The organism is Mycobacterium sp. 852002-51613_SCH5001154 (assembly GCF_001667425.1).
Taxonomy (GTDB): Bacteria; Actinomycetota; Actinomycetes; order Mycobacteriales; family Mycobacteriaceae; genus Mycobacterium.
Genome location: NZ_LZII01000019.1, coordinates 57,672 through 115,342, shown reverse-complemented (window position 1 = coordinate 115,342; position 57,671 = coordinate 57,672). Strand labels below are relative to the sequence as shown.

Sequence of the window (57,671 nt, the reverse complement as noted above, 5' to 3'; positions counted from 1 at the left end):
GGCGCAACGTTGCTGGAGGATCGGGTGACCAGCGGGTGCTCTTCACCGTCAACTAGCGCGGTCAGGCCGGAGACCAGCTCGCCGCGGTCGGCCGCCCGAACCACCGCGCGGTGCCGCCGCACCCGCCGAAGCCGCAGCAGGGTGGACGCCACGGCCGCGGTATCCGTGTCCGCGCCGGTCGCGCCCAGGTAGTCCAGGATCGCCCGGGCGTCCACGCCGATCAGATCTTCGTCGTGCGACGAGAGCAGCACCGGCACCCGGCCGTCGGGCAGTGGGGAGGTCAGCATCACGCGACCTCGGGGAGGGCGACGATCACGTGCGCGTTGGTCCCGGCGATGCCGAACGCCGATGTCGCCGCGATCCGTTGCCCGCCGGCCGCGGGCCAGGGGGTCAGCGTCTTCGCCAAGCGCAAACCCTGGCTTTCCCAGTCTATTTCCGGACTCGCCTGCGCGGCGTGCAGGGTCGGTGGGATGACCCCGTGCTCGGCGGCGACGATGACCTTCGCTAGCCCAAGTGCACCGCTGGCGGCCAGCGCGTGGCCGACATTGGATTTCACCGAGCCGAGCAACGCGCCGGCACCGGCCGCCGTCTCGCCGTAGGTTTGTGCCAGCGAGCGCAATTCGGTGCGGTCCCCTAGCCGCGTGCCCGTGCCGTGCCCCTCGACCATCCCGACCTCGTCGGGCCGGATCCCGGCCTGCGTCATGGCGCGCCGGAACAGGCGGACCTGCGCGTCGCCGCTGGGGGCGCTCAGCCCGGCGCTGCGGCCATCCTGGTTGACGGCGGTGGCGCGGACTTCGGCGACGACCTGGCGGCCCGCGCGCAGCGCGGCCGATTTGCGTTGCAGCACAAACATCGCCGCCCCTTCCGCCCACACCGTCCCGCTGGCCTGCGCACTGTAGGGGCGGCAGTGACCGTCGTCGGAAAGGGCGTGCTGCTTGGAGAATTCGACGAAGAACCCGGGCGAGCCCAGCACGTTCACCCCGCCGGCCAGCGCCAGGTCGCAGTCACCGCTCTGGATCGAGCGTACGGCGAGGTGAAACGCCGCCAGCGCGGACGCGCACGACGAGTCCACCGTCAGCGCCGGGCCGGCCAATCCCAATGTGTAGGAGACCCGCCCGGAGATCACGCTGAGCGCGGTCCCGGCGAGCAGGTGACCGCTGTGCTGGGAGAAGTTGGCCATCTGCGGCCCGTATCCGGTGGCCGAGGCGCCGACGAAGCACCCCACGTCGTGCCCGGCCAGGTCGTCGGGGTTGATGCCGCTGTTTTCCAGCGCGCGCCAGGACACCCGGAGCACGACGCGCTGCTGGGGGTCCATGGCGACGGCCTCGCGCGGCGAGATGCCGAAGAATTCCGGGTCGAACGTGGTTGCGCCGGAGAGGAATCCACCACGATCGTGGATCTCCTTGAAACCGCTGCGCCGCGATCCCGCGAGCAGTTCGCGGACCTGCCAACCTCGATCGGTGGGGAACGGCCCCAGCGCCTCACGGCCGTGGGACAACAGTTCCCAGTACTTGTCGGCGGTGTCGATGCCGCCGGGCGCTTCGACGGCCATGCCGACGATCGCGACCGGATCGGAGGCGCCGGTGAACCCGTTGTCAGACATCGGCATTCACCCGCCGCGCCACGGCATCGATGTGCTCGTCGAGATAGAAGTGCCCGCCGTCGTACAAGAACAACTCGAAGGCGCCGGTGGTGTGGTTCTCCCAGAGCCGCAATGCGGACGGATCGACGCGGTGGTCGTCGCACGCCCCCAGGACGCGGATGTCGGCGCGGATGCGGACGCCGGGAGCACACTCGTAGCGGTTGACCGCTTCGTAGTCGGCGCGCACCGCGGTGGTCAGCAGTTCGGCGAACTCCTCATCGGCGAGCAGTTCGGGGTCGGTGCCGCCGAGATCGGCGATGTCGGCGAGCAATCCGTCGTCGGTGGTGGGGAGCGCCGGCATGGCGGCAACGGCCGACGGCGCCGGGCCGGCCGAGACCCACAGGCGCCGCACGGCAACATCGTGGGATTCGGCGATCCTGGCGAACTCGAAAGCCACGACCGCACCCATGCTGTGGCCGAACAGCCGCAGCGGCGCCGCCCGGCTCCACGGCCCGGCGTCGAACAAACCCCGGGCCAGGTCGTGCACCGTGTCGGGGGCCGGGTGACTCAGCCGGTCCGCGCGCTGCGGGTACTGCACGATGTAGGTGTCGCCGCCCGCGGCCAGCGCGGTAGCCAGCACGCGATAGCTTGCCGCGGCCGCCCCCGCGTGCGGAAACACGACGGTCGCGCCGGTGCGCCGGCTCTGGTTGCTGCTGGGCACCCGCTTGATCCAGGATGCGAACTCGGTTGGCACACTCAGCACCCGGTCGGACGTCATCGGGTCCTCCCGGTTTCGCCGGCTTGCCCAGAAGCCGACAGGGCGTCGGCGTCCATGTGAATGACTTCCAGGTAGAGTTCGGCCACCTGATTCAGGCGCTCGCCGTCCTGCTCGCGGTCGGTAAGTAAACCGGCAAGTGCGGCAACGGTTCTGGTGGCGAAGATGTCGGCAACCATGATGTGGGGGGTGTCCAGCCAGGTCCGGATACGACCCACGGCCTGGGTGGCCAGCACGGAATCGCCGCCCAGGGCGAAGAAGTCGTCGTCGCGGCCGACCCGGCCCGCGCCGAGTAGATCCCCGAGTAGGGCGGCCAGGGCGGATTCCAGCGGGGTCGAGGGGGCGCGGTAGCGGGGCTGCTCGGACAGCGAAACCTTGGCGCCCAAGTCGCGGGCGACGGCACGACGGTCGATCTTGCCGGCGTCGGTGAACGGGATGCGCCCGACCAGCGTGACGTGACGCGGAACCATATGCGCCGGCACGAGTTCGCCCATCAGCTCCCGAATCCGCTCGGCCGTCAACCCGGCACCGCCGGAACTTTCCGGACAGACCGCGGCGGCCAGCACCTCCGAGCCACCCGATGCGGGGAGCAGCGCCGCGACCGCTATCGCCACCCTTGGCAGCCGTCGCAGCGCGGCCTCGATCTCGCCGAGTTCGACGCGATATCCGCTGATCTTGATCCGGTGATCGGCGCGGCCGACGAACTCGATCGTTCCGTCGGGCCAGTACCTGGCCAGGTCGCCGGTCCGGTACCACCTGCGTCCCGCGTGCTCGACGAAGCGCTCCGCGGTGAGGTCCGGACGCCCCCGATAGCCCCGGGCGATGCCACGACCGGAGACCCACAGTTCGCCGGCGACCCAGTCGGGGCAGTCGTCGCCCGCGTCGTTGACGACGCGGCAGTCGTTGTTCGTCAGCGGCACCCCGTAGGGCAGGGCGGTCCAGTCCGACGGCAGGGCGTCGGGATCGTCGACCTCGAAAATCGTGTTGTGAACCGGGGTTTCGGTCGCTCCCCCCAGACCGGCGAACCGCAAGCTGGGCGCCTCGGCCTTCAGGCGGCGCGCCACCTCCGGCCGCACCCAGTCCCCGCCGGTGGGGACGACCCGCACCGAGGATAGCCGTCCGTGTCCGACTTCGATCAGCATCTCCAGCCAGCCCGGCATGAAGTGCAACACGGTGACTTGGTGGGTGTCGATGAGCCGGGCCCAGGCGTCGGGGTCACGGCGCTGCGCTTCGTCGACCACCACGATCGACCCGCCGGTGCGCAAGGTGACGAAGATGTCCATCACCGAGATGTCGCCTTCGAGCGTGGATAGCGCCAGGCATCGATCCTCGGGACCGATCTCGAAGTGGCTCGCGATGAACTCCACGGTGTTCATCGCGGCGTCGTGCGTCACCTCGACGCCCTTGGGCTCGCCCGTCGATCCGGAGGTGAACAACACATAGGCGAGGTCGCCGGGATCGACTCTTGCCGAGGGAGTTTCGGTGACAACGGGCGGCTCTCGCAGCACGTCGGCGAGGATCAGCCCGGGCACCGGCAGTGCCAGCCGCTGCCCGCCGCAAACCAGGACCAAGCACACCTCGCCGGTTCCCAGGATGCGTTCCGCGCGGTCGCGCGGCTGGTCGGCGCCGATCGGCAGGTAAGCCGCGCCGACGCTCAGGATGCCCAACAGCGCCGGCACCTGCTCGGCGGTTTTGGGGCCCATCACCGCGACCGTGTTGCCCGCGCCGACGCCGGCCGCGCGCAACGCGGCGGCCACCGCGAGTGCCTGGTCGCGCAGCTGCCCGTAGCTGAGGTCACCGGAGCTGGCGAAGATCGCGGGCGCGTCGGGTCGCCGCTCGGCTTGCCGAAAGAACCCGTCGTGCAACGCTTCTCCGCTGGGCTCGGCGGTGCGGCCATTGACCGCGTCGCGCACCGCGCGCTGCGCGTCCGGCAGCGGCGACGGTCCCGGTGTGTCCCAGCCGTCGTCGGAGGAAGCCAGCCTGAGCAGTTCGTCGATGTGGTAGGCGAACATGGCGTCGATGACACCCGGGGCGAAGATGCTTTCGCGCACATCCCAATTCACCAATACGCCGCCGTCGAACTCGGTGACCTGAGCGTCGAGCAGCACCTGGGGACCCTGGGAGATGATCCACGCGGGTGTCCCGAATTGATCGGTGACCTCGGGGCTGAACAGTGCGCCGAGTCCCAGCGCGCTGGTGAAGACCACCGGCGCGAGCACCTGGGTGCCGCGGTGACGGCTGAGGTCCCGCAGCACCGACAGCCCGGGATAGGCGGAGTGGGCGGCGGCGGTCCGCATTGCCTCCTGCACCGCCTGCGCCCGCGCAGCCGCGGTCCGGGCGCCCGTGAGGTCGACGTCGAGCAGCAGCGAGGAGGTGAAGTCGCCGACCAGGGAGTCGACGTCGGGGTGCAGCGGCTGGCGCCCGAACAGCGGCACGTTCAGCAGGAAGCGCGAGGTGGTCGACCAGCGAGCCAAGGCGTTGGCGAAGGAGGCCGCCAGGGTCATCGCCGGGGTGACCCCGCGGGCCTGGGCGCGGGAGAACAGGGCGTCGCGGGTGTGCGGGTCCAGCCAGTGCCAGAGCCGGGTGCTCGTCCGCGAACTGCGGTCGCCGGTGGTGGGCAGCGCGGGCGGGTCCGGCAGCTGCGGGATGCGCCGCGCCCACCAATCGCGGGCGGCGTCGCGGGCAGGCTGCGGTCGCGCCTCTTGCGCCTGGATCGCGTGGCGGTACTGCCGGTAGGTGTACGTCAGCGCGGGCAGGTCGTGCCCGAGGTACAGGGCGGCCAGGTCGGCCATCAGGGTCCGGTAGCTCATCGCGTCGGCGGCCTGCATATCGAGATCGACGTGGAGGCGCGAACGTTCGCCCGGCAGTCGCGTCAGAGCCAGCTCGAACACCGCTCCATCGAGCTGCTGGTGCGATTTGGCGTCGCGGATGGCCGCGAGTCGCCGATCGGCTTCATCGCCGTCCAGGCGGCGCAGATCCTCGACGGCGACCGGGAAGTCGTCACCGGTTGCCGCGATCCGCTGCGTGCCGTCGGGCAGGAACCGCACCCGCAGCATCGGATGGCGCCGGGCCAGCGCCGTGGCCGCTTCGCGCAGGCGTTCCGGATCGATGGCGCCGCCGTCGAACTCGACATATAGGTGACCGGCCACCCCGCCGAGCTGTTGATGGTCCTGGCGGCCCACCCACATCGCGTGCTGCATCGGGGCCATCGGGAACGGCTCACCCGCGTCACCCGGCGGTGGCACGGGGTTGTGCTGCTCCGCGGGATCGGCCGGCGAGTCGGCGCTGACCAGCTCGGTCCACGCCTCGACCGTCGGAGTTTCGGCCAACGTGGCGAAGTCCACGGCGATGCCCTCACGTCGCCAGCGGCCCGCCAGCGTCATGATCCGGATGGAGTCCAGGCCCTGGCCGATGAGGTTGGTGCTGGGGTGAACGTCGTCGACGCCGACGCCGAGTAGTTCGGCCACCTGCGCCCGGACCTCTTCCGAGCGCGCCGAGGCACGCACCACAAACCCTCCCTGGATTAGCACAGGCTGCCCTAAGTATTTTTGGTTACCCTATCCTTACTCACAAATCGCCGCTACTACGCCCCCGATTTAAGGACCCATGACCGCGCAGACACCACCGTCCCTCGCTGGGGCCCTCGACGGGTTCGTGCCGTTCCCCGCCGATCGGGCCGCCGCCTATCGGGCGGCCGGCTACTGGGCGGGGCGCACGCTGGACACCATCCTGAGCGACGCGGCGCGGCGCTGGCCCGACCGAACGGCCGTGCTCGACGCCGCGGGTACGGGCCTGAGTTATGCCCAGCTCGACGCGCGCGCCCGCCGCGCCGCCGCAGGACTGCACGCGCTGGGCATCGCGCCAGGCGACCGGGTGCTGCTGCAACTGCCGAACGGTTGCCAGTTCGCGGTGGCGCTGTTCGGGCTGTTGCGCGCGGGCGCGATCCCGGTGATGTGCCTGCCCGGCCACCGGGCCGCCGAATTGGGACACTTCGCCGCCGTCAGCCGAGCGACCGGATTGGTGATCGCCGATGCGGCAAACGGTTTCGACTACCGCGCCATGGCGCGCGAACTCACCCACGACCACCCGACGCTCGAGCACGTCATCGTCGACGGCGACCCCGGCCCGTTCACGTCGTGGGCACAACTCTGTGATCGGGCCGTCACCGCACTACCACCACCGACGCGCGATCCGGGATCGCCTGCACTGCTGCTGGTTTCGGGCGGCACCACCGGGACCCCCAAACTCATCCCCCGCACCCACGACGATTACCTGTTCAACGCGACCGCCAGCGCCCAGGTGTGCGGGCTCACGGCCGACGACGTCTATCTGGTGCTGCTCTCGGCCGGTCACAACTTCCCGCTGGCCTGTCCCGGGCTGCTCGGCGCGATGACCGTGGGCGCCACCACCGTCTTCGGCACCGACCCCAGCCCGGAGGCCGCATTCGCCGCCATCGAGCGCCACGGCGTCACGGTCACCGCCCTGGTGCCTGCCCTGGCCAAACTGTGGGCGCAGGCCTGCGAATGGGAGCCGGTGACGCCGAAGTCCCTGCGGCTCTTGCAAGTTGGTGGCGCCAAGCTCGAGGCCGACGACGCCCGACTGATCCGCGCCGCGTTGACCCCGGGACTGCAGCAGGTATTCGGGATGGCGGAGGGCCTGCTGAACTTCACCCGCCCGGGCGATCCGCCCGAACTCACCGACCGCACCCAGGGGCGGCCGCTCTGCGCGGCCGACGAATTGCGCGTGGTCGACGCCGAAGGCGAACCCGTGGCGCCAGGCGAGGAAGGCGAGCTGCTGGTGCGAGGCCCGTACACGCTCAACGGCTACTACCGCGCCGAGCGCGACAATCAACGCTGCTTCGACCGCGACGGTTTTTTCCGAAGCGGGGACCTGATCCGGCTCCGGCACGACGGCTATCTAATGGTTACCGGGCGGGTCAAGGACGTGATCTGTCGAGGCGGTGAAACCATCTCCGCCGCCGACCTCGAGGAGCAGATGCTCAGCCACCCGTCGATCTTCTCCGCGGCAGCGGTTCCATCGCCGGACCCGTACCTTGGCGAAAAGATTTGCGCGGCGGTAGTTTTCACCGGTCCAGCGGTGACATTAGCGGAACTGAACGCCTACCTCGACCGGCGTGGGGTGGCCGCCCACGCCCGGCCCGACGCGCTGGTGCCGATGACCACCCTGCCCACCACACCGATCGGCAAGATCGACAAAAAGGCGATCGCTGCCCAGATCTCGGCTCAGCCAGGATGACGTCAGCCGATGTGCTTGGCCCGTAATGCTTCAAGGAGCCTGTCCATCACCGCGCCGGCATCCGCCCTCGCCTGGCGATGATCGTCTGCCCGGGCTATGTAGAGCGTTGCCTCGCGCAACGCCCCCATGACGGTCAGGGCCGTGGCCTCGACGGGTTGGGGTGGGATGCTGCCGGACTCGATAGCGTCGGTCAGCAGCGCCGTCACGAATCCGATGTTATATCGGTGCCCGATGTCGCTCCAGCGTTCCCAGCCAAGCACCGCCAGCGCCTCCAGCAAAACGATGCGCTGGACCTCCGGCTCGGCACACGCGTCCAACCACAGGCCCGCGCACAGCCGCATGATCTCGACCGGATCGGATTCCCCCGCGGCCGCGACGGCCTCCCCCATCCGGGCCGCCATCTCGCCCTCCACTTGCTCGAACACCGCCGCGAATAGCTCTGTCTTGTCGGCGAAGTGGTGGTACAACGCGCCGCGCGTCACCCCGGCGTCGCGCACAATCGTCTCCAGGGATGCCTCGGCGAATCCCAACGATGCGAACAGGGGCCGGGCGGCGCTGATCAACGCGCCACGCGTATCCGCGGCGCGCTCCGCCTGTGTGCGGCGTCCGTCCTGCGCCATGCACCCTCACCTTTCACACCCAGGTATGCATGTCATGCATACCGCATGAAGGTCGTGGGGTGCGATACCGCGGGAGGCTGCGCCGTTCAGAACACTCTGAGCTGACGGACGATCTCTAAGGCAGACGGGTCCCCTTCGGCCTGAACGCCGAGGCTTTCCCAGGGACCGCGTTGGGTTATCCATCGCACGAAGGCTTCCGAATTGGACGTGATACGCGCGGCCACATCACCCTGGGCGCCGAGGCGCAGGGTCCGGGCGCACAGCCCGTCGAGACGGATCTCGGCACCCACGCGTAAACCGTTGAGCAGGTGGGTGTTCTGCTGCGGCAGTGCAGCCTCGATCCAGTCCAGCGTGGGGGCAAGCCGTAGCTCGTCGACGGGCGGCGGATCTGACCGCAGCGGTCCATCCGGGGCAAACAAGTCGTACCGAAGATGGATGAAGGACTCGAAGACAAAAGTCGTGGGCACGACGGAGGCCGGATAAGTTCCGACGTCACCGATCGGTATCTCGATATCTTGGCCCTCGACAGCGGCGAGCAGCTCCAGCCCTCGCGAACTGACCGACTCATAGTCGGCCACGACCTCCGCCGGGGTCATGGAACGACGGGACGCGACGTACAGGTCCGCTGCGCGTTCGGCGGGCAGGCCGCCCGGGTCCGGCAGCGTCGACGGATCGACAGCCAACCAGTAGCTACACGCCATGTGCGACACCAGATCCTGGACCGACCAGCCAGCACACCCGCTGTCCTCCGCCCACGTCGAGTCAGGCATTTGCGTGCAAACCTTCAGAACGGTTGCGCGTTCTTCCGCTATCGCGTCGAGCGTGGCAGACATGACCCTATCCCCTTTCATACATACCGTATGTATGAACATACACCCTGTACGTAAGACGTCAAGCGGTCCTCCGGTCTGCGTTCGGGCGGCAGCGCCAACGGCTGCCGCGCCGCCCGGAGCGGTGCAACGCCGGGTTGGCGACATGCGACTTCACGCCCGAGCGTCACGCCAGCGTGGCGCCCGACCCAGGCCGTCACGCTGGCGTGACGCTCGGCGCTCGGGTTACGACGTTCTGAAAGGCGCCGCCCTGACGGCCAATCTCCCCGATCAGCAGGTCATTTCGCGCAACTCGGCCCCGTTCACGGCGAAAGCCGTTGGCGACAGCCAACACTGACGACCGTGCGGGCCCGTTCGCATTTCGCACGCCGGCTGATCGCGCGCAGAAAAATTCCTTGGCTGGTACTATTCCGCCGTAACCTCGCCTGAGATATGGTGATCGAGGCGTCGTTTCGTGGACCTGGGAGTTGCACGAATGGCATTGCCCAGATAGCGCTCGCTATCGGTGACACGTTGGGTCCGTGGCGTCCAGATAAAGGCTTGTTTGAGCAGTAGTCCGGAGTTAACCGCGCGCCGCATCAAACGAATCCGCGTGCCGGTTGGCTCTTGCACGGCAAGACGATGGCAATCGTGCGGGTCCTGTCAATCCCGTGCGGTTGTTTGGCCCGAGGGGGACCTTTATGCTTGCGCCGCGCGACGGTCAGCGAGTCAGCTATTCCCCCTGGTTGCCGGCATGCGCGGGGCCAATTCATGCCGGAGTGAGCCAAATCACTGATGCACATTCCACGCAGCTAGCGAGAAGGCACTTACCGGTCGCGCGAAATAAAACTCGCTCGGCAGGTCAAAGTCGTACAGCAACTCACGCGCGGGCGCGTTAAGGTCATCCGACTGGCGTCGCCAACTGACGAGGAAAGGTAGCGCATGTTCCTGGGCACGGTTGACGACTGGACAGCCGAGGGCACCGTCGTATCCTGGTATCCCACCGCGAACACTTACGCGCGCGCCGCAGAAGCGCAATACCATCCCGTCCCGGTGAGTTACCAGCAGTCGCAGCATCTGCGCTATTACCGACGCCAGGTCAGCCTCGGCCGCGATATTCCCCGATTGTGCATCGGAGCCTGGGAGATCAGCGGCGTGTGCGATATCGATGCGATGACGCAAGCGCTGAATAGCCACGTGCGGCGACACGATGCCTACCACGACCGGTTTGCCTTCACCGGCAATGACGAAATCCTCCGCTACGTCATTGCCGACCCGGAGAACATCACGCTTGCGCCAACGGATCTCGGAGAAATGGCTCCGCTTCAGATCCGCAAGCTCATCCTCGATACCCCCGATCCGCTGCAATGGGACTGCTTCAGCTTCGGAATTGTCCAGGGCGAGGACCGGTTCACCATCTACATCGCCGTCGATCACTTGCGCGCCGACGGTATGTCGGCCGGCGTGATCTTCCTGGACGTCCAGACGGCGTACTTCAGCGCGCTGCAGAACGGGCAGGCCGCGCTGGCGCCCGCAGCCAGTCATCGCGATTTCAGCGCGAAGCAGCGCGCCTACACCGCCAGCCTCGATGACGAGGCGCCCGAAATCCAGCGCTGGCGCGCCTTCCTCTCGGCGAACAACGGTGCACTGCCGAGGTTTCCACTGGAACTGGGTGAGCCGTCCGCGGATACGCCGGGAGCCATCGACGTGTTCGACCTGATCGATGACGACCAGGGCCGGCGTTTCGAGGCCGCGTGCCGTGCCGCGGGAGCGCGCTTCAGCGGTGGCGTGTTCGCGTGCGCCGCCCTGGCCGAGCATCGGTTAACCGGCGCGGCCACATATTTCGGACTAACCCCCTTTGACAACCGGCGAGATCCCGCCCACGCCACCGCGGTCGGCTGGTTGGCCAGCTTCGTCCCGTTGGCGATTCCGATCGCCGGTAAGTCATTCGACGAAGTGGTCAGCGCCGCCCAGGCGTCGTTCGACGCGAACACGGCCCTCGGCGCGGTGCCTTATTACCACCTGCTCGAGACACCGGCCGGCTCGGAGGGCCACTTCGAGGTTCCGGACCGACCGGTGCCGATGTTGTCCTACATCGACATTCGCAAGCTCCCGTTCGGTGACTACTTCGATGGTTTACGCGCCGGCATCTGGGGTGACAACCGGCTGTCGGAAACGGTGTGCATGTGGGTCAATCGCATGCACGACGGAACGCAACTGGTGGTCGCTTACCCGGGCACCGACATCGCTCGCGGATCGGTCCGGCGCTATGTCGAGACCATGCGCGCCGAGTTCACCCGGGTGTCCGACGCCGGGCTGCACAACAATGCCTGATGTATTTGCGTTCTCCTGCAACAGGTCTCGGTGTGAGCGGCCTGAAGACACATGCACCTCCTAACTCGCCGGTGACGAAGCTGGCGCTGCTGGACCAGGCCGCGTTCCTGCGGCTGCGGGCCACCGGTCAGGGCAGCACGGTGCAATGCACGTGGGTGTACGACCGCGACGTGAACATCGACGCGTTGCGCACCTTCAAAGACAATCTCGGTGCCGGTCTCCTCGGGCGGCGCATCGAGCGCTCACCGCTGCCTTTCGGGCGTCATCGCTGGGTACTCGACAACCATTCTCCAGAGATCGCGCTAGAGCCGCGACAACCGCGGTCGGCGATCGGCGCGTGGATCGAAAGACGTGCACAGGTACCCGTCGACCCCGAGTTCGGCCCGACTTTTCACATGGGCGTGCTGCCGCTGGATGACGGCGGTGCGGCCGTCACCCTGGTGTCATCACACTGCGTCGTCGATGGACTCGCGGCGATAACGGCGGTAACCGAGGCGGTGAATAAAGAGAGACGCAATCGCGGTTACCCGCAGCCGAATTCACGTAGCCGGCTGCGCGCCGTCTCCGAGGACCTGACCGATGCCATGCGTTCGCTGCCGGTGGTCATCCGCGCCGTGATCGCGACCCTGATGATTCTGCTCAAGGCCTCGTCCGGTCCCCGGCCTGCGCCCGGGGCGCGGCGGCCCGGCCCGCCCTCCCCGAATGCCGATGAGCAGACGGCACTCCCATCGGTGACGATCCAGACCGACGCCGCCGCATGGGAAGCCCGTGCGCGCAGTCTCAACGGAAGCAGCAACACACTCTTCGTCGCATTCGCGGCTCGGCTGGCGTGCCGGATCGGCAGGGTGCTTCCAGACGGGAACTCGGTGACGGTCGTGCTGCCGGTCAGCGACCGCACCGGCAACGACGACCGGGCCAACGCCCTGACCTCGATCACCCTTACCGTCGATGGAACAACGGTGGCCAACGACTTGAGTTGCGTCCGAGCCGATGTCAAGAGGGAGCTGACGTCGCTGCGCCAAGAGCCCAACGAAATGCTCGCGGGGTTACCGCTCGTCCCGTTCACACCACGCTGGCTCGTCCGCCACGCCGAAGGCATCGCGATGTCCGTCGGCCGGCTTCCGGTCGGCTGCTCGAACCTCGGAAGCCTCGATCCCGCCGTTGGCCGCATCGATGGTGCCGATGCAGCCGAGGTCTCCATCCGGCTGGCCGAGCAGGGCATCACCCGCCGCCGCATCGAGCAGACCCATGGCCAATTGTTCTGCAGCACTGGGACGATCAACGGCAGCCGGTTTCTCAACGTCATAGCGTGCCAGGACGGCGCCGGCAACACCGCAGCGCAAGCCGGCGAGCTCGCGTGCAGCGCCCTGGCTGACCTGCAGCTGGGGGCCACCACCGTCTACGAGGGCCAGATCTGATGGTGGGCCTGGACCTCAGAGCGACTCAAAGCCGGCGCCACCTCATGTACGCGGGTGTCGCCGCCGCGATTGCGGCCTGGGCGGCATCAGTGCTGTGGTTCGCGATCAAGATCGTTCCGCTCGACGTGTACTGGATGTCGTACTACGCGGCCGACTACACGCATGGCTTCGTGCGGCGCGGTCTTGCCGGCGAATTGGTGCGGCTCGCCCCGGGACACTACTTCTCCGCCACGCTGAGTCTGCGGTGGCTGTCGACGGCTGTCTATCTCGGCGGCCTGGCAACGGTCGCGGGTGTAGTGCTCTTCGGTCGCCCGCGGTCTGAGCGCCGATTGTTGGTGGCGATGCTGATTCCGTTGCTGCCCTTTGGAGTTCCGTTTGCGGCATACTCGGCCCGGCCGGATCTGTTCGGGGCAGCGGCGCTGGCGCTGTTCTCCTCAGCGTTGTTGCTGGCACGTTCCCGTGCCGTCGCGATGGCATGGTGCACGGCCTACGGTCTTGTGACTGCGGCGCTGACGCTCATGCACGAGGCGGTAGGGCTGCAGTTCGCATTGGGCGCCGTGCTGGCGATCATCGTCCTGGGCGGTGCGCTGACAGACGCCCGGGGCCTCGGCGTGCTCCTCGCGGTGGCGCCGGGAGCCTGCACGACGGCCGCGGTCGCGGCGTTCGGCCGTCACGACGTCGCCGCCCAATTGTGCGCGTCGGTCCCCCACCACTTGATGCCGAACCCGTTTGCGACGGTGACGTCGCCAACCACGTTGCTGCGCTATGTCATTGACGGGCAATCGCGGCAAACCGACTACCACGACTGGGTGTGCCGAAACGTGATGCCGAACTACGACAACGGAATCACGGATGCCATCCGTACCGTCGGCCACATCGGCATGGTCGGCCTCACCATGTCCCTGGTGTTCGGAGCCGCCGCCGTGGTGGTGACGATGTGGGGACTCAGCAGTGTTTCGGGCGTGCCGCTGGGTGCGTTCCTCGACGCGCTGCGGGGCCGGGTGGCCTGGGTCGTCGCCGGGTCGGTGTTGATCTCCCCGGTCTTCCTGACCGGCTACGACTGGACCCGCTGGCTGACGATCGTGGCGTTCGACGTCGGGATGGTGTTCGCCCTCTTCGCGGCGCGCAGGCCGGAGATCGAGCAGGCGCCGACTCCGAAAACGTTGCGGCTGTTCATTTTTCTCGTGATCGCGCTCGTGCTGATCCCGGTGGGCACGGTCCCCGGCTTCGGCGGCCCGCGGATGTTCTGACCGGCTCCACGGCCCGGCCGCAACCGCGCCACCCGAGAAATCGCCTCGAAACTGCCTCGAGACTGCCATTGACTAATGTCACCATTTGTTATTGACTGCGTGACATGGCGGACGGTGTTCCGGCCCGCGGGTCATTGCGGTCCCGTGGCGCGGCGGCGGTAAGTGCTTACACCCTGCGGCCGGTCACGGGCCTGATACCCCCCGAGCGGACCTGGGGGTTATGGCTATCGCGCCAGATCGTCGCCCGGATCATGGGGACGTTCGGCCCCTCGCTGACGGGCACCCGCGTCGAACACGTCGACACGAAGCTGCCCGACGGGCGGCGCGTCAAGGGTGAATGGGTATACGGACCGCGCACGCCGACGAGCGAGGCGCCGCGGTCGTCCACCACCGGGGGAGCGATCTACTACGTGCACGGCAGCGGCTACGCGGTGTGCTCGCCGAAAACCCACCGGCGATTGACGTCCTGGCTCTCATCCTTGACCGGCTTGCCGGTGTTCAGCATCGATTATCGACTCGCGCCACGCCACCGCTTTCCCACCGCGGCCGACGACGCACGGGCGGGCTGGGATTGGCTGGTGCAATCGTGCGGTGTGCCGCCGAAACAAATTGTGGTCGCCGGTGATTCGGCCGGCGGACACCTGGCCGTCGACATGTTGCTGCAACCCGAGGTCGCCGCCGATCACCCGGCCGCGCTGGCGCTGTTCTCCCCGCTGTACGACGTCACCTTCGCGCTGTGCCTCGCCCGTGAACGGATGCGTCGCGATCCCGCGATCCGGGCGGCCGACGCGGCTCGCCTGGTCGGCATGTATCACGCTGGAGTCGACCCCGCCCACCAGCGGCTGACACTCAATGTGGCCGGCGGCCCGCCACTTCCGCCGACCCTCATCCAGGCCGGTGGAGCCGAGATGCTGCAAGACGACGCCCGTCAGCTCGCGGCCGACATCCAAGCCGCGGGCGGGCGATGCGAACTGCAGATCTGGCCGCACCAGGTGCACGTCTTTCAGGCACTGCCACGCGTGACGCCCGAAGCCGCCAAGGCCGTGGCCTACGTCGCGAGGTTCATCGCCCACGCGTTGCAGGATGCGCGCGCTGTGACCCAGGAGGTGCTCTGAGGGATGTTGGACAGATTGCTGGGGAGGTCGAAACCGAGCCGCGGCGCGTCGGCGGTGGTGACCGGCGCCGGAAGTGGCATCGGCGCGGCGTTCGCGGTCGAACTCGCCCGCCGCGGCGGCGCGGTCGTCTGCAGCGACATCGACGAAGCCGCCGCCCAGAGGACGGCCGACACGATCACCGAACTGGGCGCCAGGGCCACCGCCATCCGTTGCGACGTTTCGGAATTCGAGGATGTCCGGGCGCTGGCGGACCAATCGCAGGCCTGGTTTTCCGGGCCGCCAACGCTGGTGATCAACAACGCCGGTGTCGGCGCCGGCGGCGCGGCCATCGGCGATGCGCCGCTGGACGATTGGATGTGGACGCTGGGCATCAACCTGTGGGGGCCCATTCACGGCTGCCATGTGTTCACCCCGATCCTGCGGGGTCCGTCGCACGCTGCCCGCGGCATCATCAACGTCGCCTCGGCGGCCGCCTTCGGCGCGGCCCCGGGCATGGCCGCCTACAACGTCAGCAAGGCCGGAGTGCTGTCACTTTCGGAGACTTTGGCCGCCGAATTGGCCGGCACCGGGGTGAAAGTCACGGTGCTGTGCCCGACCTTCGTCAAGACCAACATCGTCGAGTCTGGCCGCATCAGCGAGGAATCCAGCCAGCTGGCGAACACATTGATGCGCTGGACCGGATTCTCCGCGGACAAGGTCGCGAGGATCTGCCTGGACGCGCACGACCGCGGCGAGCTGTACTGCATGCCGCAACTCGACGCCAAGATCGGCTGGAGCATCAAACGCATGGCCCCGCAGGCCTATACGCGTGCGGCCGGACTGGTGTCCCGAATCAACCTGCCCTGATCAAGCAAAGGAGCCCCGGTGGCCATCGACATGGAAGCTATGCTCGCCAAGATCAAGGATCGCCAGTGGGCGCTCGCCGACATCGATTGGGACGCGCCCGGCGCCGAAATGATCAGTGATGAACAGCGGCCACAGCTCAAGGCGTTCATGGCCGACCTATGCTGGATCGAGAACATTGGCGCCCGGGGCTTCGCTGCGCTAGCGAAGAAGGCACCCACACCGACCATTGCCGAGATCTACCGTTACTTCCACGCCGAGGAGCAGCGTCACGCCAACGCCGAACTGGCGCTGATGAAGCGTTGGGGCATGCTCGAGGACGGTGAGATTCCCGAGCCGAACGTGAACATCCGACTGGCGATCGACTGGCTGGACCGCTGGGCCGACGACATGCCGCTGTCTCTGCTGGGCACGGTCATTCCGATGCTCGAAGTCGCACTGGACGGCGCCCTGTTGAAATTCCTCCTCGACGAGGTGCACGACCCCATCTGCCACCAGGTCTTCGAGAAGATCAACAATGACGAATCACGCCACCTGGTTGTCGATTTCGAAGTCCTCGACATGATCGGGCACGCGAAGATACGACGGTTATTGATCGACTTCGTCGGTCACAATGCCACTCCGGGTCTCATCATCGGCGCGATCATGGGCGCACCGCTGATCAACAGGATCCGCAACGAGATCACGGCCATGGGTATGGAGCCGGAGCGGCTTTACAGAGCTGTGAAAAGATTCAAAGAGCTTGGCGATCGCGGCGAAAGTACCAGGCGGGTACCGACTTATCGTTTCCTGAGGCGTTACGCGGGAGTGGTCACAAATCCACGCCACCCGTACCACCTGCTGGCGAATTCGATGGTATGGCTTTCCGACCGATATCCGCGGCCCCTGCTTCCGTCGGTGCCGACTTGGGTTGGAGAACTCACCCACGAGCCGGCGGCGTGACCATGGCAGGCGACCACACCCACGCGGTGCTCATCATCGGAGCCGGCTTCACCGGGCTGGGAGCCGCGATCCGGTTGGCCGACGCCGGAGTAGACGACATCGTCATCCTGGAACGCGGCGACCGGGTTGGCGGAACCTGGCGCGACACAACCTATCCGGGTGCCAGCTGCGACGTCCCCTCGCTGCTGTATTCGTACTCGTTCGTCAAGAACCCGGCCTGGTCGCGTACGTACTCCCCCGCCCCGGAGATCTGCCGCCACCTCGAAGACATGGCGACCAGATTCGACATCCGCCGCCACATCCGATTCGGTCATGAGGTCAACGGCCTGAGCTTCGACGAAGCTAGCGGGGTTTGGACCGCAACCACCAAACGCCGCAAGCGGTTCCGCGCGCGCACCGTCGTGCTGGCATCCGGACCGCTGTCGGACGTCAGCTTCCCCGACATTCGCGGTCTGGACAGCTATCGCGGACACAAGATTCACAGCGCACGCTGGGACCACGACTACGATTTCACGGGCCAGCGGGTCGCCGTCATCGGCACCGGCGCCAGCGCGATCCAGATCGTCCCCGAACTGGTGAAGCGGGCCGGCTTCGTCAAGGTGTTCCAACGCACCCCTTGCTGGGTGCTGCCGCGCCTGGATGCCGCCACCCCGCCGGCGGTGCAGGCCCTGTTCACCAAAGTGCCCGCCGCCCAGCAGCTTGCGCGGCAGGCCTTGTTCTGGGGCCACGAGGCGAGCGCCACGGCCCTGGTGTGGGACACACCGCTGACCTCGCTGGCCGCGCGCCTGGGGCGGGCACACCTGCGCGCGCAGGTGAAGGACCCTTGGCTGCGACGCCAGCTGACGCCGGACTTCCGGCCGGGGTGCAAGCGCATGCTGGTCTCCAGCGACTACTACCCTGCCCTGCAGCGCGACAACTGCAAGCTCATTGATTGGCCGATCGCCACGATGAGCCCGGCCGGCATCCGCACCAGCGACGGCATCGAGCACCACCTCGATGCCATCGTCTTCGCCACCGGCTACGACGTCCATCTGACCGGGCCGCCGTTTGCGGTCACCGGGCTCGGCGGCCGGTCGCTGGCCGACGAATGGGCCGATGGCGCACAGGCTTACAAGAGCATCAACGTGCACGGGTACCCGAATCTGTTCGTTATGACCGGACCCAACTCCGGGCCGGGCCACAACTCCCTGCTGGTCTACATCGAGGGTCAGCTGGAGTACGCGGTGCGCGGCATCACCGCCATCCTCGACAACGATCTGCGCTATCTCGATGTGCGTGAAAAGGTCCAGCGCCGCCACAACGACAGCCTCCAGCGCCGCCTCGCCAAAACGACCTGGATGTCCGGCTGCCGCAGCTGGTACCTCACCAAGGACGGATACAACGGGTCAATGTACCCGGGTTTCGCGACGCAGTATCTTCGGCAGATGAGGGATTTCCGCTACGACGATTACCGAGCGGTGGCGTACCGCACCCGCGCGCTCGCCGCCGCGCCGGGCTGACGCATGGCACCGGACCGCCCGCCCCGCCGTTCTTCAAGCCCCGAACCCGGCACTATCGCCAGCGTGCTGCACAACGTGCGGCGCGCGCCCAAGCGCGTTCGGCGCCAATCGCGGGAGTACCGGCAATTGATCGAAACGGCTGTCTCGCAGCTTTTTGACGCGGCGGTCCGCCACCCCCAGGGCGGCCCCGCGTCCGGTGAGTACCGGATCGATGACCTGGCCCGGCTGGCCGGCACCACCACCCGCAACATCCGCGTCTATCGCGACCGCGGATTGCTCCCCCCGCCGTTGCGGGTCGGCCGCATCGCACTGTTCAACGACACCCACCTGACCCGGCTGCGGCTCATCACCTCGATGCTCGATCGCGGATACAACATCGCCCACGTTCGCGAAATGCTCAGCGCCTGGGAGCAGGGCAAGAATTTGGGCGACGTGCTGGGCCTGGAGACCGCCATCGCGGGCCCCTGGACCACCGAGAAGCCGGAGACCATGGCACTGGCCGAGGCGCAGCGACTCGTCGACGACCCGGACGCGTTCGAGCGCTTGGTAGCGCTACACGTCATCCGGGTCGACGGAGCCCAAGCCACCGTCACCCGCCCTAAACTGATCGAGGCGTTCAACGAAATCCGTGGGTACGGCGTCAAATTGGAGAAGCTCGTCGACCTACACGAGCAGATCGTGCCCGAAATCGACAAGATCAGCGACATGCTGGTGCGCGCCGGAGCCGAGCACGTGCTGGACCGCATCAAGCCGGGCGAGCCGTTGCCGCCGGATGCCGAGATCGCCGAGCTGATCACGATGCTGGTGCGCTTCCGCACTCAAGCCGTGGCGACGGTCACCGCCACGCTTGCGTCGTCGATCGAGTCCAACATCGAGTCACTAGTGGGCCAGATACTCGCCGACTACCTCGAGTCCGGCTCGTCGGCGGAAACGGCGTCGGGCTAGGCCATGTTGGCTTGGCGAGACCCTCATCAGCGGAAAATCACCGTCAGTGCCCGCTCAGGGTCAGTGTCCCTTCGGTTTTCAGCACCTTGCTGGCGGTGATCCTCTCGATCTTGCGGGCCTCGCGCTCGAGGTAGCGCTGCTTGGATTCGTCGAACTTATCGGAGGCCTGCTCGAGCTCCTTGACCAACACTGCGAGATCGTCGCGCATCCGCGCGGCCTCCCCGGTGAAGTCTTCGCGTTCGAAGATGCGCCACTTCCTGAGCACCGGCATTACCACCTCGTCAAGATGGATGCGCGGGTCGTAAACACCGCCGACCGCGATGATTACCGCCTTGCGCCGGAATTCGGGCACCGTGAATCCGGGCATCTTGAAGTTGCGCAGGATTCGGTGCACCGACTTCATCGCCTGGTTCGGGGCGATGTCCAGACCCGCCCCGCTGACGTCCCGGTAGAAGATCATGTGCAGGTTCTCGTCGTGCGAGACGCGGGCCATCAGCTGCTCCGCGATGGGGTCTTGGGATGCCTTGCCCGTGTTGCGGTGGGAGACCCGGGTGGCCAGCTCCTGAAAAGAGACGTACATGACCGAGTCGAACAAGCTCTCGGCAAACAGGTCACCCTGCTGATTCTGCCCCGGGCTGAAGCCGCGGGTCATTTGCTCGAGCCGCAGCTTCTCCAGTTCCACGGGGTCGACGGCGCGGGTGACCACCAGGTAGTCGCGCAACGCCGTGCTGTGCCGAGCCTCCTCGGCCGTCCACCTGTTGACCCACTGCCCCCAGGGGCCGTCCATGCTGAAGTTCATCGCAATCTCGCGGTGATACGACGGCAAATTGTCCTCTGTCAGCAGGTTCTGCACCATCGCCACCTGCGCGACATCGGGGAGCCGGCTGTGTCCAGGCTCCCAATCCTGACCGTCCAGCGCATAGAAGTTCTTGCCGTCCGACCACGGGACATAGTCGTGTGGATTCCACTCTTTGAACATCGACAGGTGGCGGTTCAGCAGGTCCTCGACCACCGGCTCGAGTTCATGTAATAGCTGCAGGTTGGTCAGGTCGTTGGACACGAAGCCCTCCAGTTATGTGTGCCGTCAAGTAACGCACAATGTATCTGTGTCATGCGGTTACATGAAGATGACACGCCGGAAACCCGGCGAACTAGGGCCAAAGGTCCCTATGGCGGGGATGGGCCATCCGCCGGAGGACTCCGACGGGGCACGAGTCAGTCGCGCGAGCGCTACCGGCGCGGAACCAGGTAGGGCGCGAGGGTGGACAGCTTTTCGCAGGTCTCTTCGAATTCCCGCTCCGGCGTGGACTCTTCGATGATGCCCGCCCCGGCCCGCAACCATGTCATGCCGTCGCGTTCGTAAGCCGCCCGCAATGTCAGCGCCGCGTCCAGGCCGCCGTCGGCCGAAAACATCACGACCGCACCGGAATACAGTCCGCGCGGTGCGTCGTCGAGGCGCAGGATCGCCTCCACGCCGGCCGCCTTCGGGATGCCAGACGCGGTGACCGCGGGGAAAAGCGCTTCCAGCGCGTCCATCCGGTCGTGCGACGGACTTAGCCGCCCGCTGACCGTGGAGCCGAGGTGCTGCACGCTCCCGCGTTCCCGGACCGTCATGAAGTCGGCGACAACCGCACTGCCGGGTTCGGCGATCTCGGCCATCTCCTGCAACGAGCTTCGCACCGAGATGGCGTGCTCGACAATCTCTTTGGAGTTCGATTCCAGGTCGTCGCGGGCCTGCCGGTCGCGGGCCACGCCGCGACCCAGCGCCCGCGTACCCGCCAGCGGCTCGGTCACCACGATGCCGTCGTCGTGCACGGCCGCGACCAGTTCGGGGCTGTAGCCGACGGCGCGGATTCCACCCAGCCGCAACAAGAACGACCGCACCGGGGTGTTGTGTCGACGACCCAGCCGGTAGGTGGACGGGAAGTCCAGCCGGAAAGGCACCGCTAGACAACGGGACAGGATCACCTTGTGGTAGCGGCCCGACGCAATCTCGCCGACGGCCGACGCCACCCGATCGCGGTACTTGGATGGGTCGGCCATGACGTCGACCGCGCGAGCCTGCCGCGCCTCGGGCACACCGTCACCCAGCAATCCGAGTACCGCGTCGCGATGCGCCGCGGTCGCGTCCCACAGCTGGACCGCATCCCGGTCCACCACGATGCGCGTGCGGGGCCAGAACACGCGAGCCAGCGGGGTTCGCGGCGCCAGCCGCTGCTGCAGCCCGTAGCGGTAGACGCCGAACTCGAAGGCGATCCAGCCGAAGAGCTGGTCGGTTTCCAGCAACAGCCTGTCGACGGCCTCGCCCAGCACGGGCCCGGGCCGCCCCGACCACTGCTGCCGCTGCACCACCCCGTCCCGGATGACCCGCACTTCGTCGCTGTCCAGCTCGACCATCGCGCGCACACCGCTGGCCAGCACCCATTGACCCCCGCGCTCGTAGAGCAGGTATTCCTCGCCGGTTTGTTCGGGTAGCAACGCGGCGAGCTCGGCGGCCAGGTCGGCCGGGTCTACGTGCACGGGAAGGGGAATCGGCGATGACGTGGAGCCGGCGGAACTCGTCTGAACGCTGACCTCGGTCACGGTTAGTAAATGTAGCCTAACCTATGTAGGAGCGCGCAACCGCTCCCTGCAAGCCCCGGCAAATCCGGGCCGGTCCGCTAAAACTCCCTTCGAGTCAATGCGCCGGCGGTCCCGGGGCGGCGCGGGGCTCAGGACCCCGGCGGCCGGACCCGCAACAGTTTCCGCAGGTAATCGAAGCGGCCAAGCCGGTGTCGTCGGCGCCCGCATCCCCTGTGTGCACCTCGACACCCCAAAGACACCCCGAACGTTTCCCCACTGTTTACGTCGCGACCGAACATCGACCGGCCACGGCGACGCGACTTCTCCTAAGATCGAGTCGATCCGTGCAAACCCGCCAACGGGGCTTCAGTTGGGCGCGGTGGCTCGGGTGAGCTCCATCGCAGTAGGTAAAGGAGTGGCGCGTGAACTCCTATCCGGACGACTATTCGAGAGCAACATCATGTTCGTGATCCGGCTTGCAAACGGCGAAGAGGTCCAGGGCGGCGACAGTGACGAACTCGAAATCAACCAGGAAACCGGAGTGCTTACGGTTTCGCGCGTTGACGGTTTCGAGAAAATCACCACCCATTACTCACCAATGGCATGGCTGTCGGTGACACACCGCCAGAAGGGCGTCGGGGTCCGGCCGTCGGTTATTTCGTCGGCGCGTTGATACTTCACTGACCCCACAGCAAATACACAGCACTTTCCCACCAAATCCACGCCTGCCAAGCCGCCGGCGCGCCCTCGAAAGATCGCCGGCCACAGGCCTTTGAACAGGGATTTTCCTGCGCGCCGGCCAGCCGGCAGCGCTTCGACACGCTCGTACTACACCCTTTGCATTCGAGTGGCGGTTTGACACCGGCGGGGATAGGTTTTGCTCGGTCGTCGGGATGTTCGTGGTGGCTCCGCTTGCGGACGGTGCTTTCCCTGATCACCGCACTCATCGAGGGAGGCATCGAATGCTGCAAGAGTTCTGGCAGAACTTCACCCATAACCTGTTCAAGCCGCTCCTGCTGTTCTTCTACTTCGGATTCCTCATCCCGATCCTGAAAGTGCGCTTCGAATTTCCCTATGTGATCTACCAGGGCCTGACCATGTACTTGCTGCTGGCCATCGGCTGGCACGGCGGTGAAGAACTCGCCAAGATCAGCGCCGGCAGCATCGGGGTGATCGTGGGCTTCATGGTGTTGGGGTTCGTGCTCAATTTCGTGATCGGCGGCCTCGCCTACCTGCTGCTGAACTGGTTGACGTCGCTACGAAGAATCGACCGAGCGACGGTCGCGGGGTATTACGGATCCGACTCGGCGGGCACGTTCGCCACCTGCGTTGCCGTCCTGACGGCCATCGGCATGGCGTTCAACGCCTACATGCCGGTCATGTTGGCCGTCATGGAGATTCCGGGCTGCCTGGTGGCCCTGTACTTCGTGGCGCGGCTTCGCCACCGCGGCATGGACACGGCGGGAAACATGATGGACGAACCGGGCTACATCGCGCCGGTCAGGGTCGGAGTCGGGCCCGGCACCGCGGCCCAGCCCCCGCACGGCCAGAGCCTCGAGGCCGAACACGAGCGCGGGATCGAGGAGGAGCTCGAATTCTCCCTGGAAAAGCTCGACCATCCAGACTGGGAGCCCGACCAGAGCCCGCCTCGCACGTCGGGCAATCGGGCGCCGATCTTCTCGCGGGAGCTCTTCCAAGAGGTCTTCCTCAACCCCGGCCTCGTCCTGCTGATGGGAGGCATCATCATCGGCCTGGTCAGCGGGCTACAGGGGCAGAAGGTCGTCGCCGACGACGACAAGTTCTTCGTCATGGCGTTCCAGGGTGTGCTCTGTTTGTTCCTGCTCGAGATGGGCATGACGGCCTCCCGGAAGTTGAAGGATCTGCGAACGGCGGGCCCCGGTTTCATCCTCTTCGGCCTGCTGGCGCCGAACCTCTTTGCGCCCCTTGGCATCCTGGTTGCCCACATCTACGCCTCGCTCACCCACGTCGATTTCAAGCCGGGAACCTATGTGCTCTTCGCCGTGCTCTGCGGCGCGGCGTCCTATATCGCCGTCCCGGCGGTCCAGCGGCTGGCGATACCCGAGGCCAGCCCCACCCTGCCGTTGGCCGCATCACTCGGTTTGACGTTCTCCTACAACGTGACGATCGGGATCCCGCTTTACATCGAGGTCAATCGGCTGATCGGCCACTGGTTCTAGTTGCGCCCACCGGCGAATCGAGATGGGCGACAATTCCTTTGACCGGCCGGGCCGGACCTGAGTCGACACCCGATCCAGCTGGTTGTTAATTGTTCGTAAAGACGGGTTGAGTCGGCTCGCCGAAGCCCGTGGGTCTCCACTAAGTTCGTGGGCGCCGCGAGTCGCTTGCTGCCGCCCGCTGCGCCGGACTGCGTCGCCGGGAGGCGCCCATGCTCTACGAGTTGTGGCAGAACTTCGTCCACAATCTCTTCAAGCCACTGTTGCTGTTCTTCTATTTCGGGTTCCTCATCCCGATTCTCAAGGTGCGGTTCGAGTTTCCCTACGTGATCTACCAGGGCCTGACCATGTACCTCCTGGTGGCGATCGGCTGGCAGGGTGGTGAGGAGCTCGCCAAGGTAAAACCGGCCGACATCGACAACATCGCCGGGTTCGTAGCGCTGGGCTTCGCGCTGAATTTCGCGATAGGTGTACTCACCTACGTCCTGCTGCGCTACCTGACCAGGCTGCGGCGGGTCGACAGGGCGACGGTTGCGGGCTACTACGGATCGGACTCGGCCGGCACGTTCGCCACCTGCGTGGCCGTACTGACCAGCGTCGGGATCGCCTTCGACGCCTACATGCCGGTCCTCCTGGCGTTCATGGAGATTCCCGGCTGCCTGGTGGCGCTATACCTGGTGGCCCGACTCCGGCACCGCGGAATGGACGACTCCGGCTACCTGCCGGACGAACACGGCTACACCGCTGCCGCCAAGGTGGGGCCGGGCGCGGCCGCCCAAGCAGAAGGAGTGGACGAGCGAACCGAGCGCGGGATCGAGGAGGAGCTGGAGTTCTCACTGGAAAAGCGAGAACATCCCGAGTGGGACGGGGACACCCTGCAGCGCAAGAAGGCACCGCTGTTCTCGCGCGCGATTTTGCAGGAGGTCTTCCTCAACCCCGGACTGATCCTGCTCGTCGGCGGCATCGCCATCGGTTTCATCGGTGCGCTGCAGGGCCAGAAGGTTGTGCACGACCAGAACGAGCTGTTCGTCGCGGCGTTTCAGGGTGTGCTCTGCCTGTTCCTGCTCGAAATGGGAATGACGGCGTCCCGCAAGCTACGGGACCTCAAGTTGGCCGGCAGCGGGTTCATCATCTTCGGCTTGTTGGCGCCCAATGTCTTTGCGACGCTGGGCATCCTGGGCGCCTACTGCTACGCCAACCTCACCGATACACACTTTCAGCCGGGAACCTACGTGCTGTTCGCCGTGCTGTGCGGCTCGGCGTCCTACATCACGCTGCCCGCGGTGCAGCGGCTGGGAATCCCGGAGGCGAGCCCGACCTTGCCGCTGGCCGCCGCGCTGGGTCTGACATTCTCCTACACCGTCACCATCGGGATCCCGCTGTACATCGAAATCAATCACGCAGTCGCGCACTGGTTCCCGAGCAGCTGAGCACTACCCCAGGACGGTCCGCACCACGGCGTCGGCCAGCAGCCGACCGCGCGGCGTGAGGACGAACCGATCGCCGTCGGATATCAGCAACCCGTCGGCGACCGCGCCTTCGGCGCGTTCGAGTTCGGCGGGGCTCAGCACGTCACGCGGAAGACCCTGCCGCAGCCGGGTTTTCAATAGGACCTCTTCGGTGTGCAGCGCGTCGGCGTCCAGCCGCTCGAATCCTCCCACGGGTAGCCCGGGAGCGGCCAGCCTCTCCGCATAGGCGTTGGGGTGCTTGACATTCCACCACCGCGTGGCGCCGGCGTAGCCATGGGCTCCGGGTCCCGCACCCCACCACTGGCCACCGTCCCAATAGCCGAGGTTGTGTCGGCATTCGCCGCCGGGCCGCGACCAGTTGGACACTTCGTACCAGGTCATTCCGGCCTCGGACAACCGGGCATCGACCAGCTCGTAGCGGTGCGCGAGCACGTCGTCGTCCGGGGCCGCCAGCTCGCCACGCCGAACGCGTCGGGCCAGGGCGGTGCCCTCCTCCACGACCAGCGCGTACGCCGACACGTGATCGACGCCGGTCTCGATCGCCGTGTCGACCGAGCGCAGCAGATCGTCGTCGGACTCTCCCGGCGTCCCATAGATCAGATCGAGGCTGACGTGCTCGAAGCCCGCATCCAGCGCTTCGCGCGCGGCGGCGGCCGATCGGTTGGGGGTGTGAATGCGGTCGAGGACTCCCAGCACCCTGGGTGACACCGACTGCATGCCGAGCGACACCCGCGTGTAGCCGGCCGCGCGGATGGCGTCGAAGAAGTCCGGCCAGGCCGACTCGGGGTTGGCCTCCGTGGTGATCTCGGCGTCGGGCGCCAGCGCGAAATGCTCACGCACCATGTCCACCAGCGCCGCCACGCGCACGCCGCCCAGCAGTGACGGCGTACCTCCCCCGACGAACACCGTGTTCACGGTCGGCCCGGAAAGCCGCTCCGCAGCCAGCTCCAACTCGGTCCGCAGCGCCGCCAGCCAGGCGTCGGGGTTCACACCGCCCAACTCGGCGGGCGTGTAGGTGTTGAAATCGCAGTAGCCGCAACGCGTTATGCAGAACGGCACGTGAATGTACACCCCGAACGGCCGCCCGGGGACGGGCTGCAGTTCGGGCAGCTCGACCGTTTCCTCGCGAAGCGCCATGCCAAATGATCCCACGGTGCTCGCTGCCCGGCCGCGGCGTCGATCCCCGGCCCGCACTCGATGCCCGCGGCGTTTTCCTGGCTTTTCTCACCGGCGCGGCCAGCTTAATCCGAATTTCGCTCACCGTGAGCGGATATTTGACCTGGTTGTATGGCCCCCCGACGGGCATGGCACAATGGGCAACGTGACCGTCGCTCAGCCCAGCCTTCGCATTGCGCTCGTGGCGCGGCGTCACATTGATCTCAAGCGTGTTTGCAGCTGTTGCTGTCTTCCTTGATGTCGTAGACCCGCCCACCTGTACGTCCAGCTGGCATCGGATCTGCGCCGCCGATACCACCGGTGAGCTGCGCTTTCATGCCTGCGATGTCGAGAAGGAGACCTCCGAATGACCACAGCCCGTCCCGCGAAGGCCCGCAACGAGGGCCAGTGGGCGCTGGGAGACCGGGAACCCCTCAATCCCAACGAAGAGATGAAGCACGCCGGCGCCCCCCTCGAGGTGCGCGACCGCATCGAGAACGTCTACGCCCAGGCCGGGTTCGACAGCATCGACAAGAGTGACCTGCGCGGACGCTTCCGCTGGTGGGGGCTCTACACCCAGCGCGAACAGGGTTACGACGGCACCTTCACCGGCGACGAGAACGCCGACCTGCTCGAAGCCAAGTACTTCATGATGCGGGTGCGCTGCGACGGCGGTGCGCTCTCGGCCACCGGGCTGCGCACGGTCGGCCAGATCTCGACCGAGTTCGGCCGCGACACCGCCGACATCTCGGATCGGCAGAACGTGCAGATGCACTGGATCGAGGTCGAAAACGTCCCCGAAATCTGGCGGCGGCTCGCCGACGTCGGCCTGCAGACCGCCGAGGCGTGCGGCGACTGCCCGCGCGTCATCCTGGGTTCGCCGCTGGCCGGCGAGTCGCTCGATGAGGTGATCGACCCGACCTGGGCGATAGACGAGATCGTGCGTCGCTACATCGGCCAGCCGGACTTCGCCGACCTGCCGCGCAAGTACAAGACCGCGATCTCGGGGCTGCAGGACGTCGCGCACGAGATCAACGACATCGCCTTCATCGGCGTCAACCATCCCGAGCACGGGCCCGGCCTGGACCTGTGGGTCGGCGGCGGCCTGTCCACCAACCCGATGCTGGCCCAGCGGGTCGGCGCCTGGGTGCCGCTGGCCGAGGTGCCCGAGGTATGGGAGGCCGTGACGTCGATCTTCCGCGACTACGGCTACCGGCGACTGCGGTCCAAGGCCCGGCTGAAGTTCTTGATCAAGGACTGGGGTATCGAGAAGTTTCGGGAGGTCCTCGAAACCGAGTACCTCAAGCGGCCGCTGATCGACGGCCCCGCCCCCGAACCGCTCAAGCATCCCATCGACCACATCGGGGTGCAGCGGCTCAAGAACGGCCTCAACGCCGTCGGGGCGGCTCCGATCGCCGGACGCGTCTCGGGCACCATTCTCTCGGCCGTGGCCGACCTGATGGACCGGGCCGGCTCGGACCGGGTCCGGTTCACTCCGTACCAGAAGCTGGTCATCCTCGACGTAGCCGACGACAAACTCGATGACGTGCTCGCGGGCCTCGAGGCGCTCGGGTTGCAAACCAAACCGTCCCAGTGGCGCCGAAACCTGATGGCCTGCACCGGAATCGAATACTGCAAGTTGTCGTTCGCCGAAACCCGGGGCAAGGCCCAGGTCTTGGTGCCCGAGCTGGAACGCCGGCTCGAGGACATCAACTCCGTGCTCGACGTACCGGTCACGGTCAACATCAACGGCTGCCCGAATTCGTGTGCGCGAATTCAGGTGGCCGACATCGGCTTCAAGGGCCAGATGGTCGACGACGGTCACGGGGGCTCCGTCGAGGGTTTTCAGGTGCACCTGGGCGGCAGCCTCGGGCTGGACAGCGGATTCGGGCGAAAGCTGCGCCAGCACAAGGTCACCAGTGACGAGTTGGGCGACTATATCGACCGGGTGGTACGCAACTTCATCAAAAACCGCAGTGCGGGAGAACGGTTCGCGCAGTGGGCGATTCGGGCGGATGAGGACGATTTGAGATGAGTGAACGGGCAACGAAACGGACCGAAGCCGAACTGCGGGAGCTGGCGGCGCGCGGCGCCGCGCAGCTCGAGGGCGCCAGCGCGACAGAGGTGTTGCGGTGGACCGATGAGCATTTCGGCGGCATCAACGGCCCCCGCGGCTGGGCCACCTGCAACTACGTGTTGACCTCCAGCATGCAGGAGGCCGTGTTGATCGATCTGGCATCCAAGGTCCGGCCGGGTGTACCGGTGGTGTTCCTGGACACCGGCTACCACTTCGCCGAAACCATCGGGACCCGGGACGCGGTCGAGTCGGTCTACGACATCCACGTCCTCAACATCACCCCCGAGCAGACGGTGGCCGAGCAGGACCAGCTGCTGGGGAAAAACCTCTTCGAGCGTGACCCGGGCGAGTGCTGCCGGTTGCGCAAGGTCGTGCCGCTGCGCAGGGCCCTGAGCGGATACTCCGCCTGGGTAACCGGGTTACGCCGGAGCGAAGCGAAGACCCGTGCCAACACCCCGGTGATCGGCTTCGACGAGGGCTTCAAGCTGGTGAAGATCAACCCCTTGGCGACGTGGACCGACGAGGACATGCAGAGCTACATCGACGAGCACGGTGTGCTGGTCAATCCGCTTGTCTACGACGGGTATCCGTCGATCGGCTGCGAACCGTGCACGGCCAAGCCGCTCGCGGGTGCCGACCCGCGCAGCGGGCGCTGGCAGGGGCTGTCGAAAACCGAGTGCGGGCTGCACGCCTCGTAACGGGGAGCGGGCGTTACGCCGACGTCAGCGTGGCTTGATCCTCGCCGGCGCCGGCGGGACGGTCGTCCGTCGAGTTAACGGCGAGGGACGGGATTCGGGTCGCGCGCACGTAGACGGTGTCCCCCTCGCGTAGGGCCAGGGCCTCGGCGTCACCGCGGGTGATCTGGGCGGTGAACGCCCCACCGGTGGCGGCGCTGGTCAACTCCACCCGCACCTCGAAGCCGAGCACGACCACGCGGTCGACGGTGGCGCGCACCACCCCGATGGACTCCGCGGTGCCATCGCCGCCCGCGATGGCCATTTCGGGGTTGCGGCCCACCCGGATATCGTGCGGGCGAACCAGATTGCCGTTCAGAGTGGATACCGCACCGAGGAACGACATCACGAAGGCGCTCGCCGGTGCGTCGTAAACCTCGGTCGGCGATCCCACCTGTTCGATACGACCGTGGTTCAGTACGGCGATGCGGTCGGCAACGTCCAACGCCTCCGCCTGGTCGTGGGTGACCAGAACAGTGGTGACGTGCACCTCGTCATGAAGGCGACGCAACCACGCGCGCAGGTCCTCGCGCACCTTGGCGTCCAGCGCGCCGAACGGCTCGTCGAGCAACAGCACCTGCGGGTCGACCGCCAGCGCCCGCGCGAGCGCCATCCGCTGCCGTTGACCGCCGGAGAGCTGATTGGGATAACGGTTCTGAAATCCGCTCAGCCCCACCACTTCCAACAGGTTGTCGACCTTGGCCTTGACCTCCGCCTTGGGTCGCTTGCGGATCTTCAGGCCGTAGGCGACGTTGTCGCGGACGGTCAGGTGCTTGAACGCGGCGTAGTGCTGGAATACGAATCCGATGCCTCGCCGCTGCGGCGGCACCCGCGTGACGTCGTGACCGTTGATGGTGATCGTCCCGCTGTCGGGTTGATCGAGACCGGCGATCGCCCGCAACAGGGTCGACTTGCCGGAACCACTGGGCCCCAACAGTGCGGTCAGCGAGCCGGAGGGAACGACGAAGTCCACGTTGTCCAGGGCCACAAAGTCGCCGTAGCGCTTGTAGGCGTTGCGCACGACGATGGCTTGGTCGACGGATCGGCTGTGGTTGTCTGTCATATCCGAGTCTCCATGTCAGGCTACCTGGCCGCTCTCGCCCGGCGGATGTCCAGAATCACTTGGAAGATCAGGACCAACACCGCGACGCCCATCAACAGCGTCGACAGCGCGTAGGCGCCGTACTCGGCACCGCGGTTATACCGATCCGAGACCAGCAAGGTCAGGGTTTGGGACTTTCCCGGGAGGTTCGACGACACGATGATGACCGCACCGTATTCGCCGAGGGTGCGGGCGATGGTCAGCACGATGCCGTAGGTCAGACCCCACCGGATCGAGGGCAGGGTGATTCGCCAAAAAGTCTGCCACCAGCCCGATCCCAAGGTCGCGGCCGCCTCCTCCTGATCGGTCCCCAATTCGTGCAGGACCGGTTCCACCTCGCGCACAACGAAGGGCAGTGTGACGAAGATGCTGGCAAGGACGATGCCGGGCAACCCGAAGATGATCTTGAAGCCGAGGTCCTTCTCCACGAAGCCGAACGCGCCGGCCGATCCCCACAACAGGATCAGGGCAACGCCGACGATGACCGGCGACACCGCGAAAGGCAGGTCGATGACCGCCTGCAGCACGCCCTTGCCACGAAACCGGTTGCGGGCGAGCACCAGAGCGGTGGGAATGCCGAAAACCACGTTCAGCGGCACCACGATGGCGACCACCAGCAAGGTCAGGTTCAGCGCCGAGATCGCCGCGGGAGTGCTCACCCAGTCGAAGAACTGGCCGAAGCCTGGCCGAAACGTCCGCCACAAGATCAGGGCAACCGGAACGACCAGCAATACGAAAAGGTATGCGAGCCCGACGAATCGGATCAGGTATCGAACCCTGGGCGATGAGGTCACGCCGCCAATTCCTCACGCTTGGCCGCGCGTCCGCCCACGATCCGCAGAATGAACAGCACCACAAACGAAATCGACAGCAAGACGATGGATATCGCGGCGGCACCGGTGCGGTCGTCGTTTTCGATCAGGGTGCGTATCCACTGCGATGACACTTCGGTCTTGCCCGGCACCGCGCCACCGATCAGGACCACCGACCCGAACTCGCCGATCGCTCGTGAGAAAGCCAGGCCCGCCCCGGACAGCAGGGACGGTGTCAACGACGGCAGCACGACAGAAGTGAAAACCTTTGCGCCGCTGGCACCCAGCGACGCGGCCGCCTCTTCGGTCTCCCGATCGATTTCCAGCAGCACCGGCTGCACGGCGCGTACCACGAACGGCAGCGTGACGAAGGCCAGCGCCACGGCCACGCCCCACGCCGTGTGCTGCAGATGCAGGCCCACCGGGCTGTTGTTGCCGTAGAGGGCCAGCATCACCAGGCTCGCGACGATGGTGGGTAGTGCGAAGGGCAGGTCGATGATCGCATCGACGAGCCGCTTGCCGACGAAGTCGTCCCGCACCAGCATCCAGGCGATGATCAGGCCGAACACCAGGTTCACCAGGGTGACCCCGGCGGATATGGTCAGGGTGACCCGGAACGACTCCAACGCGGCGTTTGACGTCACCGCCAACCGGAAGGCGTGCCACCCACCGCCCGCGGCCTGCCATGCGATGGCGGCCAGCGGCAGCAGCACGATCACCGAAAGCCACAGCGTCGCCACTCCCACCCGCAGAGAAGTGGTTCCCGACCGGCGACGCCCCGAATTCGCTTGGCGGTGCCCGGCGTCACCGGCCGGGTGACCGAGCTCGGGCCTGAGCGGGTCGGGCGTGATCGCGGTCGTCATCCGGTGGCCTGCGTGTAGATCTTGGTGATGCTGCCGGTGGTCTTGTCGAACAACTGCGGGTCCACCGCGCTCCAGCCACCGAGGTCGGCAATCGTCCACAGTTTCGCCGGCACCGGAAAACGATCGCGGAATTCGGCGGCGATGGCCGGATCGACCGGCCGAAAGCCGGCCTGCCCCCACACCTTCTGCGCCGTGGCCGTGTACTGGAAGTTCTTGAAGGCGACCGCGGCGTCCAGGTGCGGGCTGGTGGTTACCACCGCAACCGGATTGTCGATTTTGAAAGTCTGCGGCGGGTTGATGTGCTCAACCGGTTTGCCGGCGCGCTCGGTGGCAATCGCCTCGTTCTCGTAACTGATCAACACATCCCCGCTGCCCTGAACGAAGACATCGGTTGCCTCCCTCCCCGAACCGGGCCGCAACTTGACGTGTTCGTGCACCAGCTTGCTGATGAAGTCGACACCGGCCTGGGCGTTGCCGCCGCCTTCGCTCTTGACTGCGTACGGTGCGAGCAAATTCCACTTGGCCGACCCCGAGCTCAACGGACTGGGCGTGATGACCTCCACCCCCGGCCGCAGCAGGTCATCCCAGTCCTTGATGTTTTTGGGGTTGCCCTTGCGCACCACCAGGGTTACCACCGACCCGAACGGAATTCCCTTGGTGGCGTCGGTATTCCAATCTTTGGATACCTTGCCGGCCTTCACCAATCGCGTGATGTCCGGTTCGACCGAGAAGTTCACGATGTCGGCCGGCTTGCCGTCGACGACTCCGCGCGACTGGTCGCCGGAGGCGCCGTAGGAGGTGATCACCTGAATGCCCTTGCCCTCTTCGGCGGCGTTGAAGGCGGGGATGACCTTGCTCCAGCCGGGTTCTGGGACCGAATAGGCCACCAGCGTGATACTGGTGCGCGCGTTGCTCGGGCCGCCCCCGCCCACGACGTCACTGGCACCGCCGCTACACCCCGAGATGACTGCGACGATGAGGGCGAGCGCACTCACCTTTCGCCAGCGCGAAGCGATGTCGTGGAGCATTCGGGCCTTCCAGTACGGGGACTTAGGTGATAGTGGTCCCGTTGCTGCGGAAAGGCGCCTAAACGACTGGGAGGCCTGACGAACCCCATACCAGACCGCACACGGGATTGGCGGTCAGCGACAACAGTGCACGAAGACATGGCGTTCCACGACACCGGATGTCACGTGCATGGCGGGAAGCCTAACAGGAATCGCCAGGCCCGCCACCGCTCGCGTCGCCGTGCGGGCACGCCGCGCGAAGTCGCGCCCTCAGTGGGTTAGCCACCACGCGACGATCACCAGCAACACGAGCGAGACCAGAATCAACGTCACGTGTGACCGAGGCATAGGCGTTACCCGGGCGCCTCACCGGCGTGGCGGGCACGACGCATCAGGGCGATGCTTTTGCCGAGCAGGCCATCGAGCAGTCCCGCCGTGACCGCGGCCACCACCAGCACGACCGGCATCACCACCATGGCCTGGAGTACGAAAGCGAGCCCGGAAAGCCACAGCTCGTTGCCGTCCCACCAATTCAGGAAAGCGGTCACGGGGCTCACCCTATTCGGCCCTGCCGCCGAAAACCAATGTGCCAAGATCGGCCCATGTCCGCCCCGTCGTCCCCATCCGCGGCAACGGCCTGCCTGGTCGCCGGCGGCGGCCCGGCGGGCATGGTGCTGGGCCTGCTACTGGCCCGCGCCGGTATAGACGTCACGGTGATGGAAAAGCACGCCGACTTCCTGCGTGACTTTCGCGGAGACACCGTGCACGCGAGCACGTTGCGACTGCTCGACGAACTGGGTTTGGGCTCACGATTCGCGGAAATCCCACACCGCCTCATCGACACCGTCCACATGGAGATACAGAACGCACCGCTCGGCCTCGACCTGACCCGCCTGCCGGGGGCGCACAAGCACATCGCGCTGGTGCCGCAGTGGGACTTCCTGGAGCTGGTGGCCGCCGCCGCCGAGGCGGAACCGAACTTCCGGCTGTTGCGCAGCACCGAGGTGATCGGCGTCGTCCGGGACGCCGACCGCGTCGTCGGTGTCACCTACCGGGACCCGGCCGGCGAACTCAAGGAGATGCGCGCCGAACTGACCGTGGCCTGCGACGGTCGCGCTTCGACGGTGCGTTCGTCGGTCGGCCTCACACCGCACAGCTTCGGCGCGCCCATGGACGTGTGGTGGTTCCGGTTGCCGCGGCACCCCGGCGATCCGCGGGGTCTGGCCGGCGTGTTGCGGGCCGGACACGCCGTCATCGTGATCGATCGCGGCGATTACTTCCAGATCGCCTACATCATCCCGAAGGGAACCGACGCCCGGCTGCGGTCGGAGGGCATCGAAGCGCTGCACCGGGCGCTGGTCGGCATGGTGCCCTGGCTCGGTCACCGGGTGCAGACGCTCACGTCTTTCGATGACGTGAAACTGCTTGACGTACAACTGAATCGGCTTCGCCGCTGGTATGCCGACGGCGTCCTGTTCATCGGTGACTCCGCGCACGCGATGTCGCCGGTCGGCGGGATCGGCATCAACCTGGCGGTGGCCGACGCGGTGGCGGCCGCGCGCATCCTGGCCGACGCGCTGCGCGCGGGACGGGTCCCCACCCGGCGCCTCGCCCGCGTCCAGGCGCGCCGCTGGTTTCCCACCGCGCTGCTGCAGACCGCGCAACGGTTGATCCATGCCAATGTGATCGCCGCGGCGGTAGGCGGAAACGCGCAGCGTGCGCCGCTGGGAGTGCGGCTGGTGGGCCGCTCCCCTGCGTTGCGGCGAGTACTCGGCTATCTCGTCGCGATCGGCCCGCTTCCGGAGCACGCCCCGAGGTTTGCCCGGCGTCGCGGGTGACCCGAAGTGGCGCCACGTCGGCGAAAGAATGGACGCCGGGCCGCTCAACAGATGATGATGTCGGGATGGTCCTGCACGCCCAGCCCGACGACCAGCCCGCCGACGCCATGCCCGAGGAGGCATTTCAAACGGACACGGCGGCCTTACCATCGCCCATCGACTTCAGCGCGCCGGCGCCGCTGGCTTCGACCGGGGCACTGCGGAACCCGTTCCCACCGATCGCGGACTACGCCTTCTTGTCCGACTGGGAGACGACCTGCCTGATCTCGCCGGCCGGCTCGGTCGAATGGATGTGCGTGCCGCGCCCGGACTCCCCCAGCGTCTTCGGCGCCATCCTGGACCGCAGCGCCGGCCATTTCCGGCTCGGCCCCTACGGCGTTTCGGTGCCCTCGGCCCGCCGCTACCTGCCCGGCAGCCTGATCATGGAGACGACGTGGCAGACCCACACCGGGTGGCTGATCGTGCGCGACGCGCTGGTGATGGGGCCGTGGCACGACATCGAACGGCGGTCCAGGACCCACCGCCGCACGCCGATGGACTGGGACGCCGAGCACATCCTGCTGCGCACGGTGCGCTGCGTGAGCGGCACCGTCGAGCTGATGATGAGCTGCGAACCCGCGTTCGACTATCACCGCGTGGGCTCCACCTGGGAATACTCGGCCAACGCGTACGGCGAGGCGATCGCGCGGGCCACCAAGCAGCCCGACGCCCACCCGACCCTGCGGCTCACCACCAACCTGCGGATCGGGCTGGAGGGCCGCGAAGCCCGCGCCCGCACCCGGATGAAGGAGGGCGACGACGTGTTCGTCGCCCTGAGCTGGACCAAGCACCCGGCGCCGCAAACGTACGAAGAGGCCGCCGACAAGATGTGGCAGACCACCGAGTGCTGGCGGCAATGGATCAACATCGGCAACTTCCCCGACCACCCATGGCGCGCCTACCTGCAGCGCAGCGCGCTCACGCTGAAGGGGTTGACGTACTCGCCCACCGGCGCCCTGCTGGCGGCCGCGACCACCTCACTGCCGGAAACGCCGCAAGGCGAACGCAACTGGGACTACCGCTACGCCTGGGTGCGCGACTCCACCTTCGCGTTGTGGGGCCTCTACACGCTCGGGCTGGACCGGGAGGCCGACGACTTCTTCGCGTTCATCGCCGACGTCTCCGGCGCCAACAGCAACGAACGCCACCCGCTGCAGGTGATGTACGGCGTGGGCGGCGAACGCAGCCTGGTGGAAGAAGAGCTGCACCACTTGTCCGGTTACGACCACGCCCGGCCGGTGCGCATCGGCAACGGCGCCTTCGACCAGGTCCAGCACGACATCTGGGGCTCCATCCTCGATTCGTTCTACCTGCACTGCAAGTCCCGTGAGCAGATCCCGGAGAGCTTGTGGCCGGTGCTCAAGAAGCAGGTGGAAGAGGCCATCAAGCACTGGCGGGAGCCCGACCGGGGCATCTGGGAGGTCCGGGGCGAACCGCAGCATTTCACCTCGTCGAAGGTGATGTGCTGGGTGGCGCTCGACCGCGGGGCGAAGCTGGCCGAGCGGCAGGGCGAGAAGAGCTATGCGCAGCAGTGGCGGGCCATCGCCGAAGAGATCAAGGACGACATCCTGCAACACGGGGTGGACTCCCGCGGCGTGTTCACCCAGCGCTACGGCACCGACGCGCTCGACGCCTCGCTGCTGCTCGTGGTACTCACGCGCTTTTTGCCCCCGGACGACCCCAGGGTGCGCAACACCGTGCTGGCCATCGCCGACGAACTCACCCAGGAAGGCCTGGTGCTGCGCTATCGCGTGGAGGAGACCGACGACGGGCTGTCCGGCGAGGAAGGCACGTTCACGATCTGCTCGTTCTGGTTGGTGTCGGCGCTGGTGGAGATCGGCGAGGTGGCGCGCGCCAAGCGATTGTGTGAGCGGCTGCTGTCCTACGCCAGCCCGTTGCACCTCTACGCCGAGGAGATCGAGCCCCGGACGGGCCGGCACCTGGGTAACTTCCCGCAAGCGTTCACCCACCTGGCGCTGATCAACGCGGTGGTGCACGTGATCCGCGCCGAGGAGGAGGCCGACGGCTCCGGGATGTTCCAGCCCGCCAACGCACCGATGTAGTCGCGATCGCAAGCGCGGCGAAGCCGGGCGAAGCGGGTCGCCACGATCAGGACAAGCCCGGGTACCTCCCGCTTGCGGGGGACGGGTCGCACCACGGGATGTAGCCGGCCGCGTCAGCTCAGCGCGCTCACTTTGTCTCGCATGACTTGCGCAATGTCGAGGGCCCTGGCGTTCGTGTCACGCGGCGCTTCTTGCGACGCGCTCGATGAGTCGAAGAAGTCGACCTCGACTTCGATGAGGCAATTGTCCCGCACCCCAACGGCCCGCTCGGCGGGAAGGGATGGGGGCGAGAACGACGGCGGCGTGTTCCATTGCGTCGAAATGGTGGCCGCGACAACGGAAATGGCACTTTGCACCTGACTGATTTTCACTTCCAGCGGCAGGCTTCCGCCCGATAGGGGGACCGTCTTTCCATCGCAGTCTCGCCACTGCTTGGAGAACGTCGCGAACACGGCGTAGGCGTCGGCGGCCGTGGGCAGGCTGATGGCCGCCTCTTGCACCCTGGTCACCGCCGCGCCGGGCGCGACAGCGGGCCGCCACGTTGTGCGCGCGACGGCTCTCACGTTGGCGGACCGATAGGTGCCCGCCTGCATCATCACCGCGACCCCGAGGCAGCTTTCGGGCCCCAGTGACCGCTCACCGCCCAACATCTCGGGGCCCCCGACGAGCGGTGGGGCGCCGGGGTCGGGCTCCACGGGCTCCCTGACAACGCGGGATAGCGCGCTCTTGCCGAGAAGCACCCGCTCGAGGATTTGCCCGTCGAGGAATCGCGACGTGAGTTTCGCTGGTGGCCGCGCCGCGCCACCGACCGTGATGGAGCAACCGGTGGCCGAGATCAGGACGACCGAAAGCGCTGCGGCGCACCAACGTCGGCGCAGACCGCGGCGTCCACCGGACGGGGCGGCGACGAACGCAGAACGGAATACTTCACTGCCGCAAATGCTTTCCATGCGCTTCTCGGCTACCTCTCACTTCACCGAAGAGTTTAGGCTCGACGGCACGGCGAAACCGTCGCCGACGCGTGAGCACAGCTCAACCCCAGAGAAGTCCCAGGTTGGTGGCAGGTGCCGGTCAGCTCAGCCCGCTGACCTTGTCCATCATCGCGTGCGCGATGTCGATGGCGCTGCGGTGCACGTCGCCGGACCCCTCGTCCGACGAACGCGTCGAGTTGAAAAACGCCACTTCGACTTCGACGAGGCAGTTTCCCCGCACGCCGATGGCGCGCGCTTCGGGCCTGGGTCCGCTCGACGGCAAGCCCGGCAATTGGGTGTCGATCGAAATAGTCGCGGCCAGAACCGATTCGGAGAGCCGCACCTCGGAAATGGTGTCCGAGAAGACGATCGCGGGGCGGTCGGTGATGATGCTGGGGCGCCCGATGGTCACGGTAGTGCCCTCGCAGTCGCGCCACTGCTGTGCAAACTGTTGGAACAACGTGGCGGCCCCGGCGGCGCTGGACAGGGCGACGACACCCTCGGCGACGCTGATGACCTTCGCCGGTCCGCGCTGGTTCCACCACGTCTCCCGCGCCGCATTCTTGACGTCGCCGGATGGATAGGCGTCCTTCACCAGCATCGAGGTGACACCCACGCAGTTGGCGGGCGAGACCGCACCGAAGGCCGGCGGCAGCACCTCGGGACCGCCGAAGCGCGCCGGGAGTTCGTTTTTGCTTCCGAAGGACTGGCCCAGTAGCTTCGACAGCTCAGCGTCGTCGAGGAGCACCTGCTTGACGGGCTGCCCGGTGACCGGGTGGGGCTTCAGGTTCGGCGCGGGCCGCGCGGTCCCGTCGACGGTGCAGCCGGTGGCGAGCACCACAGCGGCCAGGCAGGACAGGACCATCCGGGCGGTTCTCATCAGCTGCTGCTCGAGACTTTTCGCAACATCACCTCGACGAGATCGATTGCCCGGCGGCCGGCCTGCACACGCGGGCCGTCGGCCACTTTGACGTCGGCGATGACCTCGCCCTTGACCCCCACGGCCCGTTCGTCCGGGCACGGCGGAGTGTGATGGTTGTCCCACGCGATGACGGTCGCCGACAGTACCGGCCCGTCGACGCGGGTGTCGGTGGCCTTCAAGTACAACCCGGTGTTGCTCGAGTCGTGGGTGTACATGGTCACCGTGGTGCCGTCGCAGCGTTGCCATTGCTCGACAAACGACGTGAAGAGCCGTTGCGCGTCGGCCGTGGATGCCAGCTTGATCGCCGCCGCCGTTGCGCCGGGCACCGCCACGCCGGAATCGTAATTCCAGTAGTCCTGCGTCGCGGCGGCACGCACGCGGCCAGGTTCGTAGACGATGCGCATCGCCGGCGCGGCGACCCCGAGGCATTGGATCGGTGCGGCGCCATCGCTATCACGGATCCCGTTGGCCAGCAGGTCAATATCGCCCACCTGGGCCGGGCGATGCGGCGGCAGCTCGTTCCCGACGGCTGCGTTGACCTCCGGGCCGTCCGGCAGGACTTGCTCGAGCGGTAAGGTGGCGCCGCCGAGATGACCGGCGCGCGTGGGTGTGCCGTTGACGGTCGTGACGCATCCCGTGCTCAGCAGGCCGATACCCACCAGGACAACCGCTCGCATCGGCACTGCTACTTCTTGCCCTTGTCGCCGGCGGCGTCGGTGGACAGCGCCGCGACGAAGGCCTCCTGCGGCACGTCCACCCGCCCGATGGTCTTCATCCGCTTCTTGCCCTCCTTCTGCTTTTCCAGCAGTTTGCGTTTGCGGGTGATGTCTCCGCCGTAGCACTTCGATAGCACGTCCTTGCGGATCGCCCGGATATTCTCGCGTGCAATGATTTTCGACCCGATGGCCGCCTGCACCGGAACCTCGAACTGCTGACGCGGGATCAGCTCTTTCAGCTTGGTCGTCATCTTGTTCCCATAGGCGGACGCCGAATCCTTGTGGACGATCGCACTGAAAGCGTCGACGGCTTCGCCCTGCAACAGGATGTCGACCTTCACCAGTTGCCCCTCCTGCTCGCCGGCCTCCTCGTAGTCCAGGCTGGCGTAGCCCCGGGTGCGCGACTTCAGCAAGTCGAAGAAGTCGAAGATGATCTCGCCGAGCGGCATCGTGTAGCGCAACTCGACCCGCTCGGGCGACAGGTAATCCATGCCGCCCAACTCGCCGCGGCGCGACTGGCACAGCTCCATGATGGTGCCGATGAACTCGCTGGGCGCGATGATGGTCGTCTTGACGACCGGTTCGTAGACCGTGCGCACCTTGCCCTCGGGCCAGTCCGACGGGTTGGTCACCACGATCTCGGTGTCGTCCTCTTTGACGACCCGGTAGACGACGTTGGGTGACGTCGAGATCAGGTCCAGGTCGAACTCGCGCTCCAGGCGTTCGCGGGTGATCTCCATGTGCAGCAGGCCGAGGAACCCGCACCGGAACCCGAAGCCCAACGCCACCGACGTCTCCGGCTCGTAGGTCAGGGCCGCGTCGTTGAGCTGCAGCTTGTCCAGGGCGTCGCGCAGAACCGGGTAATCGGAGCCGTCCACGGGATACAGGCCCGAGTAGACCATCGGCTTGGGTTCGCGATATCCCGTCAGCGCCTCGGTGGCGCCGTGCCGGGCCGTCGTCACCGTGTCGCCGACCTTGGACTGGCGGACGTCCTTCACACCCGTGATCAGGTAGCCGACCTCGCCCACCCCCAGACCCACGCTGGGCTTCGGTTCGGGCGACACGATGCCCACCTCGAGCAGCTCATGGGTGGCGCCGGTGGACATCATCAGGATGCGCTCGCGCGGGACGATCTTGCCGTCCATCACCCGGACGTAGGTCACCACGCCGCGGTAGATGTCGTAGACGGAGTCGAAGATCATCGCGCGGGTGGGCGCGTCGGCGTCGCCTTGCGGATGCGGCACCTCGCGCACGACGTGATCGAGCAGGTCGGCGACACCCTCACCCGTCTTGCCGGAAACCCGCAGCACGTCGCCGGGCTCGCAGCCGATGATGTGGGCGATCTCCCCCGCGTAGCGGTCCGGATCGGCGGCCGGCAGGTCGATCTTGTTGAGCACCGGGATGATGTGCAGGTCGCGGTCCAGCGCCAGGTACAGGTTCGCCAGCGTCTGCGCCTCGATGCCCTGGGCCGCGTCGACCAGCAGCACCGCGCCCTCGCACGCCTCCAGCGCGCGCGACACCTCGTAGGTGAAGTCGACGTGCCCCGGGGTGTCGATCAGGTGCAAGACGTACTCTTCGTCACCGACCTTCCAGGGCAGCCGGACGTTCTGCGCCTTGATGGTGATTCCGCGCTCGCGCTCGATGTCCATGCGGTCCAGGTACTGCGCGCGCATCGATCGCTCGTCGACGACGCCGGTGAGCTGGAGCATCCGGTCCGCGAGCGTGGACTTGCCGTGATCGATGTGGGCGATGATGCAGAAGTTCCGAATCTGCGCCGGCGCGGTGAAGGTCTTGTCGGCGAAACTGCTGATGGGAATCTCCTGGTCTGGACACGCTTGGGGGCGCTTGAGCGCCGGCTCATTGGTATGTCCAGGGTATCTAGGCGGGGTGCCCGAGACCTACTTGGACACAATCGCACCCGCGCGACGCGCGTCTATGCTGCGAATATGGCGTCGGCCCGCAAATCCCAGTGGAAGACGTTCCAGCGGTTCGCGGAAAACCTGGTCTTCGATCGGGCCCCGCGGCTGGCCCGGCACGTGCAGAACTCGCAGACCGTGCTGCGCGAATTGCAGCACGCCGTGAAGATCACCGCGAACGTCATCGCCGCCGCCGCGCCGCAACCGCCCGCGGTCACCGCGGGCCGCCCGGTGACCAGCACGAGCTTCCCGACCGCGAAGCGCGCGCGCAAGCTGATCTACGCGCCCGACCTCGACGGCCGGGCCGATCCCGGCGAGATCGTCTGGACGTGGGTGGTTTACGAGGACGACCCGACCCGGGGTAAGGACCGGCCCGTGCTCGTGGTCGGTCGTGACCGCCGCGTCTTACTGGGGTTGATGGTGTCCAGCCAGGAACGCCACGCCGAGGACCGGGACTGGATCGGAATCGGTTCCGGCGCTTGGGATTACGAAGGCAGGCCGAGCTGGGTTCGGCTGGACCGGGTGCTCGATGTCCCGGAGGAGAGCATTCGTCGCGAGGGCGCGATCCTGGACCGCGAGATCTTCGAAGTGGTGGCCGAGCGGCTGCGCGCGGACTACTCCTGGAGCTAGTCGCCCAGCGTGTAACCACTGCGAAAACCGGCCGCATTTTCGCGCTGAACGCACGCTCGGCGACGACGCACGCCGTGGGGTGGGGGCAGGAGCCGCAATCAGCCCTGCGTGATGTAGGACTGCAGCTGCTGCTGTTCGGCCTCGAGCTCTTCCATCCGGGTCTTCACCACGTCGCCGATGCTCACGATGCCGATCAGCTTCTTGCCGTCCAACACGGGCACATGGCGCACCCGATTCTTGGTCATCAGCACACTCAGGGAGTCGACGGTGTCGGCTTTCGTGCAGGTGGCGACGGTGGTGGTCATGATCTTCGAGATCGGGCGCGACAGCACGCTGGCGCCATGGGTGTGCAGCTCGCGCACCACGTCGCGCTCGGAGACAATGCCGACGACGCCCTCGTCGCCGACGACGACCATGGCGCCGATGTTCTGCTCGGCGAGGCCGGCGAGCAGCTCTTTCACCGTCGCCTCGGGGTTGATGGTCACCACCGCCGCGCCCTTGTTCCGCAAGACGTCTGCAATCCGCATCAAAGGCCTCCAGCCGGTTGTGATCCGCTTCACACCAGGCTACGGCTAACTCGTGCGGCGCAAAAGCCACGACGAGAACCGGTAGCCGATCCGTGTCCATACCCTGACGTCGCCGTTCGAAACCAGGACGCTCGATCGCTCGGATCGCCCGATTGGGCCACTGCGGAGGGCCGCGGCTTGCAAGATGGGGCCATGATCGAGATCACGCTGCTGGGAACCGGGAGCCCGATCCCCGACCCGAACCGGGCCGGCCCGTCGACTCTGGTGCGGGCCGGCGGGCAGGTATTTCTGGTGGACTGCGGGCGTGGGGTGTTGCAGCGTGCGGCGGCCGTGGGCGTGGGCGCCGCCGGATTGTCGGCGCTGCTGATCACGCATCTGCACAGCGACCACATCGGAGATCTCGGCGACCTCCTCATCACTCGCTGGATCAGCACCTTCGAACCGGACCCGGCGCCGCTGCGGATCATCGGACCGCCCGGGACCGCGGAGACGGTCGAGGCGACGCTGCACGCGTTCCGCCACGACATCGAGTACCGGCTCGCCCATCACGCCGACCTGAACGCCCCACCGTCGGTCGAGGTCCACGAGTGCACCGAGGGGGCGGTGTGGGACCGCGACGGCGTGTCGATCCGGGTGGCACCGACCGATCACCGACCGGTGGCGCCGACCATCGGGTTCCGCATCGACTACGGCACGGCGTCGGTGGTGCTCGCCGGGGACACGGTGCCCTGCGCCGGCCTCGACCAGCTGGCGGCCGGCGCCGGCGCTTTGGTGCACACCGTGATCCGCAAGGACATCGTCGGAAACATCCCGCAACAGCGGCTGCAGGACATCTGTGACTACCACTCGTCAGTCGAGGAGGCGGCGGCAACCGCGGCCCGCGCGGGGGTGGGCACCCTCGTCATGACGCACTACGTGCCCGCGCTGGTGCCGGGCCAGGAAGAGCAGTGGCGGGCCCTGGCGGCGTCGGAGTTCGACGGGCGGATCGAGCTCGGCGACGACCTGCATCGCGTCGAAATCAACGCACCGTAACGGTCACTCTCCAATGCCGTTGCGGCGCAACGGCAGCAGCGACCCCGCCAGCACCAGCCAGCACAGCGCCAGCACCCTGGCAACCGGCAGGATCACGCCCAGGTCCGGCCAGACCAACACCGCCGTCGCCGCTTCGGCAAGGGCGGCGATTCCCAGGCCGGCCCAGGCCACCGGGCTCGGCAGCAAACCGCGGCTCAGGGCGGGACCCGCGATCCCGGCGACCAGCAGGCCCAGGGCCACGATGTGCCCCGGGCCACCGACCAGAAACACCAACAGGTACAGCGCGCGGACCAACGCCGCGTCCGCGGCGACTTCGGGCAGCGACAGCGGCCAGGCCAGCAAGCCGCACAGCCCCAGCGCGCCGGCGGCCACGACGCCTCCCGTGAACGCGATCGACGCTCCCGGCCCGGCAGCGCCGAGCCGGCGCAGCCGGACGTTGACCGTCGCCGCGTAGAGCGCCAACGGGACCGACGACGCAAACGTCGCCACGGCGATGACGCGCACGGCGACCGGCTCCGCACGGACGTAAGCCGCCACCGCGGCCGCCGGGCCGTACGGCAACGGCATCACACCGCCCAGGGCGACCCCGACCGCGATCCCACCGAAGAGCACCGCGACACACAGCACGGACAGCAGCAGCAACCAGGGGCCACCGCGGTGAGGCGCAGTGTCGTCCATGGCGTGAACGCTATGCCCGCGCCGGCTAGGCCAGCCGGGTGACCTCCACGACGACGTCGAGGTCGGTCGCACCCTCACCGGAGTAAATGCCTTTCAGGGGCGGGACGTCGGTGTAGTCGCGGCCGGCGCCCACGCCGACGTATTGCTCGGAGATCTCGGTTCCGTTGGTGGGGTCGTAACTCCACCAGGCGCCCGTCCACGCCTGAATCCACGCGTGGCTGCGCCCGTCCACGGTGTCCCCGACGACGGCGTCGCGCTTGGGATGCAGGTATCCCGACACGTAGTACGTGGGAATCCCCATGGCCCGCAACAACATCAGCGACAAGTGTACGAAGTCCTGGCAGACGCCCCTGCCCGCGTTCAACGCGTCCAGCCCCGACGAGTGCACGCTGGTGGTTCCCGGGAGATAGTCCAGCTCGCCGCGCACCCAGTCGCTGGCGGCGGCGACTGCCTCGGCGGGCTGGTGCGACTTGGCGATCTTCTTGGCCACGGACGCAACCTTCTTGCTCGCCGGGGTGTGCCCGGTGGGGCGAAGCAGTTCGTCGAACCGGTCGATCACCGCCTCGGACTTGAGGTCATCCCAGCCGACGTCGGTCACCGGCGGTTCCGGCTGCTCGGTTTCGACCACCGACGACGACGTCACCGTGAGGTCGGTGTGCGGCGCGTGCAGATCGAATGCCGTTACGGCGGTGCCCCAATAGTCGATGTAGCGATAGGACCGGGTCGCGGGGATCGTCTCGACGCGATTGAGGATGACGTTTTGCCTGGTGTTCGACCGCGGGGTCAACCGCGCTTCGTTGTAGGACGCGGTCACCGCCGACTGGTAGGCATACCCGGTGGTGTGCACCACCCGCAGCCGCCACATCAGCCGTCCCCTTTCCTGCTGACCAGCCGGCCGCGATCCCCGGCATCCGACCACGCCACCCACGGCGTGACGTGAAAGTACTGCACCGACAACGCTTCTCCGACATCGTGGCAGGTTCGCTGCAGGCCCGCCAGGCGCGTCTCCAGGGACTCCAGCAGTACACCGGGTTGCACGAATTCGAGTTCACTTCGGGCCTGCCCGAGCAGCCGCTGCGCCTCCCCGGTGGCCCCGATCCGGCTTTGTCGAGAGTGCAGCAGTTCGTCGAGGTTGTGTTCGGCGAGCCGCAGCGAATAGAACACCGAACGCGGGAACAACCGGTCCAGCAGCATGAATTCGACCACCCGCCCGGCGTCCAGCACGCCGCGGTAGGTGCGCAGGTAGGTGTCATGGGCGCCCGCCGAACGCAACAGCGTCACCCACGCCGGGGATGAAGCGCTGTCCCCCACCCGTGAAAGCAACAGCCGCACCGTCATGTCCACCCGCTCGATCGCGCGGCCCAGCACCATGAAGCGGTACCCGTCGTCGCGCGACAGCGTCGAGTCGGCCAGGCCGGCGAACATCGCCGCCCGGCCCTCGATGTAGGACAGGAATTCATGGGGCCCAAGGCGTTTGGCGGCACGCTCGCGTTCGGGCAGGGCATGGTAGGTGGTGTTGAGGCACTCCCAGATCTCGCTGGACGTCACCTCCCGCGCCGACTTGGCGTTCTCGCGCGCCGCCGTGATGGCGTCGACGATCGAACTACCGCCCGAAGCGTTGGTGCTGAAGGCCACCAGGTCGGTCAGCGACCAGACGTCTAGGTCGTGGTGCGGGGGGTCGATGCCGAGCACCCGCAGCAGCAGCCGGGACGCCTGGTCCGGGTCGACGCTGGACTCCTCGAGCAGTTGATGCAGCACCACGTCGAGGATGCGGGCGGTGTCGTCGGCCCGTTCGACATAGCGACCGATCCAGAACAGTGCCTCCGCGTTACGGGCCAGCATCAGCGCTTCGCCCGCCGCTCTTGCTGCTGAAGCTGCTGTTCCTGGGGCGATTCCGTGGGTTGCGTCTGGGTCTGCGCGAAACGCTGCGCGCCATCCAGCACCGGGTCGGACATCGACTCCGGCAGCGAGCGCACGACTTCCGCCGCGCCGAGCTCATGGTCACCGCCCGAGGTCCGCGACGCCAGCACCCAGGTGTCCTTCGACCCGCCGCCCTGGCTCGAGTTCACCACCCGCGAGCCCTCGACCAGGGCCACCCGGGTCAGCCCGCCGGGCAACACCCAGACGTCGTTGCCGTCGTTGACCGCGAACGGCCGCAGGTCGACATACCGGGGCGCCAGCGTGTTCCCGATCTGCGTCGGCACGGTCGACAGTTCCATCATCGGCTGGGCGATCCAGCTGCGCGGGTCGTCGCGAACCTTCTTGGCGACGGTGGCCAACTCCTTCTCGGAGGCTTCCGGCCCGAACACGATGCCGTAACCCCCGGACCCCTCGACCGGCTTGAGGACCAATTCGTCGATCCGGTCCAGCACCTCTTCGCGTTCGTCGTCGAGCCAGCACCGGTACGTCTCGACGTTGGCCAGCAGCGGCTTCTCCCCCAGGTAGTACTCGATCATCGTCGGCACATAGGTGTAAACGAGCTTGTCGTCGCCCACACCGTTGCCGATGGCGCTGGAGACGACGACGTTGCCGGCACGGGCCGCGTTGACCAGGCCGGCCACCCCGAGGACCGAGTCGGCGCGGAACTGGAGCGGGTCCAAGAAGGCGTCGTCGATGCGCCGGTAGATGACGTCGACCTGCACCTCCCCGTCCGTGGTGCGCATGTAGACCTGGTTGTCGCGGCAGAACAGGTCGCGACCCTCGACCAGCTCGACCCCCATCTGACGGGCCAGCAGCGAGTGCTCGAAGTAGGCCGAGTTGTACACCCCGGGAGTGAGCACCACCACGGTCGGGTCGGCCTCGTTGGTGGCCGCGGAATTGCGCAAGGCGCGCAGCAGGTGCGACGCGTAGTCGTCGACCGCACGCACCCGGTGGGTGGCGAACAGATTCGGGAAAACCCGCGCCATGGTCCGCCGGTTCTCCATGACATACGACACCCCGGAGGGCGAGCGCAGGTTGTCCTCGAGGACCCGGAAGTTGCCCTTCTCGTCGCGGATCAGGTCGATGCCCGCCACGTGGATGCGGACGCCGTTGGGCGGGACGATGCCCACCGCCTCGCGGTGGAAATGCTCGCAGGAAGTGATCAGGCGGCGCGGGATGATGTCGTCGTTCAGGATCTCCTGATCGCCGTAGATGTCGTCGAGATACATCTCGAGTGCCTTGACGCGCTGGATGATGCCGCGCTCCAACCGGCTCCACTCGGCGGCCGAGATGACCCGCGGAACCAGGTCGAGCGGAAAAGGCCGCTCCTGACCTGACAGCGAGAACGTGATGCCCTGGTCGATGAACGCCCGGCCCAGCGCTTCGGCGCGGGCCTTCAGGTCCGAGGCGTCCGACGGCGCGAGCTCGGCGTAGATGCCCTTATACGGGCCGCGAACGGTGCCGTGGGCATCGAACATCTCGTCAAATGCCATCGAATAGACGTCTGAGGACGTGTTGTAGCCGCCGAAAATGCGCTCGGCACGCGCGGCGCGTAACCCCCGCCCGGTTTCCTCGAGCTGGCTCGGAAGACTCACTTTTCAGATGCTGCCTCAAATTGGCGTTATGGCAGGCCACGGGTTCCCGTTTTGGGAGAAAACGTAACCGACTGATAACCTGGGCAGTCGCTGTGGTGATATCCGGCGCCCCCAACAAACGTCGAAGCGGAGAAGGAACTAAAGCGTGGCCAACATCAAGTCGCAGCAGAAGCGCAATCGCACCAACGAGCGCGCTCGACTGCGCAACAAGTCCGTGAAGTCTTCGCTTCGCACCGCCGTCCGCGCGTTCCGTGAGGCCGCCCACGCCGGCGACAAGGAGAAGGCCTCGGAGTTGCTGGCCGCGACCACCCGCAAGCTGGACAAAGCGGCCAGCAAGGGCGTGATCCACAAGAATCAGGCGGCCAACAAGAAGTCCGCCCTGGCGCGCGCTCTCAACAAGATCTGACCCGCCCGCTCATCGGTTCCGGTTCGCGGCCAGCTCGGCCACCTTCCTGACCGCCGATTCCAGCGCATAGTCGGCGTCCGCCACGGCTCCTTTGACATTGGCGTTGAGCGCCGCCACCACCTTCATCGCGGCCGCGACACTGTCGCGCGACCAATACCGCGCCTGCTTCTGGGCCTTCTGCACCCGCCACGGCGGCATTCCCAGCTGCGACGCCAGCCGGTAGGGATCGCCTGACAACGGCCCGACCCGACCGATCGTGTGGATCGCTTCGGCCAGCGCGTCGGCCAGCACCACCAGCGGCTCCCCGCGCATCATCGCCCACCGCAGCGCTTCGGCCGCTCCCGCGACGTCGCCGGCCACCGCCTTGTCCGCGATGTCGAACCCCTTCACCTCGGCTTTGCCGCTGTGATAGCGGCGGACCGCGGCGGCATTCACGACCCCGCCCGTGTCGGCAACCAGCTGCGAACAGGCGGCCGCCAGCTCCCGCACGTCGGAGCCGACCGCGTCCAGCATGGCGGTCACGGTCTCCTCGTCGACCTTGACGCGCAGCGCACGAAACTCCTTGCGGACGAAGTCGATTCGTTCGCTGGCCTTGGTGATCCGCGCGCACGGATGCACGACGGCGCCCAGTGACTGCAACTCGGTGGCCAGCGCCTTGGCCCGCCCGCCGCCCGAATGCACGACCACCAGCATCGTGCCCAGCGGGACGTCGGCCGCGGCCGAGGCGATCACCGCGGCCGCCTCCTTGCCCGCTTCGCCTGCGGACTCCAGCACGACGATGCGCTCGTCACCGAACAGTGACGGACTCAGCAGCTCGGCCAGCTCGTAGGTACTGACGTCACCTGCCCGCATTCGGCTGACCGGAACGTCGTCGATCCCGGTCCGCTGGCGCGCCGCCCGCAATACGTCGGCCACCGCCCGCTCGACCAGCAGCTCCTCGTCTCCCAGGACCAGGTGTAACGGCGAAACCTCTGTCACCCCACGATGGTGTCACGAGGGACCGACTACGCCGCCCCGGGATCCACCACCTTCGACAGCCACCAAGCCAGCGCGCAGAGGGCAGCCGTCAACCCGCCCAGGCCGAGCGCGGCGCCAAACCAGCGCCGGCCGCGCAGCCTCTTGACCGCCACGACGATCAGCGCGGTCACCCCGGCGACCAGCACCACTCCCGGCACCCCGGTCGGAACGGGCAGTGTCGCACCGGGCGCGCCCGCCGACCATTGCGCCACCCGCACCACCCACCACAGTTCGGGGCCGGTGAAACGGACCAACACGTGTGCGCCGGGCGGCCACACCACGCTCAGCACCGCCGCCGCGCTGCCGAGCACGGTGATCGGCGCGATGACCGGCGCCGCCGCGAGGTTGGCGCCCACTGCCACCAGGCTGACCCGCCCGGAGATGCCCGCCACCAGCGGAGCGGTCACGACATGTGCGGCCGCGGCGATCGCCAGGGCGTCGGCCAGCGGCTTGGGGCAGCCTCTTTCCGCCAGGCGCCGCGACCAGGACGGCGCGATCAACACCAACGCCGCCGTCGCGATCACCGACAGCGCGAAGCCCACGTCGACGGCCAGCTGCGGGGCCAGCGCCAGCAAGACCAGCACCGCGGCGCAGAGCGCCGGGATGGCTTGCCGCCGCCGCGAGGAAAGCAACCCCGCCAGCCCGATGGCGCCCATCACGGCCGCCCGCAACACGCTCGCCGTCGGTTCCACGACGATGACGAACGCGACCAGCGTCACGGCGGCGAGGACGACGGCCGCCCGTGGACCGATCAGGCGCGCCGAGAACAGCACGGCCGCACACACGATGGTCACGTTGGCGCCCGACACCGCCATCAGGTGCGTCATCCCTGCCGCGCGAAAGTCCCGGTCGGTCTCGGCGGGAACCGCCGAGGTGTCGCCCAGCACCAGGGCAGGCAGCATCGCCGCCTGGTCGCCGGGCAGCGCGCCGCGAACCGCCGCGACGAATCGGCCCCGCACCGTGTGCGCCGCCCGGTGCACGGCGCCGGCGGTGCCCAGGGTCGGGCGGCCCGACGCGTTGAGCACAGCGACGGTGAGGTCGCGGCGGGTCGGGCGGCTGATCCTCGCGGTGAACCGCATTGGTCGGCCCACCATCAGCCCGTCGGCTTCCGGTTCGAAATCCGATGCGCGCGCGAAGACGACCACGCGCCCCGAGATCTGCGCGTCGGGCAGGCGCTGCAGCTTGGCGCGAAACATGAGCCGGCCGCGACCCAACGACACCGGGCTCTCCGTGGGAGTGACTGTCACCGGGACGGCCGTCCCGAACGCCGCCGTGATCGGGTGGCGATCGACAGTTTCGGCGCGCAGCGCGACCGCAAACCCGAAGCCCGCGCCGGTGACGCCGACCGCGACCAGGCCGGCGCTGACGGCCCGGTGCCTCCCGGATTCGCCCCGCCGGGGCGACGCGCGCCACACCAGGGCGCCGGCGGCGGCAACCAATAACAGACAGACCCCCGCGATCGCCCGGCCGATCGGCCACCAGATCCCGGCGGCGGTCACCGCCCAGCAGGTGAGCGCGGCCGGCACCAGGCGCGCGTCAACGCGTGCCACGCCCGATTCGGCGTGACCGCATTCCCGCACCGGTGTTCAGACACGGACCAGGGCGCGCAACTTCTCCAGCCGCGCGGGCCCGATGCCGTCGACGTCGGCGAGCTGGTCGACGCTGGTGAATTTGCCGTTGGCCTGCCGCCAGGCCACGATCGCGGCGGCTGTGACCGGCCCGACGCCGGGCAGGGCGTCCAAGTCCTCCACGGTCGCGCTGTTGAGGTCGAGCACTTCACCCGCCTTCGGCTTCCCCGGCCCCGCTCCGGTCCGCGGTGGCGGTGGCTTGGACGTCGATGTGGAACCGGAGGCGACCGAGCTTCCCAACGCCGCCGGCCGCCCGGGGACGGGCGGAAGGCCGACGACGATCTGCTCGCCGTCGCCGAGCGGACGCGCCATGTTCAGCCCGACGGTGTCCGCCCCGTTCACCGCCCCGCCCGCGGCCTGCAGCGCGTCGGCGACCCGCGCCCCGGGCGCCAGGGTGACCAGTCCCGGGCTGTGCACCAGGCCCACCACGCTCACCACCACTGGCCGGTCGGGGCCGGCGCCGGGGGCCGCCGACGACTTGGGGCCCGCCGTCGACGCCTTCTCGACCGGCGGCAGTTTGGCCGACATCACCGGCGCCGGCCGGTCGCGCAGCAGCGTGAACACCGTGACCAGAACGGCCAGCGCGGCCACGATCGCCAACCCGATGGCACCCGCACGCCCCGGGTCGGCGCGCAGCCTGGCCACCCAGCCCCGATCCGCGGACACATCCGGCAGCCACCGCGGCAGCAGCGAATTCTGGTCCTCGTCCACCGCCTGATCGGGCGACGTCGACGCGGCGCCGTCGGGCTCGGCGTCCGGTTGGGCACCGAGTCGCCGCTGCAGACGCTCGGCGGGAAGTTCTGTTCGCATGCGCCGACCGTAGGTGCGCCGACCGCCAGATCGGCCCCCACCCGGCGACGCCGCGACCCCGGCTGTGGATTAAACCGAGGCTGTGCACAACCGCTGTACGGGATGGGTCAAGATGGACCGGAGAACGCATCGCCAGGACCGGGCATCCATCCGACGCTGGTAACCATGTTCAGCCCCAGACGACAGGAGGTCGCCGTGCAACTGGCGCTCACACCGGAGGAAGCCGCGTTCCGCGACGAGCTCCGCACCATCTACACCACCAAGATTCCCGAAGAGCTGCGCGAGCGGGTGCGCCGGGGCGCGGCGGAGGTGAAGCACGACGACATCGTCACCAGCCACAAGATCCTGCACGAGCACGGTTTGGCGGTACCGAACTGGCCGGTCGAATGGGGCGGCAAGGACTGGACGGCCACCCAGCACCAGATCTGGGCCGACGAGATGCAGCTGGCGTGCGTCCCGGAGCCGCTGAACTTCAACACCAAGATGGTGGGCCCGGTGATCGCCGAATTCGGTTCGGAGGAGGTCAAACAACGCTTCCTGCCGCCGACGGCCAGCCTCGACATCTGGTGGTGTCAGGGATTCTCCGAGCCCGAGGCCGGTTCGGATCTGGCGTCGTTGCGCACCACCGCGGTGCGGGACGGCGACAGCTACGTCGTCAACGGGCAGAAGACCTGGACCACGCTCGGCCAGTACGCGGACTGGATCTTCTGCCTGGTGCGCACCGACCCGCAGGCGCCCAAGCGGCAGGCGGGCATCTCGTTTCTGCTGTTCGACATGAAGACCCCCGGCATCACGCTGCGGCCCATCAAGACGATCGACGGCGGTCACGAGGTCAACGAGATCTTTTTCGAAGACGTCCGGGTACCCGCCAACCAGCTTGTGGGAGAAGAGAATAAGGGCTGGACATACGCCAAGTTCCTGTTGGGCAACGAACGCACCGGCATCGCCGGTGTCGGCCGGACCAAGGTGCGCCTCGCCGAGGTGAAGAAACACGCGGCGGCCACCGGGGTGCTGCAGGATCCCCTGTTCGCGGCGCGCCTGGCCGAGGCCGAAAACGAATTGCTGGCATTGGAACTCACGCAGTCGCGGGTGGTCACGGACTCCGCGAACGGCCAGCCCAATCCGGCTTCGTCGGTGCTCAAATTGCGCGGCAGCCAATTGCAGCAGATCGCCACCGAGCTGCTGGTCGAGGTGGCCGGGCCCGATGCCCTGCCGGCCGACGGCGAAGGCATCGCGTCTCCGGACTGGGCGCAACACAGTGCGCCGCACTACCTCAATTACCGCAAGACGTCGATCTACGGCGGCAGCAACGAGGTGCAGCGCAACATCATCGCGTCCACCATTCTGGGATTGTGAGGCAGCCATGGACTTTCAGTTGACCGACGAGCAGACCCTGCTGCGCGACACGACCCGCGACCTGCTCTCACGCAGCTACGACCCGGAAAGCCGCAACAAGGTGATCGGCTCCGATCTGGGCTGGAGCCGCGAAGTATGGAGTCAGCTCGCCGACACCGGGATCCTCGGCCTCGGGTTCGACCCCGAGGAGGCGGGCCAGATCGAGATCATGGTCGTGCTCGTCGAGGCGGGGCGCCGGCTGGCTCCCGAACCGATCCTGCACGCCGCGCTGGCACCGGGTGCGCTGATCGCCGAGTTGGGCACCGACGCCCAGAAGGAAGGGCTGGACGACGTCGCGGCCGGCCAACGCTTGCTGGCCTTCGCCCACCTGGAACCCGGACATCGCAACCCGACCGCGGACGTGGGCACCAAGGCTGTGCGGCAAGGAGATTCGTGGACATTGAGCGGGCGCAAGAACCCGGTGCTCGCCGGTGACTGCGCCGACGCCCTGGTGGTCAGCGCCGCCTTGCCGGACGGCGGCACCGGCCTGTTTCTGGCCGACGCAAGCGCGGTCACGCGTCACCCGTACCGGACCTTCGACGGACAACGCGGCGCGCAGGTCGATTTCGAGGCCACACCGGCGGAACCCTTGGGCGAAGCGGCGGACGCGTCGCAGGCTATCCGCAACGCGGTGATCCGCATCCAGGCTGGGCTGTGCGCCGAAGCGGTCGGGGCGATGGAGGAGGCGCTGCGGCTGACCACCGATTACCTCAAGACCCGCAAGCAGTTCGGCGTCACGCTCAACAAATTCCAGGCGCTCACGCAGCGCGCGGCCGACATGTACGTGTCGCTGGAACTGGCGCGCAGCATGGGCCTGTACGCGTCGATGTCGATCGCTGACGGCAATTTCGACCCGGTGATCGCCTCGCGGGCCAAGCTGCAGATCGGCCGCTCGGGCCGGCACATCGCGCAGGAGGCGATCCAGCTGCACGGCGGAATCGGTGTGACCGCGGAATATCCGGTCGCCCACTACGCGGCCCGGCTCACCGCGATCGAAAACACGCTGGGCACCTCCGGCGAGCACCTGCACAACCTGATCGACCACATCGGCGACTACGACCTGGCCCGTCTCTAGCGCATGACAGAGCTCTCCGGCAAAGTCGTCGAGTTCCTGTCAGCCGGCACCCGCACCGGGATGCTCGGTTATGTCGCCGGCGACGGCCGACCCCTGGTCGCGCCGGTGTGGTTCGTGGTCGACGGGGACCAGCTGGCGTTCAACACCGGCCGCGAGACATCGAAAGGCCGTGCCCTGCACCGCGATCCGCGTGTGGTGATCTGCGTCGACGATCCCCATCCGCCGTATTCGTTCGTTCAGGTCCAGGGCGTGGCCACGGTGAGTGAGGACCCGGCCGACGTGCTCGACGTCGCCACCCGAACCGGCGCCCGGTACATGGGCGCCGACCGCGCCGAGGAGTTCGGCCGCCGCAACTCCACGCCCGGCGAGCTTGTGGTGCGGGTGCGCCCGACCAAGGTCATCGCCGGTTTCGATATCAGCGACTGACGCCGGCGCCGAAGCATCGCCGCCCGGATCATCCGCCGACGGGTTCAATCGACTCCGGGGCCAGGTCCGGCACCTGACTGGCCAGGTACTCGGCGAGCGAGCCGATCGTCGGATAGTCGAAAACCGCTGTGGCGCTGATGGTGAACGCGCCACCGAACTGGCCGTACAACCGATTACGGAGTTCGACCGCCATCAGTGAATCGGTACCGAGGTCGAGGAAGCGGCTGGTCGCGGCGGGAGGTTGCGCAAGCCGCAGGAATTGTTGTACTTCCCGCTGCAGGAATTCCGTCAGGAAACTGACTCGCTCCGCCTCCGGTACCTCGTGCAGCTTCTTGAGCAGCTCGCTGTCGCCGGGTGCCGTCGCGGCGTCGCTCGGCAGCAAGTGGTCGAGAATCGGTGGGCGTGAACCGCGCAGCATCTTCGCGGCACGCTGCCAGTTGGCTTTGATCACGCTCGCCTGCCCCGTTCCGTGGGCGACGATTTCGCCGAGCGCATTGAGGGCAGCCGTGGGTTCCATCGAAACCAGGCCTTGCGCACCGAGATTGGCGCGCGCCGCCTCCGAAGCGGCCATGCCGCCATGCGCCCAGGGACCGAAGTTGACACTGGTCGCGGGCAGGCCTTGCGCTCTGCGTTCGGCGACGAGCCCGTCGAGCAGCGCGTTGGCGGTTGCATAGTTGGCCTGGCCGGGCGAACCGAGCACGCTGGAGATCGACGAGTAGAGGACGAAGAAGTCCAGATCGTCCTTCCTGGTCAATCGGTGCAAGTTCCACGCCCCCAATGCTTTCGGCAGCAGGGCTGTCCGGAAGCGTTCGACACTCTGCTGCGGCAGCAGCGCGTCGTCGAGTACGCCCGCCAGGTGCACCACCCCCGCCAGCGGCGGCAGCTCCGCCCGGATCCGCTCCAGCAACTCCTCGACCTGGGACTCGTCGCCGATGTCGGCCGCAAGGGTGTGGATCCGGCAGCGGTAGCGCTCAGTGATGTTGGCGATCACCTGTTGTGCGTCCGCGTCGGGTGCGCGGCGGCCGGTCAGCACGATGTCACCGGCACCGAGTTGGGCCAGGTAGGACGCCGTGTGTAGGCCGAGGGCACCAAGGCCCCCGGTGATCAGATAGCTCCGATCGCCCTGCGGCTGCAGCGGGTTGGGCATCTGCAGCACGATCTTGCCGATATGCCGCGCCTGCTGCATGCGCCGGAACGCGGTTTTGGCTTCGCTCAGGGGGTAGATCTCGGCGGACAGCGGTGCCCACTCGCCGCTGCCCAACCCGTCCGACACTTCGGCCAGCAACCGCCGGATGCGCTCGGGGTCTTGCAGAATGGTCCCGTCCAGCGCCACCACTTCGTAGTCGATGTCGGGACGGGCCTCCGCCATTCGCTCCGGAGTCCAGATGTCTCGCTTGGCGATCTCGGCGAAGCGGCCGCTGTGGGCGGTGGCCCGTACGGTCGCTTCGACAAAGCCCTCGTTGGTCAGGCTGTTGAGCACCACGTCGACGCCGGCACCGCCGGTGTCGGCGAGGATTTGGTCGGCGAAATCCGTTGTGCGCGAGTCGTACACATACTCGACGCCCAACTTGCGCAGGGTCGCGCGCTTGTAGGCGCTGGCGGTCGCGAAGACGGTCGCCCCGTGCTGCTGCGCCATTTGGATGGCGGCCAGTCCGACACCACCGCTCGCGGCGTGAATCAGCACGCGGTCACCGGGCCTCAGCTGCGCCCAGTCGAAGGCGAGCCGGGCCGTGAGTGCGGCAGCCGGAATGGTCGCCGCGGCCACCGCGCTGAGCCCGTGCGGTACCGGCGCCAGCAATTGAGCGGGAACATTGATCCGACTGGCAAATGCTCCCTGCATGAAGCCGAAGACGCGCTGGCCGACCTCGAATCCGGTTACGCCGGCACCCAACTCGGTGACGATGCCGGAGAAGTCGCCGCCGATCAGCCCCGGATCGCCCGGGTAGAGGCCCAGCACATTGAGCACATCCCGGAAGTTCAGACCGGCGGCCTCCACCCGAACTTGCACCTGGCCCGCAACCGGCGACAGCACTTCCGTCTCGGCGAGTCGCAAGTTGTCGATGGCGCCGCGTTCGGTCGGCGCGAGGACATAGTCGCCCGCGCGCGGCACCGCGAGGTGACCGCTGCGTGCCCATGGCACCAGCCTCGATGCCAGGAACTTTCCTTGCCGCAGTGCCAGTTCCGGCTCTTGAACGGATCCGTCCGGTGTGCGGAGCAGGCGCGCTAGCGAGTGCGCGGCCGCATCCGATCCGTCGTGGTCGATCAGCCTGCAGCGCAGTGTGGGCTGCTCGGCGATGCCGGTGCGTCCCAGCCCCCACAGCGCCGCCTGCACGGGATCGACCTGCTCGCCGGCTTCGGTCGCCACCGCTCGTTCGGTGACGATCCACAGCCCGCCGGGCAGTTGCACTCCCTCTTCGGCCAGCAGGGCGCGCATGGCGCCGAGGAGGTTGTCGACGTCGGCCTCCAGCCGAGCGCCGAATTCGTCACTTGACTCCTCCGCGTTCGGCCGGCCCCTGCCGCGCCAGACGATGCCGGTGACCGGCGTACCGCTCTCATGCGCGTGCGCGATGAGCTGCTGCCAGCCCTGCCGGCCCATCGCCCCTTCGGACCGGATACAACCCGGCAACTCGGCCGCCAGCTCGTCGAACCCTGCGACCAGCCATGGGCCGGGGGCCTTCTCGCCGTGCCCGGGATCGCTGATCG

Annotated in this window: 49 protein-coding genes and 1 pseudogene (2 of these 50 cut by a window edge); 23 read left to right on the top strand and 27 right to left on the bottom strand. The window is 67.3% G+C overall.

Translation table 11 applies throughout. The features are described from left to right. The 4 genes in view from mbtD to A5750_RS06305 are tightly spaced (each overlapping or abutting the next) and all read right to left on the bottom strand, a layout consistent with a single transcriptional unit that may run on beyond the window. A protein-coding gene (gene mbtD, locus A5750_RS06320; RefSeq protein ID WP_156659480.1) for a mycobactin polyketide synthase MbtD crosses the window boundary here: on the bottom strand, positions 1–290 show its 5' portion. The gene continues 2,716 nt to the left of window position 1, outside the view; 290 of the gene's 3,006 nt are visible here — the first part of the coding sequence; its start codon is at positions 288–290; its stop codon lies beyond the left edge, outside the window. Continuing rightward, positions 287–1,603, bottom strand: a complete 1,317-nt coding sequence (locus A5750_RS06315) for a polyketide synthase (RefSeq protein WP_197505368.1) — start codon at positions 1,601–1,603, stop codon at positions 287–289. The genes mbtD and A5750_RS06315 overlap by 4 nt, the downstream gene beginning before the upstream one ends. After that, positions 1,596–2,360, bottom strand: coding sequence for a thioesterase II family protein (locus tag A5750_RS06310; RefSeq protein ID WP_066952864.1), 765 nt, complete (start codon positions 2,358–2,360; stop codon positions 1,596–1,598). The genes A5750_RS06315 and A5750_RS06310 overlap by 8 nt, the downstream gene beginning before the upstream one ends. Further along, positions 2,357–5,866 (bottom strand): non-ribosomal peptide synthetase, encoded by a 3,510-nt coding sequence (locus A5750_RS06305; RefSeq protein ID WP_066952862.1) that lies wholly within the window; start codon positions 5,864–5,866, stop codon positions 2,357–2,359. The genes A5750_RS06310 and A5750_RS06305 overlap by 4 nt, the downstream gene beginning before the upstream one ends. 97 nt (positions 5,867–5,963) lie before the next feature. Between A5750_RS06305 and A5750_RS06300 the strand changes: the two genes are divergently transcribed. Beyond that, on the top strand, positions 5,964–7,613 hold the full coding sequence (locus A5750_RS06300) for a (2,3-dihydroxybenzoyl)adenylate synthase (protein ID WP_066952860.1): 1,650 nt from the start codon (positions 5,964–5,966) through the stop codon (positions 7,611–7,613). A gap of 2 nt (positions 7,614–7,615) precedes the next feature. Here the strand turns inward: A5750_RS06300 and A5750_RS06295 are convergent, their stop codons facing one another. Both A5750_RS06295 and A5750_RS06290 read right to left on the bottom strand, forming a co-directional pair. Next, complete coding sequence (locus A5750_RS06295; protein WP_066952858.1) at positions 7,616–8,233, bottom strand: TetR/AcrR family transcriptional regulator; 618 nt, start codon at positions 8,231–8,233, stop codon at positions 7,616–7,618. A gap of 86 nt (positions 8,234–8,319) precedes the next feature. Further along, positions 8,320–9,066, bottom strand: coding sequence for a maleylpyruvate isomerase family mycothiol-dependent enzyme (locus A5750_RS06290; RefSeq protein WP_082948333.1), 747 nt, complete (start codon positions 9,064–9,066; stop codon positions 8,320–8,322). A gap of 918 nt (positions 9,067–9,984) precedes the next feature. Between A5750_RS06290 and A5750_RS06285 the strand changes: the two genes are divergently transcribed. The 8 genes from A5750_RS06285 (at position 9,985) to A5750_RS06250 (ending at position 19,388) form a co-directional block, all read left to right on the top strand. After that, positions 9,985–11,376 carry a condensation domain-containing protein gene (locus A5750_RS06285; protein ID WP_066952856.1) on the top strand — a complete coding sequence of 464 codons (1,392 nt, stop codon included), beginning with the start codon at positions 9,985–9,987 and terminating at the stop codon, positions 11,374–11,376. A 71-nt stretch (positions 11,377–11,447) separates the two neighbouring features. Then, the gene (locus A5750_RS06280; protein ID WP_067261650.1) at positions 11,448–12,794 is read left to right on the top strand and encodes a hypothetical protein; all 1,347 of its coding nucleotides are present in this window, start codon (positions 11,448–11,450) and stop codon (positions 12,792–12,794) included. Continuing rightward, positions 12,794–14,044 carry a hypothetical protein gene (locus A5750_RS06275; RefSeq protein ID WP_067261648.1) on the top strand — a complete coding sequence of 417 codons (1,251 nt, stop codon included), beginning with the start codon at positions 12,794–12,796 and terminating at the stop codon, positions 14,042–14,044. The genes A5750_RS06280 and A5750_RS06275 overlap by 1 nt, the downstream gene beginning before the upstream one ends. A gap of 104 nt (positions 14,045–14,148) precedes the next feature. After that, on the top strand, positions 14,149–15,159 hold the full coding sequence (locus A5750_RS06270) for an alpha/beta hydrolase (RefSeq protein WP_082948327.1): 1,011 nt from the start codon (positions 14,149–14,151) through the stop codon (positions 15,157–15,159). A gap of 3 nt (positions 15,160–15,162) precedes the next feature. Next, on the top strand, positions 15,163–16,005 hold the full coding sequence (locus A5750_RS06265) for an SDR family NAD(P)-dependent oxidoreductase (protein ID WP_067261645.1): 843 nt from the start codon (positions 15,163–15,165) through the stop codon (positions 16,003–16,005). An 18-nt stretch (positions 16,006–16,023) separates the two neighbouring features. Next, positions 16,024–16,944 (top strand): reductase, encoded by a 921-nt coding sequence (locus tag A5750_RS06260; RefSeq protein WP_067261644.1) that lies wholly within the window; start codon positions 16,024–16,026, stop codon positions 16,942–16,944. Then, positions 16,941–18,443 carry an NAD(P)/FAD-dependent oxidoreductase gene (locus A5750_RS06255; RefSeq protein WP_066952846.1) on the top strand — a complete coding sequence of 501 codons (1,503 nt, stop codon included), beginning with the start codon at positions 16,941–16,943 and terminating at the stop codon, positions 18,441–18,443. Before A5750_RS06260 ends, A5750_RS06255 begins: the two co-directional genes overlap by 4 nt. Positions 18,444–18,446: 3 nt before the next feature. After that, positions 18,447–19,388, top strand: coding sequence for a MerR family transcriptional regulator (locus A5750_RS06250; RefSeq protein ID WP_066952845.1), 942 nt, complete (start codon positions 18,447–18,449; stop codon positions 19,386–19,388). 43 nt (positions 19,389–19,431) lie between these two features. On the opposite strand, the gene A5750_RS06245 is transcribed toward A5750_RS06250, so the two are convergent. Continuing rightward, the gene (locus A5750_RS06245) at positions 19,432–20,448 is read right to left on the bottom strand and encodes an acyl-ACP desaturase (protein ID WP_066952843.1); all 1,017 of its coding nucleotides are present in this window, start codon (positions 20,446–20,448) and stop codon (positions 19,432–19,434) included. A gap of 170 nt (positions 20,449–20,618) precedes the next feature. Further along, the gene (locus tag A5750_RS06240) at positions 20,619–21,971 is read right to left on the bottom strand and encodes a salicylate synthase (RefSeq protein WP_067261643.1); all 1,353 of its coding nucleotides are present in this window, start codon (positions 21,969–21,971) and stop codon (positions 20,619–20,621) included. A 439-nt stretch (positions 21,972–22,410) separates the two neighbouring features. Here A5750_RS06240 and A5750_RS06235 point away from each other — a divergent pair, with 439 nt between their 5' ends. The 3 genes from A5750_RS06235 (at position 22,411) to A5750_RS06225 (ending at position 25,575) form a co-directional block, all read left to right on the top strand. Next, the gene (locus A5750_RS06235; protein ID WP_066952839.1) at positions 22,411–22,623 is read left to right on the top strand and encodes a hypothetical protein; all 213 of its coding nucleotides are present in this window, start codon (positions 22,411–22,413) and stop codon (positions 22,621–22,623) included. Positions 22,624–22,912: 289 nt separating this feature from the next. Further along, positions 22,913–24,148, top strand: a complete 1,236-nt coding sequence (locus A5750_RS06230) for a sodium-dependent bicarbonate transport family permease (RefSeq protein WP_066952837.1) — start codon at positions 22,913–22,915, stop codon at positions 24,146–24,148. A gap of 209 nt (positions 24,149–24,357) precedes the next feature. Further along, complete coding sequence (locus tag A5750_RS06225; protein ID WP_066952835.1) at positions 24,358–25,575, top strand: sodium-dependent bicarbonate transport family permease; 1,218 nt, start codon at positions 24,358–24,360, stop codon at positions 25,573–25,575. Positions 25,576–25,578: 3 nt separating this feature from the next. Here the strand turns inward: A5750_RS06225 and hemW are convergent, their stop codons facing one another. Then, positions 25,579–26,751, bottom strand: coding sequence for a radical SAM family heme chaperone HemW (gene hemW, locus A5750_RS06220; protein ID WP_067261642.1), 1,173 nt, complete (start codon positions 26,749–26,751; stop codon positions 25,579–25,581). Between hemW and A5750_RS26570 the strand changes: the two genes are divergently transcribed. The 3 genes from A5750_RS26570 (at position 26,678) to A5750_RS06210 (ending at position 29,544) form a co-directional block, all read left to right on the top strand. Next, positions 26,678–27,028: an Ms4527A family Cys-rich leader peptide gene (locus tag A5750_RS26570; RefSeq protein WP_369829479.1), complete on the top strand. Its 351-nt coding sequence runs from the start codon at positions 26,678–26,680 to the stop codon at positions 27,026–27,028. The genes hemW and A5750_RS26570 overlap by 74 nt on opposite strands. Positions 27,029–27,136: 108 nt before the next feature. Next, positions 27,137–28,804: a nitrite/sulfite reductase gene (locus A5750_RS06215; protein ID WP_067261640.1), complete on the top strand. Its 1,668-nt coding sequence runs from the start codon at positions 27,137–27,139 to the stop codon at positions 28,802–28,804. After that, positions 28,801–29,544, top strand: a complete 744-nt coding sequence (locus A5750_RS06210; protein WP_066952829.1) for a phosphoadenylyl-sulfate reductase — start codon at positions 28,801–28,803, stop codon at positions 29,542–29,544. Before A5750_RS06215 ends, A5750_RS06210 begins: the two co-directional genes overlap by 4 nt. Positions 29,545–29,557: 13 nt before the next feature. Here A5750_RS06210 and A5750_RS06205 read toward each other — a convergent pair whose 3' ends face one another. The 5 genes from A5750_RS06205 to A5750_RS06185 all read right to left on the bottom strand — a co-directional run bounded on the left by A5750_RS06205 (position 29,558) and on the right by A5750_RS06185 (position 33,912). Continuing rightward, the gene (locus A5750_RS06205) at positions 29,558–30,643 is read right to left on the bottom strand and encodes a sulfate/molybdate ABC transporter ATP-binding protein (protein WP_067261637.1); all 1,086 of its coding nucleotides are present in this window, start codon (positions 30,641–30,643) and stop codon (positions 29,558–29,560) included. A gap of 20 nt (positions 30,644–30,663) precedes the next feature. Beyond that, on the bottom strand, positions 30,664–31,476 hold the full coding sequence (gene cysW / locus A5750_RS06200; protein ID WP_066952825.1) for a sulfate ABC transporter permease subunit CysW: 813 nt from the start codon (positions 31,474–31,476) through the stop codon (positions 30,664–30,666). Continuing rightward, positions 31,473–32,357, bottom strand: coding sequence for a sulfate ABC transporter permease subunit CysT (gene cysT, locus A5750_RS06195; RefSeq protein WP_067261635.1), 885 nt, complete (start codon positions 32,355–32,357; stop codon positions 31,473–31,475). The genes cysW and cysT overlap by 4 nt, the downstream gene beginning before the upstream one ends. Beyond that, positions 32,354–33,385 carry a sulfate ABC transporter substrate-binding protein gene (locus A5750_RS06190; RefSeq protein ID WP_067261633.1) on the bottom strand — a complete coding sequence of 344 codons (1,032 nt, stop codon included), beginning with the start codon at positions 33,383–33,385 and terminating at the stop codon, positions 32,354–32,356. The genes cysT and A5750_RS06190 overlap by 4 nt, the downstream gene beginning before the upstream one ends. 332 nt (positions 33,386–33,717) lie before the next feature. After that, on the bottom strand, positions 33,718–33,912 hold the full coding sequence (locus tag A5750_RS06185; protein WP_066952819.1) for a hypothetical protein: 195 nt from the start codon (positions 33,910–33,912) through the stop codon (positions 33,718–33,720). Between the two features lie 54 nt (positions 33,913–33,966). Between A5750_RS06185 and A5750_RS06180 the strand changes: the two genes are divergently transcribed. Then, positions 33,967–35,202 (top strand): FAD-dependent oxidoreductase, encoded by a 1,236-nt coding sequence (locus tag A5750_RS06180; RefSeq protein ID WP_067261630.1) that lies wholly within the window; start codon positions 33,967–33,969, stop codon positions 35,200–35,202. A gap of 65 nt (positions 35,203–35,267) precedes the next feature. Beyond that, entirely contained in the window at positions 35,268–37,304 is a 2,037-nt protein-coding gene (locus A5750_RS06175; RefSeq protein WP_066952811.1) for a glycoside hydrolase family 15 protein, read from the top strand. A 113-nt stretch (positions 37,305–37,417) separates the two neighbouring features. On the opposite strand, the gene A5750_RS06170 is transcribed toward A5750_RS06175, so the two are convergent. The 4 genes and pseudogenes from A5750_RS06170 to lepA all read right to left on the bottom strand — a co-directional run bounded on the left by A5750_RS06170 (position 37,418) and on the right by lepA (position 41,831). Beyond that, positions 37,418–38,254, bottom strand: a complete 837-nt coding sequence (locus A5750_RS06170) for a sensor domain-containing protein (RefSeq protein ID WP_082948328.1) — start codon at positions 38,252–38,254, stop codon at positions 37,418–37,420. Positions 38,255–38,375: 121 nt separating this feature from the next. Then, the gene (locus tag A5750_RS06165) at positions 38,376–39,155 is read right to left on the bottom strand and encodes a sensor domain-containing protein (protein ID WP_066952809.1); all 780 of its coding nucleotides are present in this window, start codon (positions 39,153–39,155) and stop codon (positions 38,376–38,378) included. Beyond that, positions 39,155–39,874 (bottom strand): sensor domain-containing protein, encoded by a 720-nt coding sequence (locus tag A5750_RS06160; protein ID WP_067261663.1) that lies wholly within the window; start codon positions 39,872–39,874, stop codon positions 39,155–39,157. The genes A5750_RS06165 and A5750_RS06160 overlap by 1 nt, the downstream gene beginning before the upstream one ends. Before the next feature lie 8 nt (positions 39,875–39,882). Next, positions 39,883–41,831, bottom strand: a pseudogene (gene lepA, locus A5750_RS06155) (translation elongation factor 4). 28 nt (positions 41,832–41,859) lie between these two features. Here lepA and A5750_RS06150 point away from each other — a divergent pair. Beyond that, positions 41,860–42,459: a type II toxin-antitoxin system PemK/MazF family toxin gene (locus A5750_RS06150; RefSeq protein ID WP_066952805.1), complete on the top strand. Its 600-nt coding sequence runs from the start codon at positions 41,860–41,862 to the stop codon at positions 42,457–42,459. 98 nt (positions 42,460–42,557) lie between these two features. Here the strand turns inward: A5750_RS06150 and A5750_RS06145 are convergent, their stop codons facing one another. Continuing rightward, entirely contained in the window at positions 42,558–42,986 is a 429-nt protein-coding gene (locus A5750_RS06145) for a CBS domain-containing protein (RefSeq protein WP_066952803.1), read from the bottom strand. A 192-nt stretch (positions 42,987–43,178) separates the two neighbouring features. Between A5750_RS06145 and A5750_RS06140 the strand changes: the two genes are divergently transcribed. After that, positions 43,179–44,018 (top strand): ribonuclease Z, encoded by an 840-nt coding sequence (locus A5750_RS06140; RefSeq protein WP_067261661.1) that lies wholly within the window; start codon positions 43,179–43,181, stop codon positions 44,016–44,018. A gap of 3 nt (positions 44,019–44,021) precedes the next feature. On the opposite strand, the gene A5750_RS06135 is transcribed toward A5750_RS06140, so the two are convergent. From A5750_RS06135 to A5750_RS06120, 4 genes are read right to left on the bottom strand one after another with little or no spacing between them, the layout of a single operon-like run. Continuing rightward, positions 44,022–44,696, bottom strand: coding sequence for a hypothetical protein (locus A5750_RS06135; protein ID WP_066952801.1), 675 nt, complete (start codon positions 44,694–44,696; stop codon positions 44,022–44,024). A 25-nt stretch (positions 44,697–44,721) separates the two neighbouring features. Beyond that, complete coding sequence (locus A5750_RS06130) at positions 44,722–45,561, bottom strand: transglutaminase family protein (RefSeq protein WP_067261625.1); 840 nt, start codon at positions 45,559–45,561, stop codon at positions 44,722–44,724. Further along, a complete protein-coding gene (locus A5750_RS06125) occupies positions 45,561–46,538 on the bottom strand; it encodes an alpha-E domain-containing protein (RefSeq protein ID WP_066952797.1) in 978 nt (325 codons plus the stop codon). Before A5750_RS06125 ends, A5750_RS06130 begins: the two co-directional genes overlap by 1 nt. Beyond that, entirely contained in the window at positions 46,538–48,211 is a 1,674-nt protein-coding gene (locus A5750_RS06120; protein ID WP_066952795.1) for a circularly permuted type 2 ATP-grasp protein, read from the bottom strand. Before A5750_RS06120 ends, A5750_RS06125 begins: the two co-directional genes overlap by 1 nt. Before the next feature lie 145 nt (positions 48,212–48,356). On the opposite strand from A5750_RS06120, the gene rpsT reads away from it, so the two are divergent. Then, entirely contained in the window at positions 48,357–48,617 is a 261-nt protein-coding gene (gene rpsT, locus A5750_RS06115) for a 30S ribosomal protein S20 (RefSeq protein WP_066952793.1), read from the top strand. Positions 48,618–48,626: 9 nt separating this feature from the next. Here the strand turns inward: rpsT and holA are convergent, their stop codons facing one another. From holA to A5750_RS06100, 3 genes are read right to left on the bottom strand one after another with little or no spacing between them, the layout of a single operon-like run. Next, complete coding sequence (gene holA / locus A5750_RS06110) at positions 48,627–49,595, bottom strand: DNA polymerase III subunit delta (RefSeq protein WP_067261623.1); 969 nt, start codon at positions 49,593–49,595, stop codon at positions 48,627–48,629. 26 nt (positions 49,596–49,621) lie between these two features. After that, entirely contained in the window at positions 49,622–51,184 is a 1,563-nt protein-coding gene (locus A5750_RS06105; protein WP_067261659.1) for a ComEC/Rec2 family competence protein, read from the bottom strand. Positions 51,185–51,220: 36 nt separating this feature from the next. Further along, positions 51,221–52,072: a ComEA family DNA-binding protein gene (locus A5750_RS06100; RefSeq protein WP_067261621.1), complete on the bottom strand. Its 852-nt coding sequence runs from the start codon at positions 52,070–52,072 to the stop codon at positions 51,221–51,223. 195 nt (positions 52,073–52,267) lie between these two features. Between A5750_RS06100 and A5750_RS06095 the strand changes: the two genes are divergently transcribed. The 3 genes from A5750_RS06095 to A5750_RS06085 are packed head-to-tail and all read left to right on the top strand — an operon-like array spanning position 52,268 to position 54,968. Beyond that, the gene (locus A5750_RS06095; RefSeq protein WP_066952881.1) at positions 52,268–53,428 is read left to right on the top strand and encodes an acyl-CoA dehydrogenase family protein; all 1,161 of its coding nucleotides are present in this window, start codon (positions 52,268–52,270) and stop codon (positions 53,426–53,428) included. A gap of 7 nt (positions 53,429–53,435) precedes the next feature. Beyond that, a complete protein-coding gene (locus A5750_RS06090; protein WP_067261618.1) occupies positions 53,436–54,542 on the top strand; it encodes an acyl-CoA dehydrogenase family protein in 1,107 nt (368 codons plus the stop codon). Between the two features lie 3 nt (positions 54,543–54,545). After that, entirely contained in the window at positions 54,546–54,968 is a 423-nt protein-coding gene (locus A5750_RS06085; protein WP_067261616.1) for a PPOX class F420-dependent oxidoreductase, read from the top strand. 28 nt (positions 54,969–54,996) lie between these two features. On the opposite strand, the gene A5750_RS06080 is transcribed toward A5750_RS06085, so the two are convergent. After that, a protein-coding gene (locus tag A5750_RS06080; RefSeq protein ID WP_067261613.1) for a type I polyketide synthase crosses the window boundary here: on the bottom strand, positions 54,997–57,671 show its 3' end. It continues 8,314 nt past the right edge of the window; only the last 2,675 of its 10,989 coding nucleotides appear in the window; its start codon lies off the right edge, out of view; the stop codon is at positions 54,997–54,999.

Excerpts from the sequence above, each read along its gene's own strand:
- A5750_RS06315 (WP_197505368.1), bottom strand. The coding sequence starts at position 1,603 with ATGTCTGACAACGGGTTCACCGGCGCCTCCGATCCGGTCGCGATCGTC.
- A5750_RS06310 (WP_066952864.1), bottom strand. The coding sequence starts at position 2,360 with ATGACGTCCGACCGGGTGCTGAGTGTGCCAACCGAGTTCGCATCCTGG.
- A5750_RS06300 (WP_066952860.1), top strand. The coding sequence starts at position 5,964 with ATGACCGCGCAGACACCACCGTCCCTCGCTGGGGCCCTCGACGGGTTC.
- A5750_RS06295 (WP_066952858.1), bottom strand. The coding sequence starts at position 8,233 with ATGGCGCAGGACGGACGCCGCACACAGGCGGAGCGCGCCGCGGATACG.
- A5750_RS06290 (WP_082948333.1), bottom strand. The coding sequence starts at position 9,066 with ATGTCTGCCACGCTCGACGCGATAGCGGAAGAACGCGCAACCGTTCTG.
- A5750_RS06285 (WP_066952856.1), top strand. The coding sequence starts at position 9,985 with ATGTTCCTGGGCACGGTTGACGACTGGACAGCCGAGGGCACCGTCGTA.
- A5750_RS06275 (WP_067261648.1), top strand. The coding sequence starts at position 12,794 with ATGGTGGGCCTGGACCTCAGAGCGACTCAAAGCCGGCGCCACCTCATG.
- A5750_RS06270 (WP_082948327.1), top strand. The coding sequence starts at position 14,149 with ATGGCGGACGGTGTTCCGGCCCGCGGGTCATTGCGGTCCCGTGGCGCG.
- A5750_RS06265 (WP_067261645.1), top strand. The coding sequence starts at position 15,163 with ATGTTGGACAGATTGCTGGGGAGGTCGAAACCGAGCCGCGGCGCGTCG.
- A5750_RS06250 (WP_066952845.1), top strand. The coding sequence starts at position 18,447 with ATGGCACCGGACCGCCCGCCCCGCCGTTCTTCAAGCCCCGAACCCGGC.
- A5750_RS06235 (WP_066952839.1), top strand. The coding sequence starts at position 22,411 with ATGTTCGTGATCCGGCTTGCAAACGGCGAAGAGGTCCAGGGCGGCGAC.
- A5750_RS06230 (WP_066952837.1), top strand. The coding sequence starts at position 22,913 with ATGCTGCAAGAGTTCTGGCAGAACTTCACCCATAACCTGTTCAAGCCG.
- A5750_RS06225 (WP_066952835.1), top strand. The coding sequence starts at position 24,358 with ATGCTCTACGAGTTGTGGCAGAACTTCGTCCACAATCTCTTCAAGCCA.
- A5750_RS26570 (WP_369829479.1), top strand. The coding sequence starts at position 26,678 with ATGTACACCCCGAACGGCCGCCCGGGGACGGGCTGCAGTTCGGGCAGC.
- hemW (WP_067261642.1), bottom strand. The coding sequence starts at position 26,751 with ATGGCGCTTCGCGAGGAAACGGTCGAGCTGCCCGAACTGCAGCCCGTC.
- A5750_RS06215 (WP_067261640.1), top strand. The coding sequence starts at position 27,137 with ATGACCACAGCCCGTCCCGCGAAGGCCCGCAACGAGGGCCAGTGGGCG.
- A5750_RS06210 (WP_066952829.1), top strand. The coding sequence starts at position 28,801 with ATGAGTGAACGGGCAACGAAACGGACCGAAGCCGAACTGCGGGAGCTG.
- A5750_RS06205 (WP_067261637.1), bottom strand. The coding sequence starts at position 30,643 with ATGACAGACAACCACAGCCGATCCGTCGACCAAGCCATCGTCGTGCGC.
- cysT (WP_067261635.1), bottom strand. The coding sequence starts at position 32,357 with ATGACGACCGCGATCACGCCCGACCCGCTCAGGCCCGAGCTCGGTCAC.
- A5750_RS06190 (WP_067261633.1), bottom strand. The coding sequence starts at position 33,385 with ATGCTCCACGACATCGCTTCGCGCTGGCGAAAGGTGAGTGCGCTCGCC.
- A5750_RS06180 (WP_067261630.1), top strand. The coding sequence starts at position 33,967 with ATGTCCGCCCCGTCGTCCCCATCCGCGGCAACGGCCTGCCTGGTCGCC.
- A5750_RS06175 (WP_066952811.1), top strand. The coding sequence starts at position 35,268 with ATGGTCCTGCACGCCCAGCCCGACGACCAGCCCGCCGACGCCATGCCC.
- A5750_RS06170 (WP_082948328.1), bottom strand. The coding sequence starts at position 38,254 with ATGGAAAGCATTTGCGGCAGTGAAGTATTCCGTTCTGCGTTCGTCGCC.
- A5750_RS06165 (WP_066952809.1), bottom strand. The coding sequence starts at position 39,155 with ATGAGAACCGCCCGGATGGTCCTGTCCTGCCTGGCCGCTGTGGTGCTC.
- A5750_RS06160 (WP_067261663.1), bottom strand. The coding sequence starts at position 39,874 with ATGCGAGCGGTTGTCCTGGTGGGTATCGGCCTGCTGAGCACGGGATGC.
- A5750_RS06150 (WP_066952805.1), top strand. The coding sequence starts at position 41,860 with ATGGCGTCGGCCCGCAAATCCCAGTGGAAGACGTTCCAGCGGTTCGCG.
- A5750_RS06145 (WP_066952803.1), bottom strand. The coding sequence starts at position 42,986 with ATGCGGATTGCAGACGTCTTGCGGAACAAGGGCGCGGCGGTGGTGACC.
- A5750_RS06140 (WP_067261661.1), top strand. The coding sequence starts at position 43,179 with ATGATCGAGATCACGCTGCTGGGAACCGGGAGCCCGATCCCCGACCCG.
- A5750_RS06135 (WP_066952801.1), bottom strand. The coding sequence starts at position 44,696 with ATGGACGACACTGCGCCTCACCGCGGTGGCCCCTGGTTGCTGCTGCTG.
- A5750_RS06130 (WP_067261625.1), bottom strand. The coding sequence starts at position 45,561 with ATGTGGCGGCTGCGGGTGGTGCACACCACCGGGTATGCCTACCAGTCG.
- A5750_RS06125 (WP_066952797.1), bottom strand. The coding sequence starts at position 46,538 with ATGCTGGCCCGTAACGCGGAGGCACTGTTCTGGATCGGTCGCTATGTC.
- A5750_RS06100 (WP_067261621.1), bottom strand. The coding sequence starts at position 52,072 with ATGCGAACAGAACTTCCCGCCGAGCGTCTGCAGCGGCGACTCGGTGCC.
- A5750_RS06090 (WP_067261618.1), top strand. The coding sequence starts at position 53,436 with ATGGACTTTCAGTTGACCGACGAGCAGACCCTGCTGCGCGACACGACC.
- A5750_RS06085 (WP_067261616.1), top strand. The coding sequence starts at position 54,546 with ATGACAGAGCTCTCCGGCAAAGTCGTCGAGTTCCTGTCAGCCGGCACC.